Source organism: Arthrobacter zhaoxinii, from assembly GCF_024385505.1.
GTDB classification, from domain to species: domain Bacteria; phylum Actinomycetota; class Actinomycetes; order Actinomycetales; family Micrococcaceae; genus Arthrobacter_B; species Arthrobacter_B zhaoxinii.
In genome coordinates, this window is the sequence record NZ_JANFLT010000006.1 from 572,047 (window position 1) to 629,717 (window position 57,671).

Genomic DNA, 57,671 nt, shown 5'->3' on the forward strand with positions numbered 1-57,671 from the left:
TTCACCGCGTAAATGGCGCCGAGGAAAATGGCGAACATCACGGCAAAGATGAGGATGTTGCTGACCAGGTGGCCCTCGCCTGAGTGTGAAGGCTGCTTTGACCGTGTTCCAACCATGAAGTTCTCCGTTTCAAAAAGTGTCAGTAGCTATGCCGGTCAGTAGTCCGACGTGGCTTTGCTTCCATTAACAATAGCGATTCCGGAGCTTGCTCCGATACGCGTGGCCCCGGCGTCGATCATTGCCTGCGCATCTTCGAGCGAGCGGACACCGCCGGAAGCCTTGACTCCCAGGTCAGGGCCAACGGTGCGGCGCATTAGCGCGACGTCTTCGGCCGTGGCTCCGCCGCCGTTGAAACCGGTGGAGGTCTTGACGAAGTCGGCGCCGGCCTCGACGGAGGCTTCGCAGGCCAGCACCTTCTGCTCATCGTTGAGCAGGGAAGTTTCAATGATGACCTTGAGGATCCCGCCGGCAGCGTGCACGGCGTCGGCTACGGCGGCGATGTCGCGGACCAGGGCTGCGCGGTCTCCGCGCCGGGCTGCGGCGATGTCGATGACCATGTCGATCTCATCGGCGCCGTCCTGAAGTGCACCCTGGGCTTCGAAGACCTTCACCTCGGTGGTGGTGGCACCCAGCGGGAAGCCGATGACCGAGCAGGTGAGGACTCCGCTGCCCTTCAGCGCGTTGCGGACCGTGCCGACCCAGAGCGGGTTTACACAGACGGATTTGAACTGGTACTCAGCGGCTTCGGAGCAGACCCGGAGGATGTCGTCGCGGCTGGCCTCGGGTTTGAGGAGCGTGTGATCAATGTACGAGGCAATGGGTGTAGACATGGGATCTATCTTGCCATAGGGGAGTGTCAGCGCGTGGCTGAGATCACGCTTGCCGGGTGTGGTGGCGTAGGCCCGGGCGTGGCCGGGATTGCCCCCGGAAAAACAAAGGCCCGGATGCTCCGCGTTCAGCGGTTCAGCCGGGCCTTCGTGTGGCCGCTATTACGTGTGCGGCCAGTTGCCGTAAAGCTGAACCATGCCGCTGGCCTGCTGTGCAGGCTGGGCTGCGGACGCGGAAGCCGGCGCTGCGACGCCCGCTCCGGCGATCACAGCGGCAAGCATCATTGCTGCACCGAGTCTCTTCATTGTTGCTCCCTCAATATGTGGATAATCACGACATCTGAAGCATACCTATACAGTGAGTCTCAAAAACGCTGGAACTATAACTATTGAGCAAAAGCTGAGGACTTTTTGATCGGTGCTGATTTTCCCGGCTCATGGCCACGTAGACTTTGGTGGTCCGCTGGCCTTGCACTTCAATCGGTCAATCCGAGCGGATTCTAATAAAGAAGAGGTACCGGGCTATGACCAGCAATACAGTCTTTATGCTGAACGAATATCGGGCGAGACAAGCGAAAGCCCAGCGTAACTTTGCTGCGGCCATCGAGCACTCCATGGCCGCAGCCGATGCGGCAACTCGAGTAAATGACAGCAGGGGTTTCTGTCGAATGACCTTTAACACCGCAGAACTCCAGCTTGAACTGGGCCGGATTGAGGGCTGTATTGCGACTTGCAGAAACCTTCTTGCTACCGAGGCAATCAAGGACTATCCCGATTATGAGTCCCGCGCGAGGGTGCTGATAACGCACGCACTGCAGGACAAAGGAGAGACCGGAGGCGCGCTCGCGGCCGCGCGGGAAGCCGCCGATTTGGCGCAGCAGAGGCTACCTTCAGAAACGCGGTTTAACATTCAACATGTGTTGATTGCAGCTCTCGCGGAAGAAGGTGATACCGAGACCGCGTGGGCGGAAGCGCTCATCCTCGCGGACATGCTGAGTGCTGACGCGACTCCGCGGGTGAAGGGTATGACTCACTGGGCCATAGGCAATGTGGGCTTTATGTCAGGCCGGATTGAAGAAGGGCTGAAACACCATCGGCTGGCGGCTGACAGTCTGGGACTGGCTAATGATGTGCGGACTTGGGCGCTATTCAACAAAGCGTCTGTCAATATGCGCCTAGTTGCCGGTCTGGTGGATGCCGAGACCAAAGACTGCCTGGAACGCGCTGAGGTGGCTTCTGACGTTGCCGGCGTTACGGAAATGGACCGCATCGAAATAGTGATCACGCGGGCATGGTGGGAACTTGAGTCCGGTAATGCCGCAGCGGCGGAAGGGTTACTGTGGTCAGTCGAAAAACGGGCTGCGACGTCCTATCCCGTTCTCCAGGGGCGTACGTTGCTTTTGTTGGCGCGGTGCCTCTGCACGCTGGAGAGGAAAGCGGAGGCCTTGCAATGTGCACTACAGAGTGAACGGATTTTTGCGGAGGTTGGCGCGGCGGTGCTTGCGTCTGAATCCCGGACGATTATTGACACCATTGAACTGATCGTCCCATAATCGCGGTTCACAACATAAAGTTTCAGCGTCGAAACTCGATATTAAAGCACTGAAGGTGCACAATACAGGCGGGGGTAGCCGATTCGATGCGGTCAGTCCCAAGCGCACCGGTACGGTAAGGCATATCCGCTGCATTGAGGTCCTGCGCGGCGACTTGGGGGAAGCTATGGCAACACACATCACCGCGCACCACAGCCGCAACAGATCGCACGACAGCGCCTCCGGACATGCGGGCACGAGTGACGGCGTGCAGCAGCAGTCCTCCGCGGAAACACAGGTGAGCCTGTCCGAACAGGGGCACCTGGTGCTGGTGCTGCCTCCCGGGGAAGTGGTAACGAGTTCCATGGCTGCCGAGGCTGACGCGAAGATCGACAGATTGGCTACCGCGCGGAAACTTCCGCTCCTGCTCACCCTCACGGGAGTCGAATCCGTCTCCCGCAGCGCACGGGATGTTTTCGGTGCCGCACGTTCCCTGTCAGCCGTCGCCGTCGTCGGCGTCTCCCCGGTAGACCGGGTGATCGCCACCTTCCTGCTCGGAGGTGAGGTACAGCCATGCCCTACCCGGTACTTCACGTGTGAAAGCGACGCCCTCGAATGGTTGTCGAGGTACACCGAGTGACTCTAAGGCCGGAAAACATCGGGGCCTCCTCGGAGGACCCGCGTCTCAGCAGTATCATTGAGGGCATTGTCAGCATTGCGGCAGGAAACCTTACCGCACGGATTCCGACCTCCCCGGCCCGGGACCAAGTGGACGCCGTAAGTACAGGCATCAACCTGCTGGCCGAAGAGCTGGACGATATCTACCGTGACCTCGAGCTGCGGGTGCAGAGCCGCACCCTGGAACTCCAGAAAGCCCATACGCAGATGCAGCGCATGGCACTGTCGGATCCGCTCACCGGGCTCGGTAACCGGACAGCGTTAATGCAGCAGGTGGAGCTGGCCCTCGCGGAGTGGTCCGGGGGTGCATCCGCGCCGGCCGTGCTGATGATTGACTTGGACGGATTCAAGGACATCAATGACAGCTTCGGCCATGGCGCCGGCGACCTAGTGCTGCAGGAAGTGGCCGCCCGCCTTCTCGCTTCCGTCCCGGAGAACAGCGTCGTAGCGAGGCTCGGTGGCGACGAGTTCGCCGTGCTGCTCCCCGCCGCCGGCCGGCTCCCGGCCCGGGCGGCCGCGGAGACGATCCAGTCCGCCTTGAGTGCCCGGACCGTTGTGGAAGAACTGGATGTCTGGCCGCGGGCCAGCATCGGGATCCATGTGGCCGAAGGACCGCAGGCCGCGGAGGATCTGCTGCTCTGCGCCGACACAGCCATGTATGAAGCGAAGGAAGAAGGCCTGGGCCTGGTCCGGTCCTTCGAACCGGTGATGCTGTTTGCGCGGCAACTGCGACACCAGATGGCCTCGGAGCTGCGTCACGCCGCGGAACGGAACGAGTTCCAGTTGGTGTACCAACCCGTTGTTGATCTGGTCACGGGGCAGATGCAGGGTGTGGAGGTTCTCCTGCGCTGGGAACATCCGACCCAGGGACTGGTCATGCCGGATACCTTCATTCCGTTAGCTGAAGAGAGCGGCGCCATTACGGAGATCGGCCGCTGGGTACTGCGGTCCGCTCTGGAGCAACTGGCCGACTGGCGCTCGGAAGGTCTGGACCGTGAGGGGTTTCATGTCCGGGTGAATGTGTCCCCGTCCGAGCTGCAGAGCATGGATCTGGTGGACTACGTACGCACCATCCTGCGCGAAACCGGTGCCGCGCCGAGGGATCTGGTCCTGGAAATCACCGAGAGTGCCTTTGTCGGCAGCGGAGATGTGGAGACCTACTCCATGAGAGCGCTGAAGGCCCTTGGTGTCCGCCTGGAAATCGACGATTTCGGTACCGGTTATTCCTCCATCAGCTACCTGCGCCGGCTGCCCGTGGACACCGTCAAGGTGGACCGGGCACTCATCGCGGACATCGGCCGGGACAAAGGACAGTTGGAGTTCGTCGACGCGGTCCACCGCCTAATCCAGGCCGCCGGAATGGAAGCGGTCTTCGAGGGGATCGAAACCCCGGAGCAGGCTGAACTTTTGCAGGACATGGGCTGCTGCAGCGGCCAGGGCTACTACTTCAGCCGGCCGCTCTCAGCCGAGCAGGTGGGAACGCTCCTGGCGAGCGGAAACCGCCTGCCCCTGGCCACTGAGCTGCTGGCGTAACCTGACCCCCCCGGACGGGAAGATCAGTTCAGGACCCGGTAGTGCAGGAACACGACGCCATTGGCGAAGCGTTTCTCATCCAGCAGCTCCAAACCCAGCCGGAGTCCGTCCGGCAGGAACCGCTTCCCGCCGCCGATGATCACGGGGGAGAGCAGCTGCTGCAGCTCGTCGACCAGTCCCGCCTTCAGTGCCTGGCCGGCGAGGTTCGCGCCGCCCACTGACACGTCGTCGTCGGACGCCTCCACAAGCGCCCGCACGGCGGCGGGATCGAACGTCCGCTCGAGCCGCGTGCGCGGGGCGGAGACCTCGGGGAGCGAACGGGAAAACACCACCTTGTCCGCCGCCTGCCAGATCCGTGCATATTCCTGGGTGGCCGGCGGCTCGCCTTCGGGCGGCAACGAGTCCCAGTACGACATCACCTCGTACAGCTGCCGCCCGATCAGATGCGTGCCTACGTTGCGCTCGAGCCCGTTGACGAAGAGATGCACGTCTTCATCGGGCATGCTCCAGTCAAAGGACCCGGCCTCATCCGCAACGTAGCCGTCCAGGGAAGTGATGCTTGTGTAGATCAGCCGTCCCATGCCGGCCTCCTGACCTGGTTAGAGTCCCAGGGCCGTCCGCACATCCGCCAGCACTGCATCCAGCGTGGCGCGGGCGTTTGCACGCGCAGCCGGGAGATCGGCGGCCGAGCCGACGGGTTCAATCACTTCGAGGTAGCACTTGAGCTTCGGTTCGGTTCCGCTGGGACGGATGATGACCCGGGTGTTGTCCTCGGTAATGTACCGCAGTCCGTCCGTGGGCGGCAGGCCGCCTGCACCTTCCGAAAGGTCGACGGCGGTTGCCACCGGTGAGCCTGCGAACGAGGCGGGTGGGAACTCGCGGAGCCGCTGCATCATCTCCGTGCGCAGTCCAAGGTTCTGGACGCGGATGGAGAGCTGGTCGCTCTGGTGCAGGCCGTGCTGCAGGGCGAGCTCATCGAGTTCGTCAAAGAGGGTGCGCCCGGCAGCCTTCAAAGAGGCCGCGAGCTCGGCCAGAAGCACGCCGGCGGAGATTCCGTCCTTGTCCCGGACCAGTCCCGGGGCCACGCAGTAGCCAAGGGCCTCTTCATAGCCGAAGGTCAGCTTCGGCACACGGGAGATCCACTTGAAACCGGTCAGGGTTTCCTGGTGCTCAAATCCTGCAGCCTCGGCAATGCGGGCCAGCAGCCGGGAGGACACGATCGAGTTGGCGAAGACGACGCCGGAACGCGTCTTCTCGCCGCGTACCTTCCACCGGCCGGCGGCGATCCGGCCGGCAATGTGGCGGCCCAGCAGGGCACCCACTTCGTCACCGCGCAGCATGCGCCAAACACCAGTGGCGGGATCCTTGGCGGCGACAGCGGCGCGGTCGGCGTCGGGATCGTTGGCCAGGACGAGGTCCGCATCGCGTTCGGCGGCAAGCTTCAGGGCCAGGTCCAGCGCTCCGGGTTCCTCCGGATTGGGGAAGGCAACAGTGGGGAAGTCCGGGTCCGGCAGGGCCTGCTCGGGAACCAGGGTCACCGACGTGAAACCGGCTCCGCGAAGCACTGCGGACATGGTTTCGCCGCCGACGCCGTGCATGGGCGTGAGGACGATGTCCAGGTCCCGTGCCGGGTAGCCTTCACGGTGCGCGAGGTCGTCCACGGCGCCGATGTAGTCGGCGATCAGGGATTCGGAAACCTCCGTGTAGCCATCCGGTGCCAGCTCAATGGAGTCCAGCGGAACGGTGTAATCAATCCGCGCGGCGATTTCGGCGTCGTACGGCGTGACGATCTGTGCGCCGCGGCCCGGACCCTTGACGGTACGGCCGCCCAGGTAGACCTTGTAGCCGTTGTCCGCGGCCGGGTTGTGGCTGGCCGTGACCATCACGCCCGCGTCCGTGTCCAAAGCGCGCACCGCGTAGGCGAGCAGCGGCGTCGGAAGCGTGCACGGCAGGAGGAAGGTCTCGATGCCGGCCGCACCGAACACGGCGGCCGTTTCCAAGGCAAAGTCCTTCGACTTGTACCGGGCGTCGTACCCGATGACGGCGCTGGGGGTCCAGCTGTCGCCGGCAGTGTCCTGCAGGAAGGAGGCAATGCCGGCGGCGGTGCGGCGCACCACCACTCGGTTCATCCGGTTGGGGCCGGCGCCCAGCTCCGCACGCAGCCCCGCGGTTCCGAACTCGAGCGTGCCGGCAAACCGGTCCGCCAGCTCCTGGGCCGCCGCGGCTGCCCCGGCGTCCGTACCGTCCGCGATGGTGCGCAGAAGGGTACGGAGCTGGAGCACGGTGTCAGGGTCGGGGTCGCTGTCCGCCCATTCCTGCGCGGCGGCGGTGAGTTCTTCGAGTTCAGCGGGAATCAGAGTCATGTGGATACCTAATGTTGCTGGTGCGGATAGCTGAGCGGCGGCGGAAGCGAGCTAGATCTTGTTGATGATCTCGGCAAGCAGCTTGGAGATGCGCGGTCCGGCGGCCTGTCCCGCTTCGAGGACCTCGCCGTGGCTCAGTGCCACCGGGCTGATGCCGGCGGCGAGGTTGGTGACCAGGGAGATGCCGAAGACCTCCATGCCGGCGTGGCGCGCGGCAATGGCTTCCAGTGCCGTGGACATGCCCACCAGATCGGCGCCGATGGTCTTGGCGTAGCGGACCTCGGCCGGGGTTTCGTAGTGCGGACCGGTGAACTGGGCGTAAACGCCTTCGTCAAGGGTGGGGTCCACGCTGCGGGCAACGTCGCGCAGGCGCGACGAGTAAAGGTCCGTCAGGTCCACGAACGTGGCGCCTTCGAGCGGGGAGGTTGCGGTGAGGTTCAGGTGGTCGCTGATGAGCACCGGGGTGCCGGGCTGCCAGTCGGGGTTCAACCCGCCGCAGCCGTTGGTGAGGACCATGACCTTGGCGCCGGCAGCCGCTGCGGTGCGGACGCCGTGGACGACGGCGCGTACGCCCTTGCCCTCGTAGTAGTGAGTGCGTGCACCCAGGACGAGGGCGCGCTTGCCGTCGGTGGTGAGGACGGAGCGGATGGTGCCCACGTGCCCCTGCACGGACGGGGCGGAGAAGCCCGGGATGTCGGAGGCGGAGAGGGTGGCGGTGGTCTCGCCGATCAGTTCAGCGGCTTCACCCCAGCCGCTTCCGAGGACCAGGGCAATGTCGTGGGAGGGTACGCCGGTGTGCTCTGCAATGTAGTCGGCGGCCTGCTGGGCAAGTTCAAATGGGTCGTTAGTCACTTAACAAACTTACAGCCTGCAGGGAGCGCCGGAGTCCGCGGCGGAGGCCGCCGTTTGAGCGCTGTGACGGGATGGGACAGAATAGAGCCTTGTGACCACCCAACTAGATTTCACTGCCCGGAAACTTGCGATTCTCGGAGGGGGCCCCGGCGGCTATGAGGCTGCCCTCGTGGCCGCGTCCCTCGGTGCGGACGTAACCATCGTTGAGCGGCAGGGGCTGGGCGGCTCTGCAGTGCTCACCGACGTCGTTCCCTCCAAAACGCTCATCGCCACCGCCGATGTGATGACCCGGATGAACGCTGCCCGCAACCTCGGTGTGGAATTCGGAGACATCGCGTCCCCGGTCTTCGCGGACCTGAAGGTGGTCAACCACCGTCTGCTGGCCCTGGCCAAGGAACAGTCCAACGACATCCGCAGCACCCTGGAGCGAGTGGGCGTCAAGGTGAAGATCGGCGACGGCCGCCTGCTGGACAACTCCACCATCGAGGTCACCGCCGCGGACGGCACCGTGGAAACGGTCAAGGCCGAGGCGCTGCTGATTGCGACCGGCGCGAACCCCCGTGAGCTGGACACCTCCGTGCCGGACGGTGAACGGATCTTCACCTGGAAGCAGATCTACAACCTCACCGAGGTTCCCGAGCACCTGATCGTCATCGGTTCCGGTGTCACCGGCGCCGAATTCGCGTCCGCCTACAACGGCCTCGGCACCAAGGTCACGCTGATCTCCAGCCGCGACCGGGTGCTGCCGGGCGAAGACGCAGACGCCGCCGTCGTGCTGGAGGACGTCTTCCAGGCCCGTGGCATGACCGTGCTCAGCAGGTCCCGTGCCGACTCCGTGAAGAACACCGGTGACGGCGTGCTCGTGACGCTTTCGGATGGACGCACGGTGGAGGGCAGCCACTGCCTCGTGGCCGTGGGCGCCATTCCGAACACCGCCGGCATCGGCCTGGAAGAAGCCGGCGTGCAGCTGGACGAGCGCGGCCAGATCCGGGTCGACGGCGTCTCCCGCACCACGGCGGACAACGTCTACGCCGCGGGCGACTGCACCGGCGTCTTCAACCTGGCGTCCGTGGCCGCCATGCAGGGCCGCATCGCGGTGGCGCACCTGATGGGTGACGGTGTGAAGCCGCTGAAGCTCAAGACCGTAGCCTCGAACATCTTCACTTCCCCGGAGATTGCCTCCGTGGGCGTCAGCGAGGCCGACGTTGCCGAGGGCCGCTACCAGGGCGATGTCATCAAGCTGTCCCTGCACACCAATGCCCGGGCCAAGATGATGGACGTCAAGGAAGGCTTTGTGAAGATCATTGCCCGCAAGGGCTCCGGCAGCGTGATCGGCGGCGTTGTGGTGGGTCCGCGTGCCTCGGAGCTGATCTTCCCGATTGCCATCGCCGTCACCCAGAAGCTGCACGTGGATGACCTGGCCAGCACCTTCGCCGTGTACCCGTCCCTCACCGGCTCTATTTCCGAAGCCGCCCGGCGGCTGCACGTTCACCTGTAGGGAACTGCTCTTTCCCTTCCCGCGTCCGCGGCGGATTATCCGTCCGCGGGCGCGGGATTTTTTATGCCCGGATTTCGGCGGCGTGAACCATTTGTCCGGTATATGGACACAAATCTCAAATAACGGACGGATGCTCCTACGATATGGATACTTCATTTCCTCTTGCGAAAGAGTTCCAATGTCTACTAAGAATCCCTCCGCGGCATCCACGCCGGCGCCGGTGCCGGCCAAGGCCAATTCCAAGAGCCGTGTGATTGTTGCCAGCCTCGTCGGAACCTCCATCGAGTTCTATGACTTCTACGTCTACGCAACGGCTGCGGTCCTCGTCTTCCCCCGGCTGTTCTTCCCGAACGCCGAGGGGGTCACGGCCCTGCTGAGCTCGTTCGCCGTGTTTGGGGTGGCTTTCATTGCCCGGCCGCTGGGCTCCATCGTCTTCGGGCACTTCGGTGACAAGGTGGGCCGCAAGGGAACCCTGGTGGCATCGCTGCTGACCATGGGGATCGCGACGTTCCTGATCGGCTGCCTGCCCACCGCCCTGACACCGGGCTGGACCATCCTTGGTCCGGCGCTGCTGGTGGTCCTGCGGTTCGCCCAGGGCCTGGCCCTCGGCGGGGAATGGTCCGGGGCCGCATTGCTGGCCACGGAGAACGCACCGGCCAACAAGCGCGCCGTGTGGGGAACGTTCCCGCAGCTGGGCGCTCCGATCGGCTTCATCCTGGCCAACGGTCTGTTCCTGCTGCTGAGCTTCCAGCTGGACGCCGAGCAGTTCGATTCCTGGGGCTGGCGCGTGCCGTTCCTGGCCAGTGCCGTCATGGTCATCATCGGCCTGTACGTGCGGTTGAAACTGGTTGAGACGCCGGCATTCCAGAAGGTTGTCGACTCCGGCGAGGTCAGCAAGCTGCCGCTGAGCCGCGCCTTCAAGTACAGCTGGCGCCAGATGATTGCCGGCACGTTCATCATGCTGGCCACGTACGTGCTGTTCTACCTGATGACCACCTTCACCCTGTCCTACGGCACCGCCGCCAAGTCCGAGGACGCAGCCCGCGCCGCCGCAGAGAAGGCCGGGAAGACTTTCGACCCCGAAACATTCACCGCCGGCCTGGGTTATGCGCGTAACGACTTCCTGATCATGCTGATCATCGGCGTGGTGTTCTTCGGTATCTTCACGCTGGTCGCCGGGCCGCTGGCGGAGAAGCACGGCCGCCGCAAGACGCTGCTGGTGGTCACCGCCGGGATCTTCCTCTTCGGTTTCACTTTCTCACCGCTGCTCGGCGGCGGAACCGTGGGCGTCATGGCGCTGCTGATCATCGGCTTCACCCTGATGGGACTGACCTTCGGGCCGATGGGCGCGATGCTGCCGGAACTCTTCCCGACGAACGTGCGCTACACCGGGTCGGCCATCGCCTACAACTTCTCCTCGATCCTGGGCGCTGCGGTGGCACCGTTCATAGCCGTCGCCCTGTGGCAGGCGGCGGACGGCAGTCCGTGGCTGGTGGGCATCTACCTGTCCTCGATGGCGGTGCTGACGCTGATCGCGCTGTTCGTCACCAAGGACACCAAGGACGTCGACTACGAGAACAACTCCAGTGAGGCCGTGAAAGTCCTCTAACCGGTAACAACACAGCAGGCCCGGTTCCCTCTGCGGGAACCGGGCCTGCTGTTTTTTGCGGTGCTGCTGTTGCCCGGGGTCCGTCCGGGATCAGTCCAGGATCGAAGCGATGACGGCGCCGGCGGAGACCGTTGCCCCGGGAAGGGCCCCCAGGCCGGTGATGGTGCCGGACTTGTGCGCGGTCAGCGGCTGTTCCATCTTCATGGCTTCCAGTACCACGACGAGATCGCCTTCGCGGACCACTGCTCCGTCCTCGACGGCCACCTTAACGATGGTTCCCTGCATGGGGGAAGTGAGGTCATCGCCCGCAGCTGCAGCAGAGGCACCGCCGCGGGAGCGCTTGCGCGCCTTGCCGTTGCTGCGCGCGCCGTTGGAGGTGCCGGCACCGGGGCCGCCCAGGCCGGACGGAAGCACAACCTCAAGCCGCTTGCCGCCTACTTCAACGGTGACGCGCCGGCGCTCGTCGTCGTCGTCGCCCGTACCCGGTTCACCGCTCCAAGCCGGAATGGTGTTCACGAACCCGGTCTCGATCCAGCGGGTGTGCACGCCGAAGCTCTCCTCGCCGGTGAAGGCGGGGTCAGCAGTCACGGCGCGGTGGAAGGGCAGTACTGTCGGCATGCCGACGACGTCGATCTCGGCCAGGGCGCGCCGTGCCCGCTGCAGCGCCTCGCGGCGGGTGGCACCGGTGACAATCAGCTTGGCGAGCATGGAATCGAAGTTTCCGCCCACGGTTTCGCCGGCTTCGATGCCGGAGTCCACGCGGACACCGGGGCCGGTGGGCAGCTTGAATTCCGAGACGGTGCCGGGGGCGGGCATGAAATTGCGGCCCGGGTCTTCACCGTTGATGCGGAATTCGAAGGAGTGGCCGCGTACTTCCGGATCGCCGTAGCCCAGTGCTTCGCCGCGGGCGATGCGGAACTGTTCGCGGACCAGGTCCAGGCCGGTGACCTCCTCGGAAACCGGGTGCTCCACCTGGAGGCGCGTGTTGACCTCGAGGAAGGAAATGGTGCCGTCCGTGCCGACCAGGAATTCGCAGGTTCCGGCGCCCTGGTAGCCGGCCTCCTTCAGGATGGCCTTCGACGCCGCGTACAGGCTGGCGTTCTGCTCTTCGGAGAGGAAGGGGGCGGGGGCTTCCTCGACCAGCTTCTGGTTGCGGCGCTGCAGGGAGCAGTCGCGGGTGGAGACGACGACGACGTTGCCGTAGGCGTCCGCCAGGCACTGGGTTTCCACGTGGCGGGGTGCATCCAGGAAGCGTTCGATGAAGCACTCGCCGCGGCCGAAGGCAGCCGTGGCCTCGCGGACGGCGGAGTCGAACATCTCGGGGATCTCGTCGCGGGTGCGGGCAACCTTGATGCCGCGGCCGCCGCCGCCGAAAGCTGCCTTGATGGCCAGCGGGAGGCCGTGCCGGTCCGCGAAGTCCAGGACGTCCTGGGCGGACTCAACCGGATCCGGGGTGCCGGGAACCAGCGGTGCACCGACCTTGGCGGCGATGTGGCGGGCCTGGACCTTGTCGCCGAGTGAGGAAATGGCGCTGGGGGAGGGGCCGATCCAGGTCAGGCCGGCGTCGATGACGCGCTGGGCGAATTCGGCGTTCTCGGAGAGGAAGCCGTAACCGGGGTGGATGGCGTCGGCGCCCGAGCGGGCGGCGGCGTCGAGGATCTTGCCCATGTCCAGGTAGGACTCGGCGGCGGTGCTGCCGCCCAGGGCGTAGGCCTCGTCGGCGAGGCGGACGTGCAGGGCGTCGCGGTCGGGATCGGCGTACACCGCAACGGCGGCAATTCCTTCATCGCGGGCGGCGCGGATGACGCGGACCGCAATCTCGCCGCGGTTGGCAATGAGGATCTTGGTGAGTGCCTTGGCGGGGGTCGCTTCGGGCGCGGGGATGTTCTGGCTCATTGGTGCACTGGCTCCTTTTGATCTGTTCGGAGCCTAGCGCGGTTTTGTGGTCTCGGGCCATAATGCGTGCTGTTTCTGCGTGGGAACCGGCGGATCGTTGTGGGGATTCTACAAAGCCGGGCGGTTCCCTGGGGGTGTGGTCGGTCCGCGTCACATCCGGGACCAGTGCCAGTACCCGGGGGGACTGCTCCTCCCGGATCGACTGCCAGGAGACATTTATGTGCCTGCGGCCCATACCCCTGGAACCAGCTCCCGGGGGACCGGGTGTAATGGCCGCATGAGACACCCTGCTCCGCTGCCTGTAATCCTCCGCCAGCGTCTCCGAAACAGAACTGTCGGACTTTCCCTATGCCTGTGGAAAACGCCTCGGAGCGATTCGGAGACCTCTGTAATAGAGCGATGCCGAAGCCTCAACCTTTGCCGGAGCCATTCACCGCACCCTTTGCGTTTCCACAAGCCACTGACGCCGGGATAAGTGCTTCCCGACTCCGTGCCTCGGACCTTTGGATTCCCAGCAGAGGCGTGCGGGTTCCCAAGACGGCAACGTTTGATCTCGCGGCCGCATGCCGTCCGTACCTGGAGCTGCTTCCGGACGCGGTCATAACCCACGGCACCGCAGCCCGGCTGCATGGGCTCGCGCTTCCGCGCAGGGTTGCCGAGGAGCCACTGCTCCACTTGAGCCGGTCCCCGGAGTTCGGACCGCCGCGGCGGCGCCATGTCTGCGGGCATCGCCTGGTATTGGCCCGGAACGAGGTTACGCAGGTCAACGGCCTTAGCGTCACAACCATCGCCCGCACATGGCTGGACCTTGCAGGGATGTTATCGCTCGAGGAGCTGGTGATTATGGGGGACCAAATAGTGAGTGAACATCAGCGCACCTTCGGGGCGCCGCGCCGGCCTCTGGTCCCTTTAAAAGAGCTGCGGGACTTGGTCGAACACCGATCCGGCGCGCCAAAGGTCCGGCGCAGCCGTGAGGCGCTGAATCTTGTCCGGGTTGGGGTGGATTCTCCTTCTGAGACCCGGCTGCGGCTGATGCTGGCGATGCACTCCGATCTGCCGGAGTTCCTACCCAACGTTGCCCTGCTTCATGAGTATGGTCAGCCGCAGGTCTGGGTAGATCTCGGTTGTCGTGAGTTCCGGACTTGCTTGGAATATGACGGCGTCCACCACCTCACTCCGGAGCAGCAGGCACGTGACCACCACCGTGACCTGCGGACCGCCGGACTTGGGTGGAATCAGGTGAAAATAAGTCGGACTGATCTGGCGCAGGGATCGTCCTGGGTAGCCGCTAAGGTCCGTAGAGGATTGACAATGGGTGGCTGGACGCCTTCTGGTTGATGCGGCATCCAGACGCAGCTCGTGTACAGGTAAGGCGCCTCAGCGTCGTGTTGTGTACAGGTAACGCGATCTGCCTGGTGCCTTCTGTACAGGTAACGCGACCTGAAGAGGGACTAGAGCTCCTTATCTGTACAGAAGGGAAAGGGTGTGCCGCATTAGCTGTACAGAAGGCGAATCGGTCCCCGCACCAGCCGTGGCGATGAACAGGCCTCGCCCAGCGCCAGCAGTACCCGAGGAAGCTACTTCCAGAGGTCGATAATCCGCACATCGGCGCTGGCGAGCAGCTGGCGCAGGGTTGACACTGACAGGCCGACGACGGCGTGCGGGTCGCCGTCGACGCGCTCGATGAAGGCCCCGCCCAGGGAATCGATGGTGAAGGAACCGGCCACCTGCAGCGGCTCACCTGTGGCGATGTAAGCCTCGATCTCGTCGTCGGTGAGCTTCGCGAAGTGCACCTCGGCGGAGGACACCGCCCCGAGGGTGGCACCGGAGCCGTCCTCGTCGGTGTCGCGGCAGTCCACCAGCCAGTGCCCGGTGTGCAGAACCCCGGAGGAACCGCTCATGCGGCGGATCCGTTCGCGGGCGACGTCGGCCTCCCAGGGCTTGCCGTGCGCCTCGCCGTCGAATTCGAAGACCGAATCGCAGCCGATCACCAGGGCGCCGTCGGCCTCGGGCAGGGAGGCCACGGCTTCGGCCTTGGCCCGGGCCAACAGCAGGGCCGTGTCGTGCGGGTCGGTCAGGCCGTAGCGGGCGGTGACGGCGTCTTCGTCGACGTCGGAGACGAGGACGGTATGGCTGATGCCGGCATCGGTCAGCAGCTTGGTGCGGGCGGGGGACGCGGAGGCCAGGATGAGGCTCAGGTTCGGGTTGGTCACGGAACCAAGCCTAGTGCCGGGGCGGACCGGCCCGGAAACCAAAAGCGCCGGGCCGCCCCCGAAGGGACGGCCCGGCGCTGCAACCCGAAGGGATCAGCTCTTGGACTCGACGAGCACGGGGACCTCAATCTGCTCGGAATCGTCCACGAACGGATCGCCCTGGCGGCGGGCGTTGTACAGCCCGGTATCCAGCAGGCCGTTGCGCCGGGCCACGAGCGTGGGGACCACGGTCTGGCCGGCCACGTTCACGGCGGTACGGCCCATGTCCAGGATCGGATCGATGGCCAGGAGCAGGCCGACGCCGGCCAGCGGCAGGCCGAGGGTGGACAGGGTCAGCGTGAGCATTACGACGGCGCCGGTGGTGCCGGCCGTTGCGGCAGAACCCAGGACCGAAACCAGTGCGATCAGCAGGTAGTCGGTGAAGGCCAGGTCCACGTTGAAGAACTGGGCCACGAAGATCGCCGAAACGGCCGGGTAGATCGAGGCGCAACCGTCCATCTTGGTCGTGGCGCCCAGCGGCACGGCGAAGGAGGCGTAGGCCCGGGGGACACCCAGGTTGCGCTCGGTCACGCGCTGGGTCAGCGGCAGCGTACCCACCGAGGAACGGGACACGAAGGCCAGCTGGATGGCGGGCCAGGCACCGGAGAACCACTGGCGGACGGAGAGTCCGTGGGCCTTGATCAGGGCCGGGTAGACACCGAAGAGCACCAGGAACAGGCCAAGGTAGACGGTCAGGGCGAACATGCCGAGCGAACCGATGGTGTCCCAGCCGTAGGTCGCGACGGCGGTGCCGATGAGGCCGACCGTGCCGACCGGGGCGAGGCGGATGATCCACCACAGGACCTTCTGGATGACGGCCAGGGCCGAGGCGTTCAGGGCCAGGAAGGCTTCGGCGGGCTTGCCGACCTTGAGCGCGGCAATGCCGACGGCAATCGCGATCACGAGGATCTGCAGCACATTGAAGCTGACGCTGGTGGCGACGTCACCGGATTCCGCCACCTTGGAGCTGGCGCCCAGTCCCAGGAAGTTGGCCGGTACAAGGCCGGTCAGGAAGCCCACCCAGCTGCCCTGGCTGCCGCTGAATTCCTCACCCTCGCTGACCGAGGCGTTGTTGCCCGGCTGCAGGAAGAAGCCCAGCAGAATGCCGATCACCACGCTGATCAGCGCCGTAATGGCGAACCAGAGCAGCGTCTGCCAGGCGAGCCGGGCGGCGTTGGACACGGCCCGCAGGTTGGCGATCGAGCTGACCACTGCGGTGAAGATCAAGGGGACAACGGCGGCCTTCAGCAGCGAGACGTAGCTGCTGCCGATGGTGTCCAGCGTGGTGGTGAGCCAGTTCGGTTCGTCGTCAACGGTGCCCATGGTCTTGGCCAGCAGGCCAAGCGCGATGCCTGCAATGAGGGCGGCGATGATCTGCGGTCCGAAGGACGTTGCCCACTTGGGCAGCCGCCGGGCGGGGGATTCGGGGGAGGAAGTCGATGAGGTCACGGGAAAGACTCTAGCGGTCATCCCATAGCAGACCGGACTCAAAGTTGCGAAATGTGACGGCAGTAAAAAGTGCCAAAGTCAGCGGGTTTTGCGCAGAATCCGCGCGGTTACCGCCCGAAAACGGCAGTGGCGCGGGATATTCCCCGGGCCACTGTGACTAACCTCGCAGGCTACTACTCGCCCAGAAGGGCACGCCGCAGCGTATCCAGGCCCACGGAACCCAGCTGCAGGGCCCGGGTGTGGAACGACTTCTCGTCAAACGCGTCGCCCTCGCGGCTGCGGACCTCGTCGCGGATCTGTTCCCAGAGCCGCTGGCCCAGCTTGTAGGAGGGGGCCTGGCCCGGCCAGCCGAGGTAGCGGGTGAACTCGAAGTTCAGCTGGCCCTCGCTGATGGACAGGTTCTGCTTCAGGAAGCCGTAGCCCTTGTCCGCGGTCCAGGTGCCTTCGCCCCAGCGTTCCGGGATCTCCAGTTCCAGATGGACGCCGATGTCGAAGACCACCCGTGCGGCACGCATCCGCTGCGCGTCCAGCATGCCCATCCGGTCGCCCGGATCACTGAGATAGCCCAGCTGCTCCATCAGCCGCTCCGCGTAGAGCGCCCAGCCCTCACCGTGGCCGGACACCCAGCACACGTTGCGCCGCCAGTCGTTGAGCAGGCCGCGGGATGCGGTCGCCGTTGCAATCTGGAGGTGGTGGCCGGGAACGCCCTCGTGGTAAACGGTGGTGGTCTCCTGCCAGGTGGTGAAGGTGTCCTCTCCCGCCGGAACGGACCACCACATGCGGCCCGGACGGGAGAAATCATCGCTGGGGCCGGTGTAGTAGATGCCGCCCTCCTGGGTGGGGGCAATCATGCACTCGATCCGGCGCATCGGTTCCGTAATTTCGAAGTGGGACCCGGCGAGGTCGGCGACGGCACGGTCGGCGAGGTTCTGCATCCAGGCCTGCAGCTCGTCCGTGCCGTGCAGCTGGCGTGCCGGATCCTCGTCGAGGATCCGCATCGCTTCGGCGACCGTGGCGCCGGAGCGGATCTGCTCCGCGACGGCCTTCTGTTCGGCAATGATGCGGTCCAGTTCCTCGACGCCCCACTGGTAGGTCTCTTCCAGATCCACGGCGGATCCGAGGAACCGGCGGGACATCAGGGCGTAATGTTCCCGGCCCACGGCATCCTCGGCAGAGGCGGCCGGAAGCAGTTCCTCTTCAAGGAAGGAAGCGAGGTTGGTGTAGGCCCGGCGGGCCGCGTCAGCGCCGGTCCGCAGATCTGCACGGAGTGATGCGGGCAGCTCCCCGCCGCCGGGCAGGGAGGCGTTGGCGGCAAGGGCGTCAAAGAATCCGCCGTCCTCGGCATAGGCGGAGGCCTGCTCAATGACGATCTTCACCTGCCGGCGGGCGGCTGACAGGCCGCGCCGGATACCGCTGCGCAGGCTGGTGATGTAGCCGGCGACGGCGTCGTCCACGTTGTCCAGGCGGCCCGCAATATGGTGCCACTGTTCCTCAGTGTCCGTGGGCATGAGGTCGAAGATGCTGCGGATGCCCTGCGCGGGGGAGGCAATGTTGTTCAGCTCCGCCAGGTCCCAGCCCGATTCGTGGATTTCCAGATCCAGGCCGAGGCGTTCGTGCATCGCGTCAAGGGTGACGCGGTCGACGTCGTCCGCCGGCTCCAGTCCGTCCAGCCGGCCCAGCGTCTCCCGGGCGGCCTCGGCATAGGACTCCAGACCGGCCGGCGAGTAGTCGCCGTATTCGGTTTCCCTTCCCGGGATACCGAGGGACGTGGCGAAGGACGGGTCCAGGTGCAGGAGCGTGGCGGTGTAGGCATCGGCAACGGCGTCGATGGCGGTGGGCTGGCGCACCGGGGCACTGCTGGCAGCGGCGGTGGCGGGCGATGATGTCTGATGGGTCACAAACGTAGCCTAACCGCAGTGCGGTCCGGCGGTCTCGTTTATGACTAGCGGTAGCTCCGCCGCCAGGAGCCGGGCCCCGGTTTCGGGTCGAGCCGGAGATTCCGCCGCCGTACCCAGGGACGGTGGGCCGGACGTGCGGTCGGCAGCGGTCCGGCCTGCGCCTGGAGTCCGGCGACGACGGCGGTCAGCGCCGCGATCTCCTCCTCCGTGGGATTGCCGGCGGTCACGGAAAGCAGGGTTTCGGAAACGGGTTCCCGGTCCTCGTTGCCGGTACTCACAGCGGCATGTTTCCGTGTTTCTTGGCGGGCAGCGAAGCGCGCTTGTCCCGTGTTGCCCGCAGTCCGCGGATCAGCTGCAGCCGGGTCTCCGACGGTGCGATGACCGCGTCCACGTAGCCGAGCTCTGCGGCCTGGTAGGGGTTGAGCAGCTCGTCCTCATACTGCTCGATGTATTGGCGCCGGACGTCGTCGACGTCGCCGCCGGCGTCGGCCGCTGCCTTCAGCGGAGCACGGTAGAGGATGTTCACCGCACCCTGGGCGCCCATGACGCCGATCTGCGCCGTCGGCCAGGCCAGGTTGATGTCCGCACCGAGCTTCTTCGAACCCATCACGATGTACGCGCCGCCGTAGGCCTTGCGGGTGATGACGGTCAGCTTGGGCACGGTGGCTTCGGCGTAGGCATAGAGCAGCTTGGCGCCGCGGCGGATGATGCCCTGGAACTCCTGGTCCTTGCCCGGCAGGAAGCCCGGCACGTCCACGAAGGTCAGGATCGGGATGTTGAAGGCGTCGCAGTTGCGGACAAACCGGGCTGCCTTCTCGGAGGCGGCAATGTCCAGGGTTCCGGCGAACTGCATCGGCTGGTTGGCCACGATGCCCACGGTGTGGCCCTCCACGCGTCCGTAGCCGATGATCACGTTCGGGGCGTAGAGGGCCTGCATCTCCAGGAAGTGCCCGTCGTCGAGCACGTTCTCGATGACGGCGCGGATGTCGTAGGGCTGGTTCGCCGAGTCCGGGATCAGCTCGTCCAGGGCCAGATCCGCTGCGGTGGGTTCCGGGTCGGAGTCGAAGGCGGTCAGCGGCGCTTCGGCCAGGTTGTTCGAGGGCAGGAAGTCGAGCAGTTCACGGACAAACTCGACGGCGTCCTCTTCATCGGAGGCAAGATAGGCGGAGGTGCCGGTGTTGGCATTGTGCTGCCGGGCGCCGCCGAGGGTCTCCATGTCCACGTCCTCGCCGGTGACGGTCTTGATGACATCGGGTCCGGTGATGAACATGTGCGAGGTCTTGTCCACCATCACCACGAAGTCGGTTAGGGCGGGGGAGTAGGCGGCGCCGCCGGCGGAGGGGCCCATGATCAGCGAAATCTGGGGAACGACGCCGGAGGCGTGGACATTGTTGCGGAAGATATCAGCGAACATCGCCAGCGAGGCGACGCCTTCCTGGATGCGGGCGCCGCCGCCGTCCAGGATACCGATGACCGGGCAGCCGTTGCGGAGGGCAAATTCCTGGACCTTGACGATTTTCTCGCCGTTGACCTGGCTGAGGGAGCCGCCGTAGACACTGAAGTCCTGGCTGTAGACCGCCACGGGGCGTCCGTCCACCGTGGCGTAGCCGGAAACCAGCCCGTCGCCGAGGGGCTTCTTCTTTTCCATGCCGAAGGCGGTGGAGCGGTGCACGGCAAGGGCGTCGAACTCAACGAAGGAACCGGCGTCCACCAGCAGGTCGATGCGCTCGCGGGCGGTGTGCTTTCCGCGGGCATGCTGCTTCTCCACCGCTGCAGGTCCGGAGGGCACCGCGGCCGCCGCCCGGCGGCGCCGGAACTCGGCGATTTTGCCGGCCGTCGTATGCAGGGACAGGTCCTGGTCGATGCTCAAGGGGGCCTCCGGGCGCTTCAGTCGAGACGCTGCACCACCTCCGCAACCGGAGGAAGTACAGGCGTTAAGTAGGTTCCGCACAAAAATCATGACGGTTTACCCAGTCTAGTGAGCCGGACCGGAGGGACTGAGTGTAGAAAACCTACAATTTCGTTCCCTGCCGGTTGGTCCGTCCCCCGCCGGTCACCATCCGGAGCCGGGATGTTACCGGCTAGTAACATAGGAGTGAGGTGCATTACCCTGTGGCTATGAGCATCCCCAACAGCACCCCGGAAACGGCGTCCAGGTCCCTGGCCGGACGCACCATCCTGATGTCCGGCGGAAGCCGCGGCATCGGCCTCGCCATTGCCCTGCGCGCAGCAGCGGACGGCGCCAACATCGCCATGCTCGCCAAAACGGCGGAGCCGCACCCGAAGCTGGAAGGTACCGTCTACACGGCCGCGGAACAGCTGGAAGCAGCCGGCGGCAAGGCCCTGCCGATCATCGGCGACGTGCGCCGCGACGAAGACGTTGCCCGCGCCGTCGAATCCACCATCGAGCAGTTCGGCGGGATCGACATTGTCCTGAACAACGCCTCGGCCATCGACCTTTCCGGCACCGACGCCGTCACAATGAAGAGCTACGACCTGATGGCCGATATCAACACCCGCGGCACCTTTATGCTCTCGAAGTTCTCCCTGGATGCCCTGCGCCGGTCCGGCAACGGCCACATTCTGACGCTTTCCCCGCCCCTGAACCTGGATCCCAAGTGGGCCGGCGGCTACCTCGCCTACACGATGGCCAAGTACGGCATGTCCCTCACCACGCTGGGCCTTGCCGAGGAATTGAAGAACGACGGCGTGTCCGTGAACTCGCTCTGGCCGGTGACCGGCATCAACACCGCCGCCATCCGGAACATGCCCGGCGGAGACAAGCTGGCCGCCGCTTCCCGCAGCGCAGACATCATGGCGGACGCCGCGCACGCCATCCTCACCCGTCCCAGCGGACAGTCCACCGGCAACTTCTACACCGACGAAGAGGTGCTGCGCGAGGAGGGAATCACGGATTTCAGCCAGTACGCGCCCGGGATCCCGGCGGACAAGCTGATGCCTGACTTCTTCCTCTAACCCGCTGCCGCCGGACCGGGCGCGGAGGGAATGTCAGGGCGCCCGCGTAAGATCGGAAGAATGCAACTGCACTACTCCAGCATGGAAAGACCGGCCCTGGATCCCGGCCGCCTGAGGACGGCCCTGCTGGCGCCCAACGGTCCCTTCGCTGCGCTGGACGTAGTAGCGGAAACCGGATCCACCAATACGGACCTCGCGGACGCGGCACGGCTGCGCCCCTGGGAGGTTCCGGACCTGACCGTCCTGACCGCCGAGCTGCAGACCGCGGGCCGCGGCCGGATGGACCGCAGCTGGGTGGCCCCGGAGCGTTCCTCGCTGTTCGTCAGCGTGCTCCTGCGTCCCGTGAATTCTTCCGGCCGGCCCCTGCCCACAACCTCCTACGGCTGGCTGTCGCTGCTGGCCGCCCTGGCCATGGCTGAAAGCGTGGCCGCGCGGACCGGCGTCGAAGCCCGGCTGAAGTGGCCGAACGACGTCATGGTGGACGGCCGGAAGCTCGCCGGCGTGCTCGCCCAGCTGGTTCCCTCGTCCGACGGCGGCCCTCCCGCCGTGGTGGTCGGCGCCGGCCTGAACGTCAGCCTTACCGACGAAGACCTGCCCGTCCCCACCGCCACCAGCCTGCTGATGGAGTACGCCTCCACCACGGACCGCAATGTCCTGCTGCAGGATTACCTGCTGGCGCTGGCGGCACGGTACCGGGCGTTCTGCTCCGTGGACGGAGACCCGGAGGCAGTGCCGGCCGGACGGCAGGACGCGCTGCGGGACGAGGTCACCGCACGTCTGGGCACCCTGGGCCGCAGAGTAAGCGCACAGCTGCCCGGCGGCAGTGTGCTTACCGGGCATGCCGTGGCCCTGGCGCCCACCGGTGCGCTGGTGATTGTCGACGGCGCCGGTGCCGCGCACACCGTCAGTGCGGCCGACGTCGTTCACCTGCGCCCCGAGCAGCCGTGAGGGCTGTCCCGGCCCGCCTGCGGGGAGGCACTCCGTGCGCCTGAAACTCTCGCCCGGCGAGCACATCATTGCCGCCGGGCGCCCGCATGCCCGTTCCCTGTGGAAGCCGCTGACCCTGGCGGGAATCACGGGGGCACTGGCCGGATACGCCTTCGGGTGGCTGGGCCGTGACACGCTGCCCGGACAGCTGGGCGAATTCAGCCCCTACCTGCAGGCCGTGGCTGTTCTCCTGGCCGTGCTGGTGCTGGTCCGGTACTGCATTCCGCCGGTGCTGCGCTGGTACGCCGGGCGCATCATCCTCACCGACCGGAGGCTGATCCAGCGGCAGGGAGTGCTGATGCGCCGCGAGCATGAGATAGCCCTGGCTGCCATCTACCAGCTGGAAATCCGACAGTCCGTGACGGACCGGATGCAGCGCAGCGGCACCCTCATCCTCGACCTGGGCCACGGGCGGATTATGCATTATCCGGCCGTGCCGGAGGTGCACCGATTCCGCTCCATTGTGGTGGCCGCCATCGGGCAGCTGCCGCTGACTGCCATGTTCGATGGTGTAGATATGGAAACAAACGGGGGATACGACTACGAAGGGAGGGACGATGACTGATGCCGGCCACGGCGGGTCCGGCCCCGCGAGCCACCCCGAACCAATAACCCGGCCAATCCAGCCGGTGCCGGTACGGCGTCCCGACTATACCCATGCCGGGACGGGTACCGAGATTGACCGCGAGGACGTCCGCAGGCTCGAGGCGCAGCTGCTGGGCGGGCCGCGGACGCTTCGGCGCCGGGAGGCCGCCGCCGAAGCGGGCGTGTCCCTGCTCTCCGCCCGCAAGCTCTGGCGCGCCATGGGCTTTCCGAACCTCGACGACGACGCCGTCTTCTTCACCGAACAGGACCGCGAGGCCCTGAGCACCGTGATTGAACTGGTGCGCGATGAACAGCTCACCGAGGAAGCGGCTATTTCCATCATGCGGTCCATCGGGCAGATGACGGACCGGATGGTGGTGTGGCAGGTCGAAGCGCTGGTGGAGGAAATGGTGGTCCGCCGCGGGATCACTGACGCCGAAGCCCGCAAGCGGCTGGTCGAGGCTCTTCCCGACCTCATCGAGCCGCTCGAAAAGACCCTCGTGTACGCCTGGAAGCGCCAGCTCAATGCCGCCGTCCAGCGCCTCGCCCTGCGCGCCGAGGCCGGTCTGGCCAGCCACGACGACGCCGCCTCCGACGATGCACCGCTTCCGCTGGCACGCGCCGTGGGTTTCGCCGATCTGGTCTCCTATACGAGCCTTTCCCGGCAGATGAATGAGAAGACGTTGGCCCAGATGGTGCAGCGCTTTGAGCACAAGTGCGCCGAAATCATCTCGGTGGGCGGGGGCCGGCTGGTCAAGACCATCGGCGACGAAGTCCTGTTCAACGCCGAAACGCCCGAGGCCGGTGCCGAAATCTCCCTGGCGCTGGCGAAGGCGTTCACGGAGGACGAGCTGCTGCCCTCGGCCCGGGTGTCCCTGGTCTGGGGTCGGGTGCTTTCCCGACTGGGCGATATCTACGGCCCCACCGTCAACCTGGCCTCCCGGCTGACCTCCCTGGCCGAACCCGGCACTGTCCTCACCGACGCCTCCACCGCTGCCGCACTGAAGGACAACCCGAAGTTTGTGCTGATTCCGCACCAGCCGCGCAATGTCCGGGGGTTCGGGGAGATCCATCCGGTGACCCTGGCCCGGGGGACCGGATCGGGGCTCGTGCTCGACTAGCCTTCTGCCAATGTCGAAGCTGCGCGCTGTGCCTAAGCCGTGGCGGCCGTCGTCGGTTAGGGTATGAGGGAGATATGCGTAAGCCAGATCACTTTAGTAAACCTGCCGAATAGGGCGTGAATGAACTCCGACGAAACGACATCCCCGGATACTGACCTGCACGCTGTGTTTGGTTACGCCTCCGACCGGGGACTGCGACGCGAATTGAATGAAGACTCGCTTATCGCTGCCGACCCGATCTTCGCTGTCGCAGACGGCATGGGCGGACATGAAGCAGGAGAGGTGGCGAGCAGCATCTGCGTCCGGACCCTCGGTGATTCCCCGATCGTGGGGAAGCATCTGCCGGAGTTTTCAGCCGAGCAGCTGGAGGCACTGATTGGAGAGTCCGACCGCCGCATCCGTGAAGCCACGGGTGGGCGCGCCGGCACTACGCTGACCGGTGCGGTCCTTGTCCGGGAAGGGGGAAAGCCTCATTGGCTTGTCTTCAACGTCGGTGATTCCCGTACCTACCGGCTCAGTTCCGGGGTCTTGGCACAGGTCACCGTGGACCACAGCGAAGTGCAGGAACTGGTGGACCTGGGGCAGATCACTGCAGACGAGGCGCTCGTGCATCCGCGCCGCCATGTGGTCACCCGTGCACTGGGGACGGGCAACGACGCCGAGGCCGATTTCTGGCTCATCCCCGTGGAGCCCGGAGACCGGCTCATGGTGTGTTCCGACGGATTGACCGGCGAGGTTTCCGACACCCACATTCTCCAGGTCCTCACCTCCGTGCCGAATCCGCAGGATGCGTGTTCAGCCCTCGTCCAAGCCGCTTTGCGCTCGGGTGGACGGGACAACATTACAGTTTTGGTAGTCGACGCCGAGGGCGCCGCTGCAGGCGGCGAGGGGTCCGACGCGGTCACCCTGACGGGGACCTCGGCAGACTCCACTGACTTGGCCGAATAAGCTTGACGAATACAACCCGCACCACCGAAGGAGCCTAATGAGCAAGAACCCGGACATGGAAGAGCGCCTGCTGAGCGATTGGAGCCGCCGCCTGACCCAGGCGCTGCAGATCCTGGATCTGGAAGTGGACCACAAGATGCTGGTGGAACTGGGCGAAAAGTCCGCGCAGAGCGTCTCCGGCAACGCAGGCGTGATCAGCGCCTTTGTTGTGGGGTACGCGGCAGGGCTGACTACCACCAGCGGGCGGAAGGGTGCGGATGAGGCAGTCCAGAAGGCTGCGGACACTGCTTTCCAGCTGGCCGAGACCGGTGTGGACGGACCGGATAATCCGGGCTGGAAGGGTTCCGCCCAGTAAACGGCAGAATCGAATGCACTGACCGTCAGCCGCCCACAGGGCGCAGGTAGACGCACGAGAGGCCAGGACCGAAGTCCTGGCCTCTCGTGCGTTTTGCTTTGGACCGCTAGGCGTTTACCTTGGTGCGGCGCATCTTGTCCTCGGGTCCGGTGGCCGGCTGTGCGGCCGGCTCCACCCGGACCACAACTGCCTTGGAGACCGGAGTGTTGCTGCCCTCGGCTACATGGTCCATCGGGACCAGCACGTTGGCCTCGGGGTAATAGGCGGCAACGCAGCCCTTGGGGGTGGGATAGGAAACCACCCGGAAGTTACGCACCACCCGCTCGACGCCGTCCTTGTAGACACCGTGGATATCGATCTGCTGGCCGTCCGCCAGACCGAGTTCCTCGATGTCCCCGGAGTTCATGAACAGGATGTGGCGGCCGCCCTTGATGCCGCGGTACCGGTCATTGTGCCCGTAAATGGTGGTGTTCCACTGATCGTGGGAACGCAGGCTCTGCAGCAGCAGCGTGCCTTCTGGACGCTCAACAGCTTCGAGGTCATTGACCGTCAGGACGGCCTTGCCGGTGGGAGTGTTGAAGGTCCGCGAATCGCGGGGACCGTTGGGGAGCACGAACCCGCCGTCCTGGCGGATCCGTTCGTTGTAGTTTTCGCAGCCCACAACCACCCGCGAAATGTGGTCCCGGATCAGGTCGTAGTCCTTCTCGTAGCCGGCCCAGTCTGCGTCAATCCGGTCGCCGATCACCAGGGCACCGAGGCGCGCAATGACTGCGGGTTCGGAGAGCAGGTTCTTCGACACCGGCTCCACGCCGCCGTGCGAAGCATGCACCACGCAGACGGTGTCTTCCACTGAGACAAACTGGCGGCCGGTCTCCTGGTCGTCGAATTCCGTGCGCCCCAGGACCGGAAGGATGAGTGCTTCCTTGCCGGTGACGAGGTGCGAGCGGTTCAGCTTGATGGACATCTGGACCGTCATGTCGGTCTTCACCATGGCAGCCTCGGCAAAGTGGGTGTCCGAGATGGCGGAGATCAGATTGCCGCCCAGTGCCATGAAGAACTTGATGCGTCCGTCATGCATCCGGTGGAACGTTTCGACGGCGTCGGCCCCGTGCTCGCGGGGCGGGTCGAAGTTGAACTCCTTGCCCAGCGAATCGAGGAACGCCGGCGGCATCTGCTCCCAGATACCCATGGTGCGGTCGCCCTGGACGTTGCTGTGCCCGCGGATCGGGGCGGCGCCGGCGCCGGGCTTGCCGATGTTGCCGCGCAGCAGCAGCAGGTTGATGATCTCCTTGATGGTGGCGACACCCTTTTTCTGCTGGGTGATGCCCATGGCCCAAGTGATGATCACCTTTTCCGCACGCAGGTAGCGGTCGGCCAGCTCGTCGATTTCCTCGACGCGCAGCCCGGTGGCTTCAAGGACTTCGTCGTCGTCAAGGAGCATGATGTGCTCCTTGAGATCCGCGAGGCCCTCGCAGTGCTTTTCCAGGAAGTCGTGGTCCAGGACGGTTCCCGGATTCTTCTCCTCGGCCTCGAAGACCCGCTTGGAGATGGCCTGGAGCAGGGCCATGTCACCGCCGAGCCGGATCTGCAGGAACTGGTCGGCCAGTTCCGTGCCCTTGCCGGCGATGCCGCGGGGTTTCTGCGGGTTCTTGTAGCGCTTCAGTCCTGCTTCGGGGAGCGGGTTAACGGCGACGATGTTGCCGCCGTTGCGCTTGCAGTGCTCCAGTGCGGTCAGCATGCGCGGGTGGTTGGTGCCCGGGTTCTGCCCCATCAGGATGATCAGGTCGGCTTTTTCGAAGTCGTCATAGGCCACCGTGGCCTTACCGATGCCGATGGTCTGGCCCATGCCCCAGCCCGAGGACTCGTGGCACATGTTGGAGCAGTCCGGCAGGTTGTTCGTCCCGTAGGCGCGGATGAACAACTGGTAGAGGAAGGCGGCCTCGTTGGAGGTACGCCCGCTGGTGTAGAACGCAGCCTCGTCGGGGGAGTCCAGAGCCTTGAGCCGGTCGGCCACAATGCCGAGCGCCTCATCCCAGCCGACGGGACGGTAGTGGTCTTCGCCCGCGGGCTTGTACAGAGGCTCGGTGAGCCGGCCCTGCATACCCATCCAGTATTCGCTGCGTTCGCGCAGCTCCGTGAGGCTGTGTTCGGCCCAGAATTCCGAGGGAATGACAACCGGCGTGGCTTCCCACGTGACGGCCTTGACGCCTTCCTCGCAGTATTCAAAGGGACTGCGGTCCTTGGGATCGGGCCAGGCACAGCTCGGGCAGTCGAACCCGTGCTTCTGGTTCATCTTGAAAGTAGCACCCAGGGCACGGGAGAGCCCCATGTTCTCAATGGCCGGTTTCATGGAGTGGTAGACGGCAGGGATGCCGGCTGCCCATTCCTTCGGATGCCCCTTAACCTCTATGTCGTTCTCGTTCACTTCTTTTACGCGGGGTTCTTTCCTGGCCACGCCGCACTTCCCTTCATCGCTTAGCTGCAGGTACGCCGTAGGCGAACTAGACTCTCCCGCAGTTTACCTACCATTAGGCCTAACCGTGAGGCCGCACCGCCGCAAGCGCTGCGGCAGTCGGGCCGCGTCCCTCCACTCCCCGACGGCGGCGGGGTGCCCGGACGCCGTTGGGACCGGTACGAAACAGTCCCAAAAGTTGGCTGAATTGCCTCCGGATTTGTCCACCGGATTTCCTTGACCGTTTTCCATTCTGTGGGTTTGATGGGTGGCTACTGATGTCCATGGACCACAAGTGGGGGTAGCCGGTGTCTGAAGAGTTGGCGGGTCTGGATCTGGTTTTGCGGCGGACGGAGCTGGAAAAGGATCTGGCCCGTGTTCTTGACGAGGGTGTGCCGGGTGGCTGGCAGTCACTGAAGTTTGAGGCTCGTTCTGCGGGCAAGGTGACGGAATCGCTGACCTATGTTTACCGTAATGGTGTCGAAGAGAGGGCAAACTCGAAGGCCGCCTTTTCGCTGTTGAGGCCGTTGCGCAAGCTGATGTATCGGCCGGACTACGGCACCTGGTTTTCGATGGAGATGCACCTCGATAACCAAGGCCATGCCGAAACGCACTACAACTTTGATGAGGAAGAGGACTGGAGCTTCCCGCTTGCGGATCGGTCCTATCAGCAAGACCAGCAGAGGTTCCCGCGGGATCCGGAACATATTCCGGGATGGCTGGCTCCGAAGCTTGGGCTTGGCAGCCATGGTTCGTGATGACGAGCAGGGAACATCCCCGCCGGCCAAGAACCGTCCGCCGGAGACCTTCCCGAATGGGATGCGGATCCCGCACTATTACGGGGTGTGGCGGGTGAATGGTTCTCCGCCAAACTCAGGCGGGAGACTGCAACGCTCATCTCATTTGACCTTGAGCCACCGAGCGCGGAGTGGTCCCCCTCGCGGCAGACGGATGAATCAGGTCATCCCTGGTACTGGAAGCTGGAGGTGCTGAGGGAGGCGCTTGACCGTCTGATTGATGTTCGCGTGACCGCGATATGGCGCGGAATTGAATGCAACTTGGGTGGATACAATAACGGCATCGTTCACGCCCGCGTTAGGACAAACCCGGAGCAGGAGGCGAAGGTCAGGCGGGGAGAGATCCCCGAGATCGTCATGGCCGACCGGACTGAATATGTCGGGACCTTCCTGTGGGAAGACCTGGAAGACATCAGGATGGAAGAAAAGGACCTGAAGAAGTAGGAAGTGTTTGTCGCTGTCTGAGGGCACTTCGGATCGTCGGGAAACTGTTGTTTCTTAGAACAACGGATTCCGGGAGAAACGGTGCCGGCGGTATATTCTCTGGCTATGTGGAGTTCCAGCGGCGTGAAGTTGACCGGTGACTACGGTACGTGGAACGGCCAGGAAGTTGAACTGGATTCAACGACGCCATCCAACGGGACACTTCTGCTTATTCAGCATGGTGGAGACCGCCCGGATGCAAGTTGGATGACTATCGACCTGGGGAACGTGTACCCCATACCCGGTATCAGGCACTCGCTTCGGGTTCCTGCAGAGGAGGTCTCAGACATCCATGCCGTGCGGACCGCCGGGGAAATCAGCCCTTGGAACCAGGTGCAGATCCTTGCAGAGAATGCAGAAGGAAAATTCGCTGTCGTTACCGGTTCCGATAAACAGCGACTGGTGGACAGTTACGGGTTTTCCACATTTTCCGGCGAACCGGTACACCGCTCGCATGTTTTCGGATGGCTGCCCGGGGAAATGGTCCACAACATTGAATCCGTCGTGAGCTGGCGTAAGGACGACGCGTCATGAGTCGACCCGGGGATGCGGGACGCGGGCGGTCCGACGTAAGGCCCTGACATCCGCCGTCGCCCGTTTCGCATAACTCCCGCTGGCGCACGCTATGGGGCAAGATTGGTTAGGTGAGCACAGCCAAGACATCCCCGGAACCCACGGACACCGAAGCCGCCGTTGAGTCGGTCAGCACAGACACCCCGCCCGCCGGGGACCTGCGCGAGGAATACCAGACGCTCGCCGAGCAGGTGCGCCGGTACCGCTTCGCGTACTACAACGAAGACGCCCCCCTGGTTTCGGACGCAGAATTCGACCGGCTGTACCGCCGCCTGGAAGAGCTCGAAGCGCTGCACCCCGAGCTGGTCACCAATGACTCACCTACCCAGGAAGTGGGCGGCGAAGTATCCGCGGCCTTCGCCCCGGTGGAACACCTGCAGCGCATGTACAGCCTCGAGGATGTCTTCTCCCTCGACGAGCTCGACGCCTGGGTGCGTAAGGCCGAGGCCTCCGTTGCCAACATTGCCCACGGCGCGCAGATTAAGTGGCTCACCGAGCTCAAGATCGACGGCCTGGCGGTCAACCTGCTCTACCGCAACGGCGAACTGGTCCGGGCCGCCACGCGCGGGGACGGCACCACGGGCGAGGACATCACCCACAACGTACTCACCATCGCCTCCATCCCGCGCACCCTCAAGGGCGAGGACCTCCCTGCGGAAATGGAAATCCGCGGAGAGGTCTTCATTCCCTCCAAGGAATTCGCGCACCTCAACGAAACCATGGTGGAAGCGGGCAAAGCGCCGTTCGCCAACCCGCGCAACGCTGCCGCCGGCTCCCTGCGGCAGAAGGACCCCGAAGTCACCGCTCGCCGCCCGCTCAGCATGTACGTGCACGGCATCGGAGCCCGCGAAGGACTCAACGTTGCCAGCCAGTCCGAAACCTACGAACTGCTGAAGCAGTGGGGACTGCCGACGTCGCCCTATTACAAGGTGCTGGACACCTACGAAGAAGTGCTGAAGTACATCGCCGACAACGGCGAGCATCGGCATGACCTCTCCCATGAAATTGACGGCATTGTGGTCAAGGTGGACGATTTCGGCCTGCAGCGCGCGCTGGGCAACACCTCCCGCGTGCCGCGCTGGTCCGTGGCCTACAAATACCCGCCGGAGGAAGTGAACACCAAGCTGCTGGATATCCGTGTGAACGTTGGCCGCACCGGCCGGGTTACGCCCTACGGCATGATGACGCCGGTGCTGGTCTCCGGCTCCACGGTGGAAATGGCCACGCTGCACAATCAGGACGTGGTGAAGGCCAAGGGCGTGAAGATCGGCGACACCGTGGTGCTGCGCAAGGCCGGTGACGTGATTCCCGAAATCGTGGGCCCCGTCGTCGCACTCCGCGACGGCAGCGAACGCGACTTCGTGATGCCCACCCACTGCCCCTCCTGCGGCACGGAACTGAAGCCGGCCAAGGAAGGGGACGTGGACATCCGTTGCCCCAACTCCAAGTCCTGCCCCTCGCAGCTGCGTGAGCGCGTGTTCCACCTGGCCGGCCGCGGTGCCTTCGACATCGAGGCGCTTGGCTGGGAGGCGGCCATCGCGCTCACCTCGCCGGCCGAGCCGGAAACCCCGCCGCTCACCAGCGAGGCCGGCCTGTTCGACCTGAAGATCGAAGACCTGGCGGACGTGCGGATCGAACGGCCGAAGCGGGTCAAGGGCGTGGTGGACGGCACCGAACTCGTGCCCTACTTCTACACCAAGGGCACCGCCAAGAAGCCGTCCGTGCCCAGCGCCACCACGCACAAGCTGTTCACCGAGCTTGAGAAGGCCAAAACCCAGCCGCTGTGGCGGGTCCTGGTGGCCCTGTCCATCCGGCACGTCGGCCCGACGGCGGCACGCGCCCTGGCCGGTGCCTTCGGCTCGATGGACGCCATCCGTGCCGCCACGGAAGAGCAGTTGGCGCACGTCGACGGCGTCGGCCCCACCATCGCCGCCGCCCTGAAGGAATGGTTCGCCGAGGACTGGCACCGCGAGATCGTGGATGCCTGGGCCGCTGCAGGGGTGCGGATGGCCGACGAGCGCGACGAATCCATGCCGCGGACGCTGGAGGGACTGACCGTCGTCGTCACCGGCACGCTGCCGAACTTCAGCCGCGACGAGGCCAAGGAAGCCATCCTGACCCGCGGCGGCAAGGCGTCCGGTTCGGTTTCCAAGAAGACCGATTATGTGGTGGCCGGGGAGAATGCCGGCACCAAGCTGGACAAGGCCGAGCAGCTGGGTGTGCGCGTGGTCGACGAAGACGGCTTCCGCACGTTGCTGGCCGAGGGATCGGTGCCGGACGGGCCGGTATCTGAATCCGTGCCGGCCGGGGAGTCCGAATGATGCCGTTGCCCGACGCGGCGGATCCGCTGGAACTGCTCGAGGTGGCACGCGAGGCGGCTGCCGCCGGTGCCGCTGTGCTCGCGCGGCGCTCTGCCGGCGGCGGCCTGAACCCGTTGAACAAAAGCGCCGACGGCGACTGGGTCACCGACTTCGACACTGCGGCCGAGGTTGCGGTCAGGGAGGTCCTGGCCCGCCTGCGCCCGCACGACACAGTGCTGGGGGAGGAGTTCGAACCTGCTGTCCCGGTGCATCCCTCCGGCATCCGCTGGTCCATCGATCCGCTGGACGGCACCACCAACTTCATCCGCGACATCGTCTATTACGGCACCTCGGTGGCGGCGGTGAACGACGACGGCGAGTGGCTGGCCGGCGTCGTTCATGCTCCCGCGTTGGTGCGCGTGTATTCGGCGGCCCGCGGGCACGGTGCCTGGCTGGCCGAGCACGGCAGCGTCCGGAAGCTGACCGGTCCCGATCCGGAGCGGGTCGGAAAGCTGCTGGGCACCGGGTTCTCCTACGATGCTTCGGTGCGCTCCGAGCAGTACGGGGCTTTGGCGCAGCTGGCCGGGGACTTTGCCGATGTCCGGCGGCTGGGGTCTGCGGCGTTGGACCTGTGCATGGTGGCGGACGGTTCTCTGGACGCCTATATCGAGCGCGGTCTCAACGAATACGACTATGCTGCCGGTGCCCTGATTGCCGAGGAAGCCGGGGTGCCGGTTCAGCGTCCGCCGCAGCCTGCCAATGACGGCGAGCGGCTCGACGCCGTTACGGTTGCCGGGGCTGCGCTGCTGGGCTAGCGGTGGCTGGACGCTAGTCTGCTGGGATGGAAGCCTGGCATCGGAACCGTCTGAGTGCGCGGCAGGCTGAACTTGTCGAGTCCTGGCTGCCGGGGGTGAGTTTCGTTGCCGATCTCTCCTGGAACCTTCTGGATACGGCTGTCCTCGAAGTAGCCGACGCAGCCGACATGCAGCGCAGATACGTGGTCAAAGCTGCCGGGCCCACCAATCACCACATAGGACGTGAGATAGACGCCCATGAGTCATGGATAAGCGTCTGGTCCGGGCAGAACCGTGCGCCGAAGCTCGTCCACGCGGACCGTTCCGAGAACATTTTGGTCACGGAGTATCTGCAAGGGTCCCTCGTGGAGGGAACCGAAGCTGAATACGCCCCGGGCACCTATCAGCAGGCCGGCTGTCTTTTGCGGATATTCCATGAACAAACCGCGCGTACCGACGTCGACTATGAGGCACGGGCCACGGGCAAAGCGTTGTCGTGGCTGGAGAGGCCTCACCGCATTTCCGAATCCCGTATTGCCCGGGTTAGGGCTATTCTCGGCGCCTATCGGCCCAAGCCGGTGGTTCTCGTTCCGACCCATGGCGACTGGCAACCCCGCAACTGGCTCATGGACGGCAGCGAGCTGAGGGTCATCGATTTTGGCCGGTACGATTTCAGGCCGGCCCTGACCGATCTTTGCCGTTTGGCTGTGCAGCAATGGAGGTCCCGCAGTTATCTGGAGGCTGCCTTTTTCGAGGGGTACGGTACGGACTTCCGAGACGGTGATGTCTGGAACGTAACGCTGCTGCGGGAAGCTGTCTCCACTGCTGCGTGGGCTTACCAAGTCGGCGACCGTAGATTTGAGGCACAAGGCCACCGGATGCTCCGGGATGCGTTGGGCAACTTCTCGTGACTTTGGTCTGCCGGGTGTCGGGCCTTAAGCATTTTCCGAGCGCCGCCAGCGGCTTGCTTTGGGGTAGGTAGTTGCGTTCAAAAGACGGGTATTTCCGGTTTTCCGGAGGGGACGTTTTGGGCTGTTTTTGGGCCGGAAATGTCAGTGCCGGGTGAAATTCTTGGGGTATGGATCAGCTCGGTAACACCGGACGGACAACCGAAGAGCAGTGCAGCGAAGACCAGCAGCCTGAGGGGCAAGCCGGTGAAGCGGATGCGCCCCGTGCGGCCTGCACTTTGTCGGTGTACCGAGCTGAACTAACTGCCTCCGAGCCTGTTGGGACCGCAAACGCTGATGCGGGTGCCGACACCTCCGCTGCCACCACTGCCGAGGGCGACGCCGACGCCGGGGCCGGCACCGACGACGCAGAAACCGCATCTACAGAGCCTGAAGGCGCTGGCCTTATGGGTCCGGATGCCGGCGCTTTCCCGGACGGTTTCACCGGGACATTGGCGTTGCAGAACCTCGAATCCTTTGACGCGCAGAGGGTCGGGGTAGCCCTGTCCCGGATGGCGCATTTGATGTCCTGGGTGCAGGCGCAGGAGGCCCGCCTGGTGAATCGGATGCAGGAAATCTTCCGGGACGATTTCCACGCCGCGTCGGGCAGTCTCGAACCCGGGATGGCGTTCAGCCTCGCGGCTTCTGAATGCGCGGCCATCCTGAACGTCCCGCAGGTCACCGGGCAGCGGCTCCTTAGCGAAGCGATGAGCCTCTGCACGTCCCATACGGCGACCCTGACCGGGCTGGAGGACGGGCGCTTCTCGTACCAGCACGCGCAGGTGGTGATGGATCAGTGCCAGAACGTTCCCGCCACGCAGTTCCCGGAATTTGAGGCGGACCTGCTGAAGGCTGCAGAAGGCCAGACCCGTGCCCAGTTTGTCTGCAAAGCCCGGCGGCTGCGCGAGAGGAACTTTCCGGACACGATCGCCAAACGGCATCTGACCGCGTTCGAGCAACGCAAGGTCATCCTGGGCCGGGAAGAGGACGGCATGTCCTGCCTCTCCGCCTATCTGCAAGCGGCAGAAGCCCAACACATTTACACGTCGCTCAGCACTGCAGCACGGGGCGAACAAGCAGCCGGCGATGGCCGGACCACGGATCAGCTGCGTGCGGACATCCTGGCTCAGCTGCTGATGGGTGGCCTCCGATCAACGGGGGCCGGCGGGGTTGACAGCGGTGGCACGGGTGGTGGCCGCGGTGCGGGCGGTAAGGGTCAGGGAAAGGCAGATGTTGGCGGGACCGGTTGCGATGACTCCGGTGCCGTCCCGCGGGCCGAGATCATGGTCCTGATCAACGCCGAGACACTTTTCGGCGCCGATGACCAGCCGGCAGAGCTGCATGGCTACGGACCCATCAGCGCCGAAGCCGCCCGCAGGCTCGCCCGGAACGCTGTCGGCTGGACCGGACTCGCCCAGAACCCGCAGACCGGAGAAATCCTGGGCGTGGGACGGCGACGGAAGGTACCGGCCGGACTCCGCCGCTGGCTCCGGGCGCGGGACGGAACCTGCAGGTTCCCGGGCTGCCGGGTGAGCACCGCGAATTCGGACATCGACCACACGACCGACTGGGCCCGCGGCGGCCCGACCGATCACGGAAACCTGGAACACCTCTGCCGACGCCACCACCGGTTCAAGACCCTGGGTTATTGGAAGGCCTGCCAGCCCACCCCCGGAGTTATTGTGTGGACGTCGCCGACCGGACGCGTCTACCGGACCGATCCCTTTTTGGAACTGGACCTACCGGGTCCGGCATTGGATCGGAGTGGACATCCCAGACCGAAGGATTCAGGGCAGGACGGTTCCCGGCAGGAGCAGGCACCGCCATTCTGAGGCTCGTCTCCCGGGCTACCGCCGGGCAGCCACAATGATTTCCCGGCTGGACGCTTCCACGAATGGACCGCCCGCCCAATCTCCGTACCAGTCCACGGAGCGGAAACCGGCCCGATCCAGCAGATCCTTCAGCACCTCCGCCCGCATAAACTTCAGCGTGCTGCGGCTGACGAACCGCTCGCCGTCGGACCGGAAGACGGTACGGTCCTCGAAGGTGACCAACGCGCCGTCGGGCTGGTCCTCCACCGAGATCAGCTCCCATTCCACCTCGAGCGTTCCCGCAGAAGATTCAGAGACCGACGGGCCGGCATTGCCGCTGTCCCACTCCAGCCAGGCTTTCGCCACAGGGTTCCGGGTCTCGAAATAGAAGGTTCCCCCGGGGGCCAGCCGGGACCGAAGAGCCGTCAGGGTTTCGAGGATCTCGGCCTCCGTGAGGAGGCACTGAAACGCATGCCCGGTCATCACTGCAGCATCAAACGGACCCGGAGGCAGATCCACAGCGGTGCCCTGCAGCCAGGTGACCCGCTCGCCGCCGGCGCGCGCCCGCGCCGCCTCCAGCATGCCGGAGGCAGGATCGATGCCGGTCAACGTGTGGCCCGACAGCGCCAGCCGCACGGCGAAGCTGCCGGTGCCGCATCCGACGTCGGCGATGCGGAGCGGTTCATCGCCGATCAGACCTGCGTAAAAGTCGGTGTCCCATTGCCCGGCATTGTCTTCGTCGTAGAGAGCTACGAGCCGCGGCTCGTTGTAGACCGTGTCAACCATTATTCCCCCGGATTTCGGACAGCTGACCCGAATCCTACCGGGATTAAGCCCTGAGGAAAGGACCGCCTCCGGAGGCCCTTTTCCCCGTTCCGGAGCCGGATAATTTATCCCGATGCATCCCGTGCAGCACCGACTCACAGGAGGAAAAACGCATGCCTAAGAAAGCACCCACGGCCCCGCCGGAACTCGACGCCGCCTACTTTGCCCGCCTGATCGACGAACGGATGGAACACACCCGTGAACAGATCACCACGCTCACCGCGGTGATCCGTGAAGTCACGCTGGCAGCCAAGGACATCCCGGCGGATGACGAACACGATCCCGAAGGAACCACCGTGTCCGTGGAGCGCGCCAACGAAGTAGCACTGCTGGCCGCAGCGGAAGCATCACTGATCGAACTGATGGAGGCGCGGGAACGCCTGGCCGCGGACGGCTACGGAATCTGCGAACGCTGCGGGACGGCGATCCCGGCGGCACGGCTCGAAATCCGGCCCGAAACCCGCTTCTGCGTGGAGTGTGCAGCAGCCCGCCGACGGTAGTTCAGCAACAGGAAGGAGTCAGAGGCTGTGCGCCGTCTCACCGCCGTCCGGAAACCCACCGGAGCGGCGATAGAATCTACGTGCACTTCAACCATGACTTTAAGGATCCGTACCACGCATGAGCATCACCATCCGGCTTGCCACCGAGGCTGACTTTGACGACATCCGCCGGATTACCCGTGAGGCTTACCTGCACGGCAATCACATCGAGGCCGACAATCCCTACGTCAAGGAACTGGAAAACGTCGAGGACCGGGCCAAGCACACCGAGCTGTGGGTCGCCGAGCTCGACGGCAAGGTGGCAGCTTCCGCCGCCATCACCTATGCCGGCCAGCCCTACACGGACATCGCCGTTGAAGGCGAACTCGAATTCCGGATGCTCGCCGTGGATCCGACCCTCCAGCGCGCGGGAGTGGGCCGCGCAATGGTTAACGCCATTGTCGATTACGCCCGGAACAAGGACGGCATCGAGGCGGTCAGCCTCACCAGCATGACCACCATGCTGAACGCGCACGCCCTCTACCTGTCCTGCGGGTTTGAACGCGTTCCGGAGCGGGACTGGACCGTTCCCGGCGAGGACTACATTCTCTGGGTGTTCCGCAAGGCGGTCTAGTTCTCCGTCAGTACGCGGCCCCGGCCGTCCCGGTGCCCGACGGCGCCGGGACGGCTTTTGCGTGCCGGCAGCGTGTGGCGGCGGCCTCCATGCCCTGCCCCGAAACGCCGTAGACTGGAACGGATACCGGCGTAAAGCCGAAAAACGTTCCTAAAAGACGCATGGGAGACTCATGTCTGAGATCAATCGTGAGGCTGTGGCGCATCTGGCGCGGCTGGCCCACATTGAGATGACCAACGACGAGCTGGACAAGATGGCCGGCGAACTCGATGTCATCGTGGATTCGATCAAATCCGTAAGCGAAGTTGCCGGCGAGGACATCCCGGCAACCTCCCACCCCATCCCGCTGGTCAACGTTTTCCGTGAAGACGTTGTGGGGCAGACGCTGACCAATGAAGAAGCCCTGTCCGGCGCCCCGGACAATGCCGCCGGCCGCTTCAAGGTCCCTGCCATCCTGGATGAGGAGTAAAAGCTTCCATGAGTGAACTGATTACATCAAGCGCCGCACAGCTGGCCGCCAAGCTGGCTGCCGGTGAAGTGTCCGCCGTCGAGGTCACCCAGGCCCACCTGGACCGCATCGCCGAAGTGGACGGCGCCATCAACGCCTTCCTGCACGTCAACACCGACGAGGCGCTGCAGGTTGCCGCCGACGTCGACAAGGCCCGCGCCGCCGGCGAGGAACTGCACGAACTGGCCGGCGTCCCCATCGCCATCAAGGACCTGATCGTCACCAAGGGCCAGCCCACCACGGCCGGCTCCAAGATGCTCGAGGGCTGGATGAGCCCCTACGACGCCACGGTGATCTCGAAGATCCGTGCCGCCCGCATGCCGATGCTGGGTAAGACCAACCTGGACGAGTTCGCCATGGGCTCCTCCACGGAGCACTCCGCGTACGGCCCCACCCGCAACCCGTGGGACCTGGACCGCATCCCCGGCGGCTCCGGCGGCGGGTCAGCTGCCGCCGTCGCCGCTTTCGAAGCGCCGCTGGCACTGGGCACCGACACGGGCGGATCCATCCGCCAGCCGGCCTCCGTCACCGGTTCGGTGGGCGTGAAGCCCACCTACGGCGGTGTCTCCCGCTACGGCGCCATCGCCATGGCCTCCTCGCTGGACCAGATCGGCCCGGTCTCCCGCACCGTGCTGGATGCTGCACTGCTGCAGGAAGTCATCGGCGGCCACGACCCCCGCGACTCCACCTCCCTGACGGACCCCGTGGGTTCGCTGGCCGACGCCGCCCGTAACGGCAGCGTTGCCGGGATGCGGATCGGCGTCATCAAGGAACTGCAGGGCGAAGGCTACGAAGCCGGCGTCCAGGCCCGATTTACCGAGTCCCTGGAACTGCTGCGGGATGCCGGAGCGGAAATCGTTGAGGTCTCCTGCCCCAACTTCAAGTACGCACTCGGTGCCTACTACCTGATCATGCCGTCCGAGGCCTCCTCGAACCTGGCCAAGTACGACGGCGTCCGGTACGGCATGCGCGAGCTGCCCGCCGAGCCGCCGCTGACCATCGAACGCGTCATGGGTGCCACCCGCGCCGCCGGCTTCGGCGACGAGGTCAAGCGCCGCATCATCCTGGGCACCTACGCCCTGTCCGCCGGTTACTACGACGCCTACTACGGCTCGGCCCAGAAGGTGCGCACCCTGATCCAGCGCGACTTCAACGCCGCCTTCGCCCAGGCCGACGTGCTCATTTCCCCGACCTCGCCCAACACGGCGTTCAAGCTGGGCGAAAAGCTGGACGATCCGCTGGCCATGTACCTGAACGACGTCGCCACCATCCCGGCCAACATGGCCGGCGTCCCGGGCATCTCCATCCCCGGCGGCCTGTCCGACGGGCTGCCCGTCGGCATCCAGTTCCTGGCCCCGGCCCGCGAAGACATCCGCCTCTACCGTGCCGGCGCAGCCCTGGAGAGCATGCTGGAACAGAAGTGGGGCGGCCCGCTGCTGGCCTCGGCACCCGTACTCGGAGGAGTGAAGTAAATGTCCGTCCATATCCAGGATGAAACCCTGTCCTTCGAAGAGGCCATGGAGAAGTACGATCCGGTGCTGGGGTTCGAGGTCCATGTGGAGCTGAACACCAAGACCAAGATGTTCTCCGACGCCCCGAACATCTTCGGCGACGAGCCCAACACTGCCGTCACCCCGGTGGACCTGGGCATGCCCGGCGTGCTGCCGGTGGTGAACAAGACCGCTGTGGAGTACTCGATCCTCATCGGCCTGGCGCTGAACTGCAAGATCGCCGAAACCTGCACCTTCGCCCGGAAGCAGTACTTCTACCCGGACACACCCAAGAACTTCCAGACCTCCCAGTACGAAGACCCCATCGCGTACGACGGTTACCTGGACATCGAGCTCGAAGACGGCACTGTGTTCCGCGTCGAGATTGAACGCGCCCACATGGAGGAAGACGCCGGCAAGCTGACGCACATGGGCGGCGCAGCCGGCCGCATCCAGGGCGCCGACTTCTCCCTGGTGGACTACAACCGCGCCGGCGTTCCGCTGGTCGAGATTGTCACCAAGCCGATCGAAGGCGCCGGATCGCGTGCCCCCGAACTGGCCAAGGCCTACGTGGCCGCCATCCGGGAAATCGTGAAGAACCTCGGAGTTTCCGACGCGAAGATGGAGCGGGGCAACGTCCGCTGCGACGCCAACGTGTCGCTGCGCCCGTACGGCCAGGAAAAGTTCGGCACGCGGTCGGAAACGAAGAACGTGAACTCGCTGCGCGCCGTCGAACGCGCCGTCCGCTTCGAGATCCAGCGTCACGCCGCCGTCCTGGACTCCGGCAACTCGATTGTCCAGGAGACCCGGCACTGGCACGAGGACACCCGCTCCACCACCTCGGGCCGGCCGAAGTCCGACGCCGATGACTACCGGTACTTCCCGGAACCTGACCTCCTGCCCGTGGTCACCACCACGGAATGGATCGAAGAGCTGCGCTCCCGCCTGCCCGAGCCGCCGGCCGAACGCCGCAAGCGGCTCAAGGAAGACTGGGGCTACTCCGACGCCGAGTTCCGCGACGTCGTCAACGCCGGAGTCATGGAAGCCATCGAGGAAACCATTGCCGCCGGCGCTTCGGCGCAGGTAGCCCGCAAGTGGTGGATGGGCGAAGTCGCCCGCCGTGCCAAGGAAGCCGAAGTGGACCCGGTCGACGTCGGCGTCACGCCGGAGCTGATCGTGGAACTGGACCGCCTGGTCCAGGCCGGCAAAATCAACGACAAGCTGGCCCGCCAGGTCCTCGACGGCGTCCTCGCCGGCGAAGGCACCCCGGAGGAAGTCATCGACACGCGCGGCCTGGCCGTGGTGTCCGACGACGGCCCCCTCCTCGAGGCGATCGATGCGGCCCTTGCGGCCCAGCCGGACGTCGCGGACAAGATCCGCGGCGGCAAGGTCCAGGCCGTCGGCGCCATCGTGGGCGGCGTGATGAAGGCCACCCGCGGACAGGCCGACGCCGGCCGCGTCCGCGAGCTGATCCTGGAACGTCTCGGTGTACAGGGCTAACGTACCCGGAGATTGACGGGGGACCCCGGCAGGCATTGTGCCTGCCGGGGTCCTTTACATTGGTGACCCGCCGCACACCCGGCGGGTACGCTGGCGCAATGGCCAACCTTCCCGCAGCTGAAATCGCCGCCGACCCCGCCCTCGTGCGGCAGCTCGTGGAGGAGCAGCATCCGGAGCTGGGCGGTCAGACCCTGCAGCAGGTCGCCAGCGGATGGGACAACTACATTTACCGGCTCGGCACCGACTATGCCGTGCGGCTCCCGCGCCGACGGACCGCCGCCGGACTGACGGCCAACGAACAGCGCTGGCTCCCGCAGCTGACCTCCGATGTGCCCGTATCGACCTCCGCACCGCTGTTCTGCGGGGCACCGTGCGAGCTCTACCCCTGGCCGTGGAGCATCACTGCCTGGTTTGACGGCCAGGACGTGTCCCTCTCGCCCCGCGACCGCAACGTTGCCCTGGCCGAACCGCTGGCCCGTTTCCTTAATGCCTTCCACCGTCCGGCCCCGCCGGATTTCCCCCGCAACCCCGTCCGCGGCGGACCGCTGTCCGGCCGGGACGAAGCCGTACAGGGCCGGCTGAACAGCGGCATGGTGCCCCACGCCGCCCGGGTGCAGGAACTCTGGGACGAAGCCCAGGACATCCCGGCCTGGACCGGACCACCGCTGTGGCTGCACGGAGACCTGCACCCCGCGAATCTCGTGGCCAAGGACAACACCCTGCAGGCGGTCATCGATTTCGGCGACCTCACCGCCGGTGACCCGGCCACCGACCTCGCCGCGGCCTGGCTGGTGTTCGACGCCGAGGGCCGGGCCGGATTCCGCGCCGCCCTGGGCAGCCAGTACGACGGCGACCCGCACGTCTGGGAGCGGGCCCGCGGCTGGGCGGTCTGCATGGCCACCATTCTGCTGGCCAATTCCGACGATGCCCCCGGACTGTACCTGGTGGGCTCGGAAACACTGATGGAAATTCTCACCGGCGACCGGGAAAGGTTCTAGCCCCGTGGCGGCCAGCAGCTGGAAGCACTCTGTCCGGATCTCCACCGAAGGCGACGGGCACGTGCAGGAAGATACCTGCGGGTACGCGGCCGGCACGGCCTGGGTGATCGACGGTGCCAGCGTACTGCTGCCCCAGCTGGGACTGCCCGGGCCTTCGGACCCGGCCTGGTATGCCCGGAACCTGGACCTGCTGTTGACCGATGCCGCGGTGGCTGCCGGTCCCGCCTCCGGCGTGTGCTCCGCTCCGGAGGTGCTGGCGGAAGCCTTGACCCGGATGGATCAGCTGGCCGGCACGGTGGCGGGGGAGGAACGGATCCGGTTTCCTTCCGCTGCGCTGTGCCTGGCCCAGCTCACGCGGGACGGCGTGGAGATCCTCGCACTGGCGGACTGCCATGCGGTGGTGGAACTGGAGGACGGTTCATCGGTCCATGTCACCCACGAACCGGCCGATATCCGGATCGGCACCGAACATTCGGCGGACCCGGTGCGGGAACGCGAACTGCGGGTGCTGGACCGGCAGCTGCGCAACACCCCTGGCCGGCTGTGGGTGGCCCGCCGGGAACCTGAAGCCGCGTACCAGGCGCACACCGTCCGGCTTGGTCCGGCGCGGCGGGTTGTCCTTGCCTCCGACGGTGCCTGGCGGGCGGTTGAACTGGGCATCGTGGACGGGCCGGACGGCTTTCTGATGGCGGCAGCCTCACCGGTCGCCGCCCAGGAGCTGCTGCTGGCCCTGCGGACCCTGCAGGCAGAGCTGGGCGAGGACGCCGACGACGCGACCATCCTCACGCTGGAAAGGATTTCCCCATGACTGCTGAGATTTGCTGCGACATCCTCGTGATCGGGGGAGGAATAGCCGGTCTCTCTCTCGCCGCCGAGGTCGCATCACGGCTGGCCGCGGCCGGGCAGACGGCGTCCCCGCAGTCCGCGTCCCCGCAGGCCCGGGGGAGCAGCGGCGGGGTTGTCCTGGTGGAAGCGGAACCGACCTTGGGGTACCACACGTCTTCCCGGTCCGCCCGTCAGCTGATCCCCAGTTACGGGCCGCCGGTCATCCGGGACCTGACCGTACGGACCCTGGCCTTGATCAGGGCCGCGGAGGCGGAGCTGCCGGAACCCATTCTGGCGCCTCGGAGCTTCCTGCTGATCGGAGATGAAGAACCGGTGCGGGACCGGGCGAGCGCCCATATGCACCCGGTGATGCCGGCCGAGGCACTCGGGTTGGCTCCGGAACTGCGGCCGGAGGCTTTCAGAGCCGCAGGGCTGGACACCACATCAGTGGCCTGCAATACCGATGCCCTGCTGGACTACCACAGGGAACGGCTGACCGCAGCGGGCGGCCGCATCATCACGGGCCAGCGAGTGCAGGCGGCGCGGCGCACGGGGAGCCCGGGCCGCCAGCGCTGGGAAGCCGCTGCTGACGGAATGCGGTTTGAGGCCCCGGTGGTGGTCAATGCAGCCGGCGCCTGGGCGGATATCGTCGCGGAAACCTTCGGGGTACGTCCCCAGGGGCTCACGCCCTACCGCCGCACCGCCGCCGTGGTGGACGTTGAACGGCCGCTGGATGCCGGGGCGCCCATGGTGGCGGACGCCTGCGACCGGTTCTACTACCGGCCTGAAGGCAGGCAGGTACTTATATCGCCGTCGGAACGCGAACCGAGCGCGGCGGAGGATTCCCGGCCGCGCGACACGGAGGTGCAGGCACTCGTGGAACTGGTCAACAGTGTCACGACCATGGGCATCACCGGGGTTGCCCGCGCCTGGACCGGGCTGCGTACGGAGACGCCGGACGGGCTGCCCGCCGTGGGCTGGGATCCGGCCGTCCCGGGGTTTTTCTGGCTGGTCGGACAGGGCGGATACGGGTTCCAGACATCCTCCGCCATCGCCGAGCTGGCAGCGGGAATCCTGCTTGTCGAGGACGTCGAAAACGGTGCCCGGGAAGCCCTCAGCCCTGCCCGCCACCAAGTGTGACCAAAGTCTCATCAATTGGCGCGTAACGAATCAGCCAAGGTGTGCGCGTATGGTCAGGAGATTCCCGGGATATGCCTAGAGTTGTAGTCATAAGCCCTTCCGCCAAAACGTGTATGCATCGAAAATGCAGTGCTCGAAAGGTCAGTCTCAGTGCCAGATTTCTTGCCGCCGAAAGTTGTCGGCGTGCAGCAGCGTCCGCTTTACCTCCGGGTTCGTTCGATCCTGATCATTCTTAGTACGCTGTGGCTGATTTCTGCCGTAATCGGGGTTGGCTTCTTTTCCGGCGGCACCACTTCACTCGCCTTTTCGCTGATTCTTCTTTATGGCACGGGCGCCGCTCTGCTGGTGGTTATTTCAGCTCTCTACCGCGTCCTTTCCAGGGCAGCGCTCCAGCGGGTGGTCGCCGCCCCCGACGACAACGCCGCCGCCGTGTTTGTGGACACTACCCGGTCAGCGACCGAAGAAATCATGGCTGCGCTGCGCCCGGCCACACCCCGCGGACGTCCGGCCGCGTCTGTCCGGATGCCGCGGACAGTGGATGCCGTGGACGTGGCTGCTGCTCTGGCGGCACGCACGGCGGCAATGACGAACGCCGTGGCGGCTGAGAAGTCCGCGGTTGCCGCGGCCGGGATGGTGGCTAAGCCGACGGCTGCAGGCAAGTCCGCGGTAAGCAGGCCCGCCGGCCAGAAGAAAACAGCCCCGAACCAGCCGGCCCAGGCAAATAAGGCACAGGCCAGCAAGGCGCAGGCCGGCAGGAACCGTCCTGCCACTAACACCGGTTCGCGCGGCACGGGCAACCAGGCCAGCACAGCGCCGAAGAAAAGCACCGGCGGAAAGAAGCCGGGTGCGGCGGGGAACAGTGCATCCGGGGGCAAGGGCACGAAGAGCGGATCCGGCGAAGCTGCCGCAGGGGCCAAGGGCCCTGCGGGGGCCGCGGATTCAGCAGCAGCGAAGGCACTCACTATTCCCGGCATCCGCACCGCCCAGCAGGACATCCTGCCGCGCCAGACCGGCGCCCCGTCCTGCGGCCTAGCCACGGGCCCGGCCCGGGCGGGCAGCACCGGAGACTGCCGGTACGCCGCAGCCTGACGCTTCCGGAGCATCGAACCGCTCCGCGGCCAGCGCCTAAAAACCGTCACGTACTCAGGTAGTTGTCAGGTTGTCTTCAGCACCTACCCAGACGGGCCGTTTATTGTCGTTAGTACCTCATAAGGGTGCGAGTGATGAATGGACCGAGTAGTGACCGGTCCGGACGCCGGCAGACAAGGGTTGTTTCCCCCAACCAGCCCCATGTCTGCCGGCGTTTTCCCTTTTAACCGGCGCTGCTGCGGCGGCGCTGCGGCGGACTGCCCGGCACCCGGCAAGGGTTATTCGGCACTGAAGTTCGGAAATTCCCCGGTAGCCGGAGAAAAGGATTCTTCGACGCCGGCCACCACTCCCGGTGCCTTCGGACCGCGCAGGAACTCCCGCAGTCCGTCCAGTGCCGGTTCCCTGCCTTCGGCCACCACCCGGACGGATCCGTCTGACGCGTTCGAGACGACGCCGGTCAACCCCAGCTGAACGGCCTGCCGGAGGGTGCGGTACCGGAACCCCACGCCTTGTACCTCGCCGGTGACCCGTGCGGTCAGGCGGCGGGGAGTTCCTTCGGGATGCTCTTGCTCGTTCATCCGCACAGCGTAGCGCGGGGGAGAGCCGGAGCGGTGGGCGTTCCGGCAATCGGCAGGGAAATCAGTACAGGCGGGTTCCCAGCTCGTCCGCCACCGCTGCCAGCAGCGAGCCGCCGTCGACGAGCACCCGCACCGCCTCGATCTCGGGGGCGAGGTACCGGTCCGGACCCGGTCCGGGAACAACGGCACGGATCGCTGTTCGGCAGGCAGTCACAGCTGGTGCACTGCGGGACGTGGCAGTGCCGCCGTCGCGCATGTCGAGGCCGCGGGCGCTGGTCAGCAGTTCGATGGCCAGCACCCGGGTCAGCCCGTCGATCGCCCGGCGCAGCTTCAGCCCTGCGGCCCAGCCCATGGAGACATGGTCCTCCTGCATGGCGGAGGACGGGATGGAATCCACCGAGGCCGGCACCGCCAGGCGTTTGAGCTCCGAGACAATGCCGGCCTGGGTGTACTGGGCGATCATGTGGCCGGAGTCCACACCGGGATCAAAGGCCAGGAACGCGTTGAGACCGTGGCTGCGGGACCGGTCCAGGAACCGGTCCGTGCGCCGCTCGCTCATGGAGGCGACGTCCGCGACGGCGATGGCCAGGAAGTCCAGCACATAGGCCACCGGTGCACCGTGGAAGTTGCCGTTGGACTCCAGGCGCCCGTCCGGAGTCACCACCGGGTTGTCGATGGCTGAGGCCCGTTCACACTCCGCCACCATTTCGGCGTGCTGCAGCGTGGAGCGTGCGGCACCGTGCACCTGGGGTGCGCAACGCAGCGAGTAGGCATCCTGCACCCGGGTGAACCCGCCCGTCTTCTGCTCCTCGATCAGGGCCGAACCGGCCAGGACCGATCGGATGTTGGCCGCGGACTCGGCCTGCCCCGGCTGGGGGCGCAGCGCCTGCAGGTCTGCGGCAAACACGCTGTCGCTGCCGAGCAGGCCTTCCACGCTCATGGCGGCGGCGAGGTCCGCCGTGGCCAGCAGCCGGCACAGGTCCGCGATGGCCAGTGTCAGCATGCCCAGCATTCCGTCCGTGCCGTTAATGAGCGCCAGCCCCTCCTTTTCCTGCAGCTCCACCGGCTCCAACCCGGCAGCGGCAAGCGCGGTGGACGCAGCCATGAGCTGCCCGTCCGCCGTCCGCACCTCGCCTTCACCCATCAGTGCCAGGGCACAGTGGGAGAGGGGAGCCAGATCGCCGGAACAGCCCAGGGATCCGTACTCACCCACCACCGGCGTGATGCCGGCATTGAGCATCCCGGCGTACGCCAGTCCGACGGCGGGACGCACGCCGGTGCGGCCGGTGGCCAGCGTCGCCAGACGGTTCAGCATTAGGGCCCGCACCACCTCGCGGTCCACTTCCGTGCCCGACGACGCCGCGTGGCTGCGGATCAGCGAGCGCTGCAGCTGGGTGCGCTGTTCCGGCGGGATCTGCTTGACCGCCAGGGCGCCGAAGCCGGTGGAGACCCCGTAGTGCGGCTTCTCATCGGCGGCGAGAGCTTCGATGACTCCGCGTGAGGACGTCATGGCAGCCAGGGCTTCCGGGGTCAGGGTCACCGGCACACCGTGCCGGGCGACGGCGAGGAGGTCCTCTCCGGACAGCGGACCTACCCCCAGCCGCACGGCAGCTGCCTCGTCGTTGTTTTGTACCTGCATGCTGGCTCCTCCTGCGCTCCCACGGATGTCCGGTCCGGGCATCGGTGCCCGGCCGGTTCGTGCCGGCGGTTGCTATCCATCTTGCCCGTCCGACCGTCCGGCGGAGTGCAGGCCGGCTGATTCCGTTTCTGGGATCCCAGACGCTCGCCTAGACTCTGGGCATGCCCGCCGCCTATTCCCGCGTCCAGGTTCCCGCCGCGGCCCAGGTCCTGGCCATCCTGCGCTATCTGGGACAGCAGGCCGGCCCGGTCAGCGCTTCCGCCGTCGCGCGGGACCTTTCGCTGCCGCGCTCCACCACATATCACCTGCTTGCGGCGCTGGTGAGCGACGGTTTTGCCGTGCACCTGCCGGAGGAGCGCCGGTATGCCCTGGGCGCCACGGCCCACGAGCTGGGCACCGGTTACTCCCGGCAGGCCCCGCTCCAGCGTATTGCCCGGTTCCCGCTGCGCCGGCTGGTGGCCCGGACCAGGTTCACTGCACACCTGGCCGTGCTGCAGGGGACGGATGTGATCTACGTGCTCGAGGAACGGGCCCCGCACCAGCAGCCGCTGGTGACCGACGCCGGTATCCGCCTGCCCGCCCACCGCACCGCCAGCGGCCGGGTCCTGCTGGCCGGCATGACCGGGGCGCAGCTGCGGGCCCTCTATCCGGACCCCGGGGCCGTCCGGTCCTCCCGCAGCGGCGGCACCGCCCTGCCCGGCCTGCTGGAAGAGGTCCGCGGACGCGGCTACGCCTGGGAAGAGAATGAAGTCACCGAAGGTTTCTCCTCCGTCGCCGTGCCGGTCCCGGACCGGACCGGGCACGCCGTCGCCGCCCTGACCCTGACCGCACCGAACCGCGCACCGGGCATCGAGGCGGCTTCGGCACGGGGGATCGATGCCCTGGCCGCCCAGGTCCTGCCCGGCCTGCTCCGCTGCGCCGCCGAGCTTTCCCGCCGGCTGGGTGTCCGCCCACAGCCGGATCCGAAGGCGTCTGGTACCCCAGACATCCCTCCCGGGGCGGCTGCGCCCTAAACGACCCGGGGCTACGGTCTGGCTATGTCTTCCACTTCTGACCCGTCCCGCCGCATCCGGGCACCGCGCGGCACCGACCTCACCGCGCACAGCTGGCAGACCGAGGCGCCGCTGCGGATGCTGATGAACAACCTGGATCCGGAAGTAGCCGAACGCCCCGCGGACCTGGTGGTCTACGGCGGCACCGGCCGTGCAGCCCGCAGCTGGGAGGCCTACGACGCCATCATCCGGACCCTGTCCACCCTGGCCGACGACGAAACACTGCTGGTGCAGTCGGGCAAACCGGTCGGGGTTTTCCGCACCCACGAATGGGCGCCGCGCGTGCTGATCGCCAACTCCAACCTGGTGGGGGACTGGGCGACCTGGCCCGAGTTCCGCCGGCTGGAAGCAGAGGGCCTGCTGATGTACGGGCAGATGACCGCCGGGTCGTGGATCTACATCGGCACCCAGGGCATCCTGCAGGGCACCTTCGAAACCTTTGCCGCCGTGGCCCGGAAGCTCTTCGCCGACGAAAACGCCACCCTGGCCGGCACCCTGACCCTGACCGGAGGCTGCGGTGGCATGGGCGGGGCACAGCCGCTCGCAGTCACGCTGAACGGGGGAACTGTCCTGATTGTCGACGTCGACGAGGCACGCCTACGCCGACGCGTCGGAAAGCGCTATCTGGACGAGGTGGCGCCGGACCTGGACACCGCCGTCGCCCGCGTTATGGCCGCCCGCACGGAAAGACGGGCCCTGTCCGTGGGGCTGGTGGGCAACGCCGCGGAAGTATTCGAGGAACTGCTGCGCCGCCAGCAGGCCGGGGAGGTCGCGGTTGACATTGTCACGGACCAGACCTCTGCCCACGACCCGCTGAGCTACCTGCCCGCCGGTATTCCGGTGGACCGCTGGCAGACCGAAGCCGCCGCCGATCCGGAAGGCTTCACTAAGCAGGCGCGCGAATCCATGGCCCGGCACGTGGCCGCCATGGTCGGGTTCCAGGATGCGGGCGCCGAAGTGTTTGACTACGGCAACTCCATCCGCGACGAGGCACGCCAGGGCGGTTATGCCCGGGCGTTCGACTTCCCCGGCTTCGTCCCCGCCTACATCCGTCCGCTCTTCTGCGAAGGGATGGGGCCGTTCCGCTGGGTGGCGCTCTCCGGGGATCCGCAGGACATCGCGGTGACCGATGCGGCCATCAAGGACCTGTTCCCGGAGAACCTGCGCCTGCACCGCTGGATCGACGCGGCGGCCGAACACGTGGAATTCGAAGGCCTGCCCGCGCGCATCTGCTGGCTGGGCTACGGAGACCGTGCCAAGGCCGGGCTCCTGTTCAACCGGCTTGTCGCCGAGGGCAAGGTCAGCGCGCCCATCGTGATCGGCCGGGACCACCTGGATTCGGGGTCGGTGGCCTCCCCGTACCGGGAGACCGAGGCCATGGCGGACGGGTCGGACGCCATCGCGGACTGGCCGCTGCTCAACGCCCTGCTGAACACCGCTTCCGGTGCTACATGGGTGTCCCTGCACCACGGCGGCGGGGTGGGCATCGGCCGTTCCATCCACGCGGGCCAGGTGGGTGTGGCCGATGGAACCGACCTGGCGGCCCGTAAACTGGAAACCCTTCTGACCAATGATCCGGGTACCGGAGTAATGCGGCATGCCGACGCCGGGTACTCCCGCGCCGCGGACGTGGCCGCCGAGCGCGGCATCCGCATCCCGATGAGTGAATAGCCAGCCTGGAGAGAACCATGGACACCGTTAGCAGCCTGCTCGCCTCAATTGCCGACGTCGGTCGGGATCCGCGGCGCGGCGGCTACTCCCGCCCGGTGTTTTCGACGCCGGAGCTGACGCTCCGCGAGTGGTTCCAGACGGAGGCCCGGAACCGTGGATTGGACGTGGAAACGGACCGCAACGGCATCCTCTGGGCCTGGTGGGGAACACCCGAACGCGGGGCGCTGGTCACGGGCAGCCACCTTGACTCCGTGCCGGGCGGCGGCGCCTTCGACGGACCCCTGGGGGTGGCCTCCGCGCTTGCCGCCGTGGACCTGCTGCGCGAGCGCGGGATTAGCCGCAACCGCTCCCTGGCCATCACCGTCTTTCCCGAAGAGGAGGGGTCCCGCTTCGGGGTCGCCTGCCTGGGCTCGCGGCTGTTGACCGGCGACATTGACGCGGACAAGGCCCGGAACCTGCGCGACGCGGACGGAACCACCTTTGCGGACGCCGCCCGGGCGAACGGACTCGACCCCGCACGGCTCGGACGCGACGACGAGGCGCTGGCCCGCATCGGCGACTTTGTGGAACTGCACGTGGAACAGGGCCGCGGGCTTGGCGAGGACGGACCGGCCGTTGCCGTGGGCGGATCCGTCCTGGGCCACGGCCGCTGGCGGATCAGTGTTTCCGGGCAGGGCAACCACGCCGGCACCACAGCTATGGCGGACCGCGCCGACCCGCTGGTGGCAGCCGCGCAGATTATCGTCGCCGTGCAGAAGGCCGCTGCCGCGGTCGACGGCGCCAGGGCGACTGTAGGCCGTCTCGCTCCGGTCCCGGGCGGCACCAATGTCATTGCCTCCCGGGTGGACCTCTGGCTCGATGCCCGGCACCCGGACGACGCCACCGCGCTGGCCCTGGTGGAAACCATCCACGGCAAGGCGCAGAAAATTTCCGCGTTCGAAGGCTGCACCGTGTCCCTGACACCGGAATCCTGGACCGGCTCGGTCACCTTCGACACCGCGCTGGGCCGCAGCCTGGAACTGGCGCTTCCCGGAGCCCCGGTGCTGGCCACGGGTGCGGGCCACGACGCCGGCATCCTCGCCGGACACGTGCCGTCGGGGATGCTGTTTGTCCGTAACCCCACCGGGATCTCGCACTCCCCGGAGGAACACGTGGAAGCCGAGGACGCTGACGCCGGAGCCGGGGCGCTCGCCGATGTGCTGGAGGCGCTGCTGTGAAAGGCGCTGTTGTGAACGGCACTGCTGTGAAGGGTGCTGCGGACCGGTCCCCGGAGGACGGCGCTGCCATCTGGTGCGAAGCCGGCTGGTACGAGGGCAGCATCCGGGAAGGCATCCGGCTCACGGTCGACTCCGCCGGAAGGGTCGCGTCGGCCGTCCCCGGATCGGACTCCGAGCCCGGGGACCTGCTGCTGTCCGGCGTCGTGTTCCCCGCAGCAGCCAACGCCCACTCGCACGCCTTCCACCGGGTGCTGCGCGGCCGCACCCACACCGCGGGCGATTTCTGGAGCTGGCGGGAACAGATGTACTCGGCCGCCGGGTCCCTGACCCCCGGCCTGTACGAGCAGCTGGCCACGGCAGTCTTCACGGAGATGGTGGTCTCCGGGTATACCAGCGTGGCCGAGTTCCACTATGTGCACCACGCCCCGGACGGCTCCGCCTATCCGGAGCACGGGATGGAACTGGCCCTCGCCCGGGCGGCGGTTGCCGCCGGCATCCGGCTGACCCTGCTGGACACCTGTTACCTATCCGGCGGTTTCGGGTCCGATGGAGTGGGAACCCCGCTGGATGCCCGGCAGCAGCGGTTCGGAGACGCCGACGCCGATGCCTGGCTGGAGCGCTTCGCCTCGCTGCAGGCGGCGGTCGGGAAGCGGTTTCCCCCGGAACAGGTGAGCGTCGGGGCCGCCCTGCATTCGGTCCGCGCCGTCCCGGAGGCCGCACTGGCCCGAATTGCGGAGCGGCTGCCGGCCGGGATTCCGCTGCACATCCACCTGTCCGAACAGCCGCAGGAAAACGCCGACTGCCTCGCTGCCACCGGGACGACTCCCACGGGGCTGCTGCACCGGCACGGCCTGCTCAGTCCCCGGCTCGCCGCCGTCCATGCCACCCATCTGACCGAGGCGGACATCGCCCTGCTGGGAGCGGCAGGCGCCACCGCGGTGTTCTGTCCCACCACGGAAGCGGACCTGGCTGACGGTCTCGGCCGAGCCGCGGACCTGCGCAGCGCCGGGGTGGCCCTGGCGCTGGGCAGTGACCAGCACGCCGTCGTCGACCCCTGGCTGGAGATGCGGGCCCTGGAATACGGTGAGCGGCTGCGGACCGGCAGGCGCGGGTCCTTTACCCCGGCGGACCTGCACGTGGCCGCGTCCGACGCCGGAGCCGCGGCGCAGGGACGAACGGCACCCGGGCTGGAACCGGGGAAGGCCTGCGACCTTATGGCGGTTCGCCCGCACAGTGTGCGCACCGCCGGGTCACGAACCAACCAGCTGGCATTCTCCGCCACCGCCGCGGACGTGGCCGCCGTCGTCGTCGGCGGCCGGCTTCGCGCCCGGAACGGTGAGCACACCACGCTCGGAGACCCGGCGGCCCTCCTGCAGGATGCGATTGCCGCGGTCGACTCCGCCCCCGCACCAGTGCACGAAACCCGTTTGGAAGGAAACCGGCACCTATGAGCCCGGCCTCAACACTCGTCACCAACATCGGTGAACTCTCCACCCAGGACCATTCCGCTGACACACCGGTGCTGCAGGATGCCGCCATCGTGTTCGAGGGGGAGCGGATCAGCTGGATCGGTCCGGCGCGGAACGCTCCGGCCGCGGACGAGGTGATCGACGCCGGCGGGCGGGCCGGGCTGCCCGGCTGGGTGGATTCCCACACCCACCTGGTGTTTGTCGGGGACCGCAGCGCGGAGTTCGAGGCGCGGATGGCGGGGAAGGCCTATGAAGCCGGCGGGATCGCCGTCACGACGGAAGCCACCCGGGCGGCGTCGGACTACGACCTGACCCGGCTGCTGCTGGCCCGGGCCGCCGAAGCCGCAGCGGGCGGCACCACGTACCTGGAGACCAAGACCGGCTACGGATTGAACGTGGAGGAGGAACGCCGGCATGCCCGGATCGCCTCCACCGTGGCGGACGCCGTCACGTTCCTGGGCGCCCACCTGGTGCCGGACGGAGCCGATGCGGATGAGTACACGGACCTGGTCTGCACCGACATGCTCGCCGCGGTGCGGCCGTACGTGCAGTGGGCGGATGTCTTCTGCGAAAAGGGAGCGTTCACCGAGGAGCAGTCCCGGCGGGTGCTGCAGGCGGCCGCGGATGCCGGGCTGGGGCTTCGGGTGCACGGGAACCAGCTTGGGCCCGGGGCGGGGGTGCGACTCGCGGTGGAGTTCGGGGCGGCCAGCGTGGACCATGTGAACCATCTGTCCGACGACGACGTCGCGGCGCTCGCGGACACCTGGTCCGGGTGGGATGCCGGAGCCGGGATTCCCGGCACCGTCGCGACCTGCCTGCCCGCCTGTGACCTGTCCACCCGGGCTCCGCTGGCACCCGCGCGGCGGCTGCTGGACGCCGGGGTGCAGGTGGCCCTGGCTTCCAACTGCAACCCGGGCACGTCCTTCACGAGTTCCATGGCTTTCTGCGTAGCCACCGCTGTGCTGCAGATGGGCCTCACCGTGCAGGAAGCCGTCCGGTCAGCCACCTACGGCGGTGCTTTGGCGCTGCGGGTGCACACCGGTGAGGACCGGGACGGGAAACGGGCTGTCGGGTCCCTCGCCGTCGGGCACCGTGCCGATCTACAGCTGCTCAACGCTCCTTCGGCCGCCCATCTGGCGTACCGGCCCGGCATGCCCCTGACCGGCATGGTGTTTAAGGCCGGGGTGCCCGTCCGGCGGTGAACGCGGGGCTGCGGGGATGCGGGGCGTTGGGCGTGCGGCGTACCTGATGTGCGGGGGCTGCGAGATGCCCGGGAGCTGAAGCCGGCCGGAATCGAGTCTGCAGTATTTACAGATTTTTGGACGCAATCCGGTTTATTGTGCTGATTCGATCCGGGAACCGGTAAGTGTTGCCGACTCGATGCGGGAACCGGTAAGTGTTGCTGACTCGATGCGGGAACCGGCTGGCTCGGGAACGGCGCTTCGATGAGCAAGGCATGGTCCAGGTTCGATACGAGAGGCGGTAAGTCCGCCTCCGGACAGCTCCGCACGGGTCTGAGCCCCGTAAGCATCCGGCACAATGGTGTCCATGTCTGCTGCCCTGCCCTCCGCCCCCGCTGAATCCCTGGATCCGCGGGCACGCCGGATGCTGGTCTTCGAAATCCTGATTGTGCTGGGACTGTCGCTCGGCCGGTCGGGGGTCTACGCCGTCGTCGAACTCATCGAAAAGGCCACCGAGGCTCCGCTGGGCGACCAGACCACCACGTTGAATCCCGTCCTCGACGAGCGGCCGTACTTCGACCTGGTGTACCAGCTGCTGGGAATCTTCTTTTCTCTCCTGCCGGTAGCGCTGGTCCTGTTCCTGCTGACCGAACCCGGAAAGTCCGCGTTCCGCCGGATCGGGTTCGCCTTCGCTCGACCGCTCCGCGACTTCGGCCTGGGGGTTGCCCTGGCGGCGGTCATCGGCGTCGGCACGCTGGGTGTCTACGCTGCCGGACGGGCGCTCGGCATCACCACCGCACTGGTGCCGGCAGCCCTGGATACCTACTGGTGGACACTGCCGGTGCTGATCCTCTCGGCCATGCGGCATGCCGTGCTGGAGGAAGTCATTGTGGTGGGCTACCTGTTCCTGCGGCTGCGGCAGCTGGGCTGGGGAACACCGGCGATTATTCTCACCAGCGCCCTGATCCGGGCCAGCTACCACCTGTACCAGGGGATCGGCCCCGGTATTGGAAACTTCCTGATGGGTCTGCTCTTCGGCTATGTCTACACCAAGACGCGTCGGGTCATGCCGCTCGTGATCGCGCATGCTCTGGTGGACATTGCCGGCTTTGTCGGGTTTGCCCTGTTCGGTTCGGCCATCGGGATCGGGGACTGAACGGCGGCACATAAGATGGCCCGGTGACACTGATGACCCGATGGGGTGCAGCCCTGGACCCCGGCTCCGTCCTGCAGGAATACCCCCGCCCGCAGCTGGTGCGCGACAGCTACCTGAACCTCAACGGTTACTGGGAGTACGCAATCACCGACGCCGGCCGGAATCAACCACCCGCAGACGGCACCTGGGACGGACGCATCCTGGTGCCGTTCTCCCCGGAAGCGGCACTGTCCGGCGTGAACCGGCAGCTGAAGCCGGGCCAGGCGCTGTGGTACCGGCGCACTGTCCGGCTGCCCGCCGGATTTGCGGGGGAGCGGGTACTGCTGCATTTCGGCGCCGTCGATTCCAGCTGCACAGTGGCGGTCAACGGTATTCCGGTAGGCGGGCACGACGGCGGCTACCTTCCGTTTTCCCTCGACATCACGGACGCGTTGGCGAGCCGTTCGCAGCCGGCAGGTGAGACGGGGCAGGAGCCCACCGAACACGAGATTGTCGTCCGGGTACGCGACACCAGTGATACGGGGTACCACAGCCGCGGCAAGCAGAAGCTGAACCGCGGCGGTATCTGGTACACGGCCCAGTCGGGGATCTGGCAGACCGTGTGGCTGGAATCCGTGCCGCGGACCAGCATTTCCCGGCTGGTCCTGGTGCCGGACCTTAGCTCCGTCACCGCCACCATCCTGCTCAGCGCCGACGCCAGTGCCAGTGCCAGTGCCGGTGCCGGCGCGGTCAGCGACACGGACAGCGACACGGGGAGGGCCGGAACTTTCGCCCCGCCCGGCCTGCGGGCCGAAATCACCGTAAGTACCGCCGGCAGGACCGTAGCGCAGGCAGACGCCGGGCCGGGCCGGACGGTGCGGATTCCGGTTCCCGATCCGCACCTGTGGACTCCGGAGGATCCCTTCCTCTATGACCTCGACATCCGGCTGCTCTCCGGAGATGAGGAAATCGACCGGGTCCGGAGCTACACCGGCCTGCGGACCGTGGGCATGGGCCCGGATCCGCAGGGTCACCAGCGGCTGCTGCTGAACGGCGCCCCCTACTTCCATGCAGGACTGCTGGACCAGGGGTACTGGCCGGACGGGTTGTATACGGCCCCCTCGGATGAGGCACTGGCCTTCGATATCGGCGCCGCGAAGGAGCTGGGCTTCACGATGCTGCGCAAGCACATCAAGATCGAACCCCTGCGCTGGTACTACCACTGTGACCGGCTGGGGATCCTGGTCTGGCAGGACCTGGTGAACGGCGGCACCACCTACCGGCACTCCGTGGTGAGCGCTCCTGCAGTCGGCGCCCCCCACCGCTCAGACAATGCCTATCTCGCCTTTGGGCGGGCGGACGCGCAGGGTCGGGAGGAGTTCCGCCGCGAACTGCACGGCACCGTGGAGCTGCTGGGCAGCAGCCCGTCGATCGCCGTGTGGGTGCCGTTCAACGAAGGCTGGGGCCAGTTCGACGCCAACGCCCTCGCGCAGGAGCTCCGCGGCCTTGATCCGACCCGGATCATCGACCACGCCAGCGGCTGGCATGACCAAGGCGGCGGAGACCTCAAGAGCGTGCATGTGTACTTCGTGCCGTTCCGGCTGCGGAAGGCCTGGCAGCGGGGCCGGCGTGCGGTGGTCCTGTCCGAATACGGCGGCTACGGCCTGCGGATCCCCGGGCACACGTTCAACGACAGGGAGTTCGGCTACCGGATGTTCCGGTCCAAGCGGGATCTGCGGCGTGCCTATATCCGCCTGCATACCCGGCAGATCGAACCGGCGGTGGCCCGCGGCCTGGCCGCCACCGTGTACACCCAGCTCACCGACGTTGAGGACGAGGTCAACGGGCTGCTGACCTATGACCGGGCAGTGCTGAAGATCGACGCCGGCACGGTGAAAGGGCTCAACGGGCGGCTTGTCCGTGCCTCTGGGTCCTGAGCCTGCTTTTCCTCCAGTTTGTCCGAATCCCTGCAGATTGTCCGGATTCCCGCAGCGCGCGGAGCAGGGATTGCCACAAACCGCTGGTATCCGGACAACCCGGAAGGAAATCGGCGGCGCCGGGAACGGGGGAGACCAGCGCGGACCAAGCGCTGCACCAAGGACTCCGGGTGCCGTGCCTCTTTTGCGATATCTTCCCAAGACCAGCGAACAAAACTAACCCCTGTTGCACGGATGGCATCTTCGCGCCGTTTCTCCTGGCGCAGTGTGTCCCAGGAAGGGGCAACGGCTGCATCGCCCCGACCGTATTTCACCGCGCCGTCAAACTCCCCAACGAGCCTCTGCTCACGCCAATAAAAGTCGACCCGGAAGCGGCCGGCCGAGGTATTGAATTGTTGCTGGAGCTCGGGCGGAAGGAAACGGTGTGTGAATCACGGCCCGGGAATAGGACTCGCCGGCAGACTCAGAGCGCGCATCGGCGAAGTCGATTACCTGTAAGGCCCGCAGTCGCTTTACCTGACTGGGCAGGTTCTCTGCTGTTTCCCGCAGATGGTCCTTTCCCAGGGGAGGCAAACCGAGAACAGGATCCGGCCGCAGCACGTGGTCCATGGAGGGAACCGCGTGCTCGAAAGGGAGATAGGCAGCCATGTCCAGAACGGTCTGCGGCCGAGATGTCAGGGGCACCTCTTCCACAACAGTGACCGGTTCCAACAGCTGACGCTCCACCCAGTGGAGCCCGCCACGGCGCTGGCCATGAAGGGGAGGGTTGGCCAACAGCAGAACCTCGG

The 57,671-nt window shown here is 66.1% G+C and carries 51 protein-coding genes (2 of these 51 only partly in view); 34 read left to right on the plus strand and 17 right to left on the minus strand.

The features are described 5' to 3' along the window. The 3 genes from NNX37_RS14015 to NNX37_RS14025 all read right to left on the minus strand — a co-directional run. Positions 1 to 116, minus strand: partial view of a hypothetical protein gene (locus tag NNX37_RS14015; protein ID WP_146363517.1) — the 5' end (the start) only. The gene continues 136 nt to the left of window position 1, outside the view; only the first 116 of its 252 coding nucleotides appear in the window; its start codon is at positions 114 to 116; the stop codon falls past the left edge of the window. Between the two features lie 39 nt (positions 117 to 155). Then, the gene (gene deoC, locus NNX37_RS14020; RefSeq protein ID WP_255793336.1) at positions 156 to 830 is read right to left on the minus strand and encodes a deoxyribose-phosphate aldolase; all 675 of its coding nucleotides are present in this window, start codon (positions 828 to 830) and stop codon (positions 156 to 158) included. A 159-nt stretch (positions 831 to 989) separates the two neighbouring features. Continuing rightward, a complete protein-coding gene (locus NNX37_RS14025) occupies positions 990 to 1,133 on the minus strand; it encodes a hypothetical protein (RefSeq protein WP_255793337.1) in 144 nt (47 codons plus the stop codon). Positions 1,134 to 1,351: 218 nt separating this feature from the next. Between NNX37_RS14025 and NNX37_RS14030 the strand changes: the two genes are divergently transcribed. The 3 genes from NNX37_RS14030 to NNX37_RS14040 all read left to right on the plus strand — a co-directional run bounded on the left by NNX37_RS14030 (position 1,352) and on the right by NNX37_RS14040 (position 4,570). Continuing rightward, positions 1,352 to 2,380, plus strand: coding sequence for a hypothetical protein (locus NNX37_RS14030; RefSeq protein WP_255793338.1), 1,029 nt, complete (start codon positions 1,352 to 1,354; stop codon positions 2,378 to 2,380). A 166-nt stretch (positions 2,381 to 2,546) separates the two neighbouring features. Further along, positions 2,547 to 2,999 (plus strand): DUF7793 family protein, encoded by a 453-nt coding sequence (locus NNX37_RS14035; RefSeq protein ID WP_255793339.1) that lies wholly within the window; start codon positions 2,547 to 2,549, stop codon positions 2,997 to 2,999. Continuing rightward, positions 2,996 to 4,570 (plus strand): putative bifunctional diguanylate cyclase/phosphodiesterase, encoded by a 1,575-nt coding sequence (locus NNX37_RS14040; protein WP_255793340.1) that lies wholly within the window; start codon positions 2,996 to 2,998, stop codon positions 4,568 to 4,570. The genes NNX37_RS14035 and NNX37_RS14040 overlap by 4 nt, the downstream gene beginning before the upstream one ends. Positions 4,571 to 4,593: 23 nt before the next feature. On the opposite strand, the gene NNX37_RS14045 is transcribed toward NNX37_RS14040, so the two are convergent. The 3 genes from NNX37_RS14045 to NNX37_RS14055 are packed head-to-tail and all read right to left on the minus strand — an operon-like array spanning position 4,594 to position 7,785. Then, positions 4,594 to 5,151, minus strand: a complete 558-nt coding sequence (locus NNX37_RS14045; protein ID WP_255793341.1) for a dihydrofolate reductase family protein — start codon at positions 5,149 to 5,151, stop codon at positions 4,594 to 4,596. An 18-nt stretch (positions 5,152 to 5,169) separates the two neighbouring features. Next, the gene (locus tag NNX37_RS14050; protein ID WP_255793342.1) at positions 5,170 to 6,933 is read right to left on the minus strand and encodes a phospho-sugar mutase; all 1,764 of its coding nucleotides are present in this window, start codon (positions 6,931 to 6,933) and stop codon (positions 5,170 to 5,172) included. A 51-nt stretch (positions 6,934 to 6,984) separates the two neighbouring features. Beyond that, on the minus strand, positions 6,985 to 7,785 hold the full coding sequence (locus NNX37_RS14055) for a purine-nucleoside phosphorylase (protein WP_227924342.1): 801 nt from the start codon (positions 7,783 to 7,785) through the stop codon (positions 6,985 to 6,987). A 91-nt stretch (positions 7,786 to 7,876) separates the two neighbouring features. Here NNX37_RS14055 and NNX37_RS14060 point away from each other — a divergent pair, with 91 nt between their 5' ends. Together NNX37_RS14060 and NNX37_RS14065 are read left to right on the plus strand one after the other, a co-directional pair. After that, entirely contained in the window at positions 7,877 to 9,283 is a 1,407-nt protein-coding gene (locus NNX37_RS14060) for an NAD(P)H-quinone dehydrogenase (RefSeq protein ID WP_255793343.1), read from the plus strand. 178 nt (positions 9,284 to 9,461) lie between these two features. Beyond that, positions 9,462 to 10,892, plus strand: coding sequence for an MFS transporter (locus NNX37_RS14065; RefSeq protein ID WP_255793344.1), 1,431 nt, complete (start codon positions 9,462 to 9,464; stop codon positions 10,890 to 10,892). Between the two features lie 90 nt (positions 10,893 to 10,982). On the opposite strand, the gene NNX37_RS14070 is transcribed toward NNX37_RS14065, so the two are convergent. From NNX37_RS14070 to NNX37_RS14095, 6 genes are all read right to left on the minus strand, one after another. Beyond that, positions 10,983 to 12,788: an acetyl/propionyl/methylcrotonyl-CoA carboxylase subunit alpha gene (locus NNX37_RS14070; protein WP_255793345.1), complete on the minus strand. Its 1,806-nt coding sequence runs from the start codon at positions 12,786 to 12,788 to the stop codon at positions 10,983 to 10,985. A 1,577-nt stretch (positions 12,789 to 14,365) separates the two neighbouring features. Next, complete coding sequence (locus tag NNX37_RS14075; RefSeq protein ID WP_255793346.1) at positions 14,366 to 15,001, minus strand: Maf family protein; 636 nt, start codon at positions 14,999 to 15,001, stop codon at positions 14,366 to 14,368. Positions 15,002 to 15,094: 93 nt separating this feature from the next. Then, positions 15,095 to 16,510 (minus strand): dicarboxylate/amino acid:cation symporter, encoded by a 1,416-nt coding sequence (locus NNX37_RS14080; protein WP_407079961.1) that lies wholly within the window; start codon positions 16,508 to 16,510, stop codon positions 15,095 to 15,097. Positions 16,511 to 16,662: 152 nt separating this feature from the next. Continuing rightward, positions 16,663 to 18,387 (minus strand): DUF885 domain-containing protein, encoded by a 1,725-nt coding sequence (locus NNX37_RS14085; protein ID WP_255793348.1) that lies wholly within the window; start codon positions 18,385 to 18,387, stop codon positions 16,663 to 16,665. 44 nt (positions 18,388 to 18,431) lie between these two features. Further along, positions 18,432 to 18,665 (minus strand): acyl-CoA carboxylase subunit epsilon, encoded by a 234-nt coding sequence (locus NNX37_RS14090; protein ID WP_255793349.1) that lies wholly within the window; start codon positions 18,663 to 18,665, stop codon positions 18,432 to 18,434. After that, entirely contained in the window at positions 18,662 to 20,257 is a 1,596-nt protein-coding gene (locus NNX37_RS14095; protein WP_304659410.1) for an acyl-CoA carboxylase subunit beta, read from the minus strand. The genes NNX37_RS14090 and NNX37_RS14095 overlap by 4 nt, the downstream gene beginning before the upstream one ends. Before the next feature lie 248 nt (positions 20,258 to 20,505). Here NNX37_RS14095 and NNX37_RS14100 point away from each other — a divergent pair, with 248 nt between their 5' ends. The 6 genes from NNX37_RS14100 (at position 20,506) to NNX37_RS14125 (ending at position 25,359) form a co-directional block, all read left to right on the plus strand. Continuing rightward, the gene (locus tag NNX37_RS14100; RefSeq protein WP_255793350.1) at positions 20,506 to 21,363 is read left to right on the plus strand and encodes an SDR family oxidoreductase; all 858 of its coding nucleotides are present in this window, start codon (positions 20,506 to 20,508) and stop codon (positions 21,361 to 21,363) included. 60 nt (positions 21,364 to 21,423) lie between these two features. Next, positions 21,424 to 22,311 carry a biotin--[acetyl-CoA-carboxylase] ligase gene (locus NNX37_RS14105; RefSeq protein ID WP_255793351.1) on the plus strand — a complete coding sequence of 296 codons (888 nt, stop codon included), beginning with the start codon at positions 21,424 to 21,426 and terminating at the stop codon, positions 22,309 to 22,311. Positions 22,312 to 22,345: 34 nt separating this feature from the next. Further along, entirely contained in the window at positions 22,346 to 22,915 is a 570-nt protein-coding gene (locus NNX37_RS14110) for a PH domain-containing protein (protein ID WP_255793352.1), read from the plus strand. Beyond that, on the plus strand, positions 22,908 to 24,056 hold the full coding sequence (locus NNX37_RS14115; RefSeq protein ID WP_255793353.1) for an adenylate/guanylate cyclase domain-containing protein: 1,149 nt from the start codon (positions 22,908 to 22,910) through the stop codon (positions 24,054 to 24,056). The genes NNX37_RS14110 and NNX37_RS14115 overlap by 8 nt, the downstream gene beginning before the upstream one ends. 120 nt (positions 24,057 to 24,176) lie before the next feature. Further along, on the plus strand, positions 24,177 to 25,004 hold the full coding sequence (locus NNX37_RS14120) for a PP2C family protein-serine/threonine phosphatase (protein ID WP_255793354.1): 828 nt from the start codon (positions 24,177 to 24,179) through the stop codon (positions 25,002 to 25,004). 37 nt (positions 25,005 to 25,041) lie between these two features. Then, on the plus strand, positions 25,042 to 25,359 hold the full coding sequence (locus NNX37_RS14125; protein ID WP_255793355.1) for a DUF6457 domain-containing protein: 318 nt from the start codon (positions 25,042 to 25,044) through the stop codon (positions 25,357 to 25,359). A gap of 106 nt (positions 25,360 to 25,465) precedes the next feature. Here the strand turns inward: NNX37_RS14125 and NNX37_RS14130 are convergent, their stop codons facing one another. Beyond that, the gene (locus NNX37_RS14130; protein ID WP_255793356.1) at positions 25,466 to 27,814 is read right to left on the minus strand and encodes an FdhF/YdeP family oxidoreductase; all 2,349 of its coding nucleotides are present in this window, start codon (positions 27,812 to 27,814) and stop codon (positions 25,466 to 25,468) included. A 305-nt stretch (positions 27,815 to 28,119) separates the two neighbouring features. Between NNX37_RS14130 and NNX37_RS14135 the strand changes: the two genes are divergently transcribed. From NNX37_RS14135 to NNX37_RS14165, 7 genes are all read left to right on the plus strand, one after another. After that, entirely contained in the window at positions 28,120 to 28,569 is a 450-nt protein-coding gene (locus NNX37_RS14135) for a hypothetical protein (protein ID WP_255793357.1), read from the plus strand. Positions 28,570 to 28,656: 87 nt separating this feature from the next. Continuing rightward, complete coding sequence (locus NNX37_RS14140) at positions 28,657 to 29,052, plus strand: hypothetical protein (protein WP_255793358.1); 396 nt, start codon at positions 28,657 to 28,659, stop codon at positions 29,050 to 29,052. 105 nt (positions 29,053 to 29,157) lie between these two features. Further along, complete coding sequence (locus tag NNX37_RS14145) at positions 29,158 to 29,625, plus strand: hypothetical protein (RefSeq protein ID WP_255793359.1); 468 nt, start codon at positions 29,158 to 29,160, stop codon at positions 29,623 to 29,625. A 110-nt stretch (positions 29,626 to 29,735) separates the two neighbouring features. Continuing rightward, positions 29,736 to 31,985, plus strand: coding sequence for an NAD-dependent DNA ligase LigA (ligA, locus tag NNX37_RS14150; protein WP_308206330.1), 2,250 nt, complete (start codon positions 29,736 to 29,738; stop codon positions 31,983 to 31,985). Next, positions 31,982 to 32,779: an inositol monophosphatase family protein gene (locus NNX37_RS14155; protein WP_255793360.1), complete on the plus strand. Its 798-nt coding sequence runs from the start codon at positions 31,982 to 31,984 to the stop codon at positions 32,777 to 32,779. The genes ligA and NNX37_RS14155 overlap by 4 nt, the downstream gene beginning before the upstream one ends. Positions 32,780 to 32,805: 26 nt before the next feature. Next, entirely contained in the window at positions 32,806 to 33,669 is an 864-nt protein-coding gene (locus NNX37_RS14160; RefSeq protein ID WP_255793361.1) for a phosphotransferase, read from the plus strand. 167 nt (positions 33,670 to 33,836) lie between these two features. Further along, positions 33,837 to 35,537 carry an HNH endonuclease gene (locus NNX37_RS14165; RefSeq protein WP_255793362.1) on the plus strand — a complete coding sequence of 567 codons (1,701 nt, stop codon included), beginning with the start codon at positions 33,837 to 33,839 and terminating at the stop codon, positions 35,535 to 35,537. 15 nt (positions 35,538 to 35,552) lie between these two features. Here the strand turns inward: NNX37_RS14165 and NNX37_RS14170 are convergent, their stop codons facing one another. Next, the gene (locus tag NNX37_RS14170) at positions 35,553 to 36,302 is read right to left on the minus strand and encodes a class I SAM-dependent methyltransferase (protein ID WP_255793363.1); all 750 of its coding nucleotides are present in this window, start codon (positions 36,300 to 36,302) and stop codon (positions 35,553 to 35,555) included. Between the two features lie 152 nt (positions 36,303 to 36,454). Between NNX37_RS14170 and NNX37_RS14175 the strand changes: the two genes are divergently transcribed. The 9 genes from NNX37_RS14175 to NNX37_RS14215 all read left to right on the plus strand — a co-directional run bounded on the left by NNX37_RS14175 (position 36,455) and on the right by NNX37_RS14215 (position 45,004). Next, complete coding sequence (locus tag NNX37_RS14175) at positions 36,455 to 36,841, plus strand: TraR/DksA family transcriptional regulator (protein ID WP_255793364.1); 387 nt, start codon at positions 36,455 to 36,457, stop codon at positions 36,839 to 36,841. Between the two features lie 118 nt (positions 36,842 to 36,959). Then, positions 36,960 to 37,454, plus strand: coding sequence for a GNAT family N-acetyltransferase (locus NNX37_RS14180; RefSeq protein ID WP_255793365.1), 495 nt, complete (start codon positions 36,960 to 36,962; stop codon positions 37,452 to 37,454). A 172-nt stretch (positions 37,455 to 37,626) separates the two neighbouring features. Next, the gene (gene gatC, locus NNX37_RS14185) at positions 37,627 to 37,923 is read left to right on the plus strand and encodes an Asp-tRNA(Asn)/Glu-tRNA(Gln) amidotransferase subunit GatC (protein ID WP_227924393.1); all 297 of its coding nucleotides are present in this window, start codon (positions 37,627 to 37,629) and stop codon (positions 37,921 to 37,923) included. Between the two features lie 8 nt (positions 37,924 to 37,931). After that, entirely contained in the window at positions 37,932 to 39,434 is a 1,503-nt protein-coding gene (gatA, locus tag NNX37_RS14190) for an Asp-tRNA(Asn)/Glu-tRNA(Gln) amidotransferase subunit GatA (RefSeq protein ID WP_255793366.1), read from the plus strand. After that, entirely contained in the window at positions 39,435 to 40,952 is a 1,518-nt protein-coding gene (gatB, locus tag NNX37_RS14195) for an Asp-tRNA(Asn)/Glu-tRNA(Gln) amidotransferase subunit GatB (protein ID WP_255793367.1), read from the plus strand. Positions 40,953 to 41,050: 98 nt separating this feature from the next. Beyond that, positions 41,051 to 41,950 (plus strand): aminoglycoside phosphotransferase family protein, encoded by a 900-nt coding sequence (locus NNX37_RS14200; protein WP_255793368.1) that lies wholly within the window; start codon positions 41,051 to 41,053, stop codon positions 41,948 to 41,950. 4 nt (positions 41,951 to 41,954) lie between these two features. After that, the gene (locus NNX37_RS14205; protein WP_255793369.1) at positions 41,955 to 42,758 is read left to right on the plus strand and encodes a SpoIIE family protein phosphatase; all 804 of its coding nucleotides are present in this window, start codon (positions 41,955 to 41,957) and stop codon (positions 42,756 to 42,758) included. Continuing rightward, the gene (locus NNX37_RS14210) at positions 42,755 to 43,915 is read left to right on the plus strand and encodes an NAD(P)/FAD-dependent oxidoreductase (protein ID WP_255793370.1); all 1,161 of its coding nucleotides are present in this window, start codon (positions 42,755 to 42,757) and stop codon (positions 43,913 to 43,915) included. Before NNX37_RS14205 ends, NNX37_RS14210 begins: the two co-directional genes overlap by 4 nt. Before the next feature lie 150 nt (positions 43,916 to 44,065). After that, positions 44,066 to 45,004, plus strand: a complete 939-nt coding sequence (locus tag NNX37_RS14215; RefSeq protein WP_255793371.1) for a hypothetical protein — start codon at positions 44,066 to 44,068, stop codon at positions 45,002 to 45,004. Between the two features lie 278 nt (positions 45,005 to 45,282). On the opposite strand, the gene NNX37_RS14220 is transcribed toward NNX37_RS14215, so the two are convergent. Next, a complete protein-coding gene (locus tag NNX37_RS14220) occupies positions 45,283 to 45,582 on the minus strand; it encodes an acylphosphatase (RefSeq protein ID WP_255793372.1) in 300 nt (99 codons plus the stop codon). Positions 45,583 to 45,643: 61 nt separating this feature from the next. Continuing rightward, positions 45,644 to 47,221 carry a histidine ammonia-lyase gene (hutH, locus tag NNX37_RS14225; RefSeq protein WP_255793373.1) on the minus strand — a complete coding sequence of 526 codons (1,578 nt, stop codon included), beginning with the start codon at positions 47,219 to 47,221 and terminating at the stop codon, positions 45,644 to 45,646. 161 nt (positions 47,222 to 47,382) lie between these two features. Here hutH and NNX37_RS14230 point away from each other — a divergent pair, with 161 nt between their 5' ends. The 7 genes from NNX37_RS14230 (at position 47,383) to NNX37_RS14260 (ending at position 56,883) form a co-directional block, all read left to right on the plus strand. Then, positions 47,383 to 48,234 (plus strand): IclR family transcriptional regulator, encoded by an 852-nt coding sequence (locus NNX37_RS14230; RefSeq protein WP_255793374.1) that lies wholly within the window; start codon positions 47,383 to 47,385, stop codon positions 48,232 to 48,234. A gap of 24 nt (positions 48,235 to 48,258) precedes the next feature. Next, a complete protein-coding gene (gene hutU / locus NNX37_RS14235; RefSeq protein WP_255793375.1) occupies positions 48,259 to 49,944 on the plus strand; it encodes a urocanate hydratase in 1,686 nt (561 codons plus the stop codon). Between the two features lie 17 nt (positions 49,945 to 49,961). Further along, complete coding sequence (locus NNX37_RS14240) at positions 49,962 to 51,161, plus strand: allantoate amidohydrolase (RefSeq protein ID WP_255793376.1); 1,200 nt, start codon at positions 49,962 to 49,964, stop codon at positions 51,159 to 51,161. A gap of 11 nt (positions 51,162 to 51,172) precedes the next feature. After that, a complete protein-coding gene (locus NNX37_RS14245; RefSeq protein ID WP_255793377.1) occupies positions 51,173 to 52,612 on the plus strand; it encodes a formimidoylglutamate deiminase in 1,440 nt (479 codons plus the stop codon). Further along, complete coding sequence (gene hutI, locus NNX37_RS14250) at positions 52,609 to 53,832, plus strand: imidazolonepropionase (RefSeq protein WP_255793378.1); 1,224 nt, start codon at positions 52,609 to 52,611, stop codon at positions 53,830 to 53,832. The genes NNX37_RS14245 and hutI overlap by 4 nt, the downstream gene beginning before the upstream one ends. Before the next feature lie 346 nt (positions 53,833 to 54,178). Further along, the gene (locus tag NNX37_RS14255; protein WP_255793379.1) at positions 54,179 to 54,967 is read left to right on the plus strand and encodes a CPBP family intramembrane glutamic endopeptidase; all 789 of its coding nucleotides are present in this window, start codon (positions 54,179 to 54,181) and stop codon (positions 54,965 to 54,967) included. A 32-nt stretch (positions 54,968 to 54,999) separates the two neighbouring features. Beyond that, positions 55,000 to 56,883, plus strand: coding sequence for a glycoside hydrolase family 2 protein (locus NNX37_RS14260; protein ID WP_255793552.1), 1,884 nt, complete (start codon positions 55,000 to 55,002; stop codon positions 56,881 to 56,883). 345 nt (positions 56,884 to 57,228) lie between these two features. On the opposite strand, the gene NNX37_RS14265 is transcribed toward NNX37_RS14260, so the two are convergent. Then, positions 57,229 to 57,671, minus strand: partial view of a type IV toxin-antitoxin system AbiEi family antitoxin domain-containing protein gene (locus NNX37_RS14265; RefSeq protein ID WP_255793380.1) — the 3' portion only. 262 nt of this gene lie beyond the right edge of the window; 443 of the gene's 705 nt are visible here — the last part of the coding sequence; its start codon lies beyond the right edge, outside the window — the gene reads right to left on this strand; it ends in the stop codon at positions 57,229 to 57,231.

Bases quoted from the DNA above. Each gene is read 5' to 3' on its own strand.
- deoC (WP_255793336.1), bottom strand. From the start codon at position 830: ATGTCTACACCCATTGCCTCGTACATTGATCACACGCTCCTCAAACCC.
- NNX37_RS14025 (WP_255793337.1), bottom strand. From the start codon at position 1,133: ATGAAGAGACTCGGTGCAGCAATGATGCTTGCCGCTGTGATCGCCGGA.
- NNX37_RS14030 (WP_255793338.1), top strand. From the start codon at position 1,352: ATGACCAGCAATACAGTCTTTATGCTGAACGAATATCGGGCGAGACAA.
- NNX37_RS14035 (WP_255793339.1), top strand. From the start codon at position 2,547: ATGGCAACACACATCACCGCGCACCACAGCCGCAACAGATCGCACGAC.
- NNX37_RS14045 (WP_255793341.1), bottom strand. From the start codon at position 5,151: ATGGGACGGCTGATCTACACAAGCATCACTTCCCTGGACGGCTACGTT.
- NNX37_RS14050 (WP_255793342.1), bottom strand. From the start codon at position 6,933: ATGACTCTGATTCCCGCTGAACTCGAAGAACTCACCGCCGCCGCGCAG.
- NNX37_RS14065 (WP_255793344.1), top strand. From the start codon at position 9,462: ATGTCTACTAAGAATCCCTCCGCGGCATCCACGCCGGCGCCGGTGCCG.
- NNX37_RS14070 (WP_255793345.1), bottom strand. From the start codon at position 12,788: ATGAGCCAGAACATCCCCGCGCCCGAAGCGACCCCCGCCAAGGCACTC.
- NNX37_RS14080 (WP_407079961.1), bottom strand. From the start codon at position 16,510: ATGACCGCTAGAGTCTTTCCCGTGACCTCATCGACTTCCTCCCCCGAA.
- NNX37_RS14100 (WP_255793350.1), top strand. From the start codon at position 20,506: ATGAGCATCCCCAACAGCACCCCGGAAACGGCGTCCAGGTCCCTGGCC.
- NNX37_RS14105 (WP_255793351.1), top strand. From the start codon at position 21,424: ATGCAACTGCACTACTCCAGCATGGAAAGACCGGCCCTGGATCCCGGC.
- NNX37_RS14115 (WP_255793353.1), top strand. From the start codon at position 22,908: ATGACTGATGCCGGCCACGGCGGGTCCGGCCCCGCGAGCCACCCCGAA.
- NNX37_RS14120 (WP_255793354.1), top strand. From the start codon at position 24,177: ATGAACTCCGACGAAACGACATCCCCGGATACTGACCTGCACGCTGTG.
- NNX37_RS14125 (WP_255793355.1), top strand. From the start codon at position 25,042: ATGAGCAAGAACCCGGACATGGAAGAGCGCCTGCTGAGCGATTGGAGC.
- NNX37_RS14145 (WP_255793359.1), top strand. From the start codon at position 29,158: ATGTGGAGTTCCAGCGGCGTGAAGTTGACCGGTGACTACGGTACGTGG.
- NNX37_RS14155 (WP_255793360.1), top strand. From the start codon at position 31,982: ATGATGCCGTTGCCCGACGCGGCGGATCCGCTGGAACTGCTCGAGGTG.
- NNX37_RS14160 (WP_255793361.1), top strand. From the start codon at position 32,806: ATGGAAGCCTGGCATCGGAACCGTCTGAGTGCGCGGCAGGCTGAACTT.
- NNX37_RS14165 (WP_255793362.1), top strand. From the start codon at position 33,837: ATGGATCAGCTCGGTAACACCGGACGGACAACCGAAGAGCAGTGCAGC.
- NNX37_RS14170 (WP_255793363.1), bottom strand. From the start codon at position 36,302: ATGGTTGACACGGTCTACAACGAGCCGCGGCTCGTAGCTCTCTACGAC.
- NNX37_RS14175 (WP_255793364.1), top strand. From the start codon at position 36,455: ATGCCTAAGAAAGCACCCACGGCCCCGCCGGAACTCGACGCCGCCTAC.
- NNX37_RS14180 (WP_255793365.1), top strand. From the start codon at position 36,960: ATGAGCATCACCATCCGGCTTGCCACCGAGGCTGACTTTGACGACATC.
- gatC (WP_227924393.1), top strand. From the start codon at position 37,627: ATGTCTGAGATCAATCGTGAGGCTGTGGCGCATCTGGCGCGGCTGGCC.
- gatA (WP_255793366.1), top strand. From the start codon at position 37,932: ATGAGTGAACTGATTACATCAAGCGCCGCACAGCTGGCCGCCAAGCTG.
- gatB (WP_255793367.1), top strand. From the start codon at position 39,435: ATGTCCGTCCATATCCAGGATGAAACCCTGTCCTTCGAAGAGGCCATG.
- NNX37_RS14200 (WP_255793368.1), top strand. From the start codon at position 41,051: ATGGCCAACCTTCCCGCAGCTGAAATCGCCGCCGACCCCGCCCTCGTG.
- NNX37_RS14210 (WP_255793370.1), top strand. From the start codon at position 42,755: ATGACTGCTGAGATTTGCTGCGACATCCTCGTGATCGGGGGAGGAATA.
- NNX37_RS14220 (WP_255793372.1), bottom strand. From the start codon at position 45,582: ATGAACGAGCAAGAGCATCCCGAAGGAACTCCCCGCCGCCTGACCGCA.
- hutH (WP_255793373.1), bottom strand. From the start codon at position 47,221: ATGCAGGTACAAAACAACGACGAGGCAGCTGCCGTGCGGCTGGGGGTA.
- NNX37_RS14230 (WP_255793374.1), top strand. From the start codon at position 47,383: ATGCCCGCCGCCTATTCCCGCGTCCAGGTTCCCGCCGCGGCCCAGGTC.
- hutU (WP_255793375.1), top strand. From the start codon at position 48,259: ATGTCTTCCACTTCTGACCCGTCCCGCCGCATCCGGGCACCGCGCGGC.
- NNX37_RS14240 (WP_255793376.1), top strand. From the start codon at position 49,962: ATGGACACCGTTAGCAGCCTGCTCGCCTCAATTGCCGACGTCGGTCGG.
- hutI (WP_255793378.1), top strand. From the start codon at position 52,609: ATGAGCCCGGCCTCAACACTCGTCACCAACATCGGTGAACTCTCCACC.
- NNX37_RS14255 (WP_255793379.1), top strand. From the start codon at position 54,179: ATGTCTGCTGCCCTGCCCTCCGCCCCCGCTGAATCCCTGGATCCGCGG.
- NNX37_RS14260 (WP_255793552.1), top strand. From the start codon at position 55,000: ATGACCCGATGGGGTGCAGCCCTGGACCCCGGCTCCGTCCTGCAGGAA.